Below are 56,533 nucleotides of genomic sequence, written 5' to 3' on the forward strand. Positions count from 1 at the left end.
CTGGCTGTCCTGGAACGCCGCCTCGACCTCACCCTGGGGGGGCTGGACGTGTACGTCAACCTCGCGGGCGGCCTGAAGGTGCCCGACCCCGGGCTCGATCTCCCGGTGGCGCTCGCGGTGTATTCCGCGGTGGTGGGCCGGGCGCTTCCCGGCAACGTCGCCGTCTTCGGGGAAGTCGGTCTGGCGGGCGAGGTCCGCTCGACCCAGGGAGCCCTGCGCCGCGCCGAGGAGGCGGCCCGGGCGGGCTACCGCAACCTCATCGTGCCCCCCGGACTGGATGGGCGCGAGGGCGTCCGCAGTGTGGAGGAGGCCGTGGGGCTCGTCTGGAAGGCAACGAATTGAAGAGCTTGCCTTCATGAAGGTGTAGGGATGTGAAGGAGTGCATAGAGATTTGGTCAAGAAAAAAGCGCCCGCCTGAGATGTGTCTGTCGAAATCTCGGGTCACACTGGGGTCACTTATGAACAAGACCCTGCGAATTCTGACCGTCACCGCCCTGCTCGCCGTGCCCACGAGTGTCCTCGCCCAGACCGGCACGGATACGACGGGGACGGGCACCACCGATACGACGGGGACCGGAACGACCGATACGACGGGAACGGACACCACCGGAACCACCGATACCACCGGCACGGACACGACTGGAACGGATACGACCGGGACCGATACCACGGGTACCGACACGACGGGCACAGACACCACCGGGACAGACACGACCGGCACCGATACCACGGGCACGGATACCACCGGCACCGACACGACGGGTACGGACACGACCGGGACGACCGATACCACGGGCACGGCTGGAACCACTGACACCACCACCACCACGGACACGACGACCACGACCACCAACCGCGGAACAGACTGGGGCTGGCTGGGCCTTGCCGGTCTGCTCGGCCTGGCGGGCCTGGGAGGGCGCCGCGCCACGAACGTGCGCCGGGTGGATACCACGACCACCACCACGCGCCGCTAAACCGCAAACAGGGAGCCGCCGCCCGACCATGGGGTGGCGGCTTGTATATTCATAGAGGAATCATTGCGTCCGGGTGTCCTCCCTACCCACTGAACGTTTCTCGTGGAATCAAGACAATCACCGAAGCCACGTGTCTTGCACCTCCGGCGCAGTCTGCTGTAATGCCAAAATAATCCCTCTTCGCACGGGCTCGTCAAGAGAGGCAAGCGGTGCCTGAATATCTTCTACCTGTTAAACGCTGGTACCGGGGCAGAACGTATCCTCGTCGCAAGTTTTGAGGAAAAGGAGCAGACGGAGGAATGCCTCCACCAGGGAGCGCAATCGAAACACTCGCTTCAGGCTGCTGGCTTTATACCCGTCCGGGCAAAGAAAGGGCCGCCACCCGTGCAGAGGTGGCGGCTTTCTTCGCTGAGGTTTAGTTCAGCACCCCGGTCTCGAAGCGGAACTTCTGGCCGTCGTAGTCCACCGTCAGGGTGCTGCCCTCGGGGACGTGGCCCGACAGGATTTCGCGGGCGAGCGGCGTTTCGACCTCGCGGGCGATGGCGCGCTTGAGGGGACGGGCCCCAAAGGCGGGGTCGTAGCCGAGCTGGGCGAGCTTGTCCTTGGCACTCTCGGTCAGGTGCAGCGTCACGCGGCGCTCGGCCAGGCGCCTCCGCAGGCCGCTCATCTGGATCTCGACGATCCGCTGCAGGTCGGCGGGGGTCAGCGCGTCGAACACGATGACGTCGTCCACGCGGTTCAGGAACTCGGGCCGGAAGTGCGCCTGCAGCACGGCGAGAACCTGCTCGCGGATGCTCTCGGCGCTGTCACCCCGGGCCTGCGCCTCCAGGATCAGCGGTGAGCCGATGTTGCTCGTCATGATGATCAGCGTGTTGCGGAAGTCCACCGTTCGGCCCTGACCGTCCGTGAGGCGGCCATCGTCCAGCACCTGAAGCAGCACGTTGAACACGTCCGGGTGCGCCTTCTCGATCTCGTCGAGCAGGATCACCGAGTAGGGACGGCGCCGCACGGCCTCGGTGAGCTGGCCGCCCTCCTCGTAGCCCACGTAACCGGGAGGAGCCCCGATCAGGCGGGCGACGGTGTGCTTCTCCATGTACTCGCTCATGTCGAGCCGGACCATCGCGTCGGTCGAGTCGAAGAGGAACTCGGCCAGGGCCTTCGCCAGCTCAGTCTTGCCCACCCCCGTCGGCCCCAGGAACATGAAGGAACCCAGCGGGCGGTTGGGGTCGTTCAGCCCGGCGCGGGCACGGCGGATCGCGTCGGACACGCTCACGATGGCGCGGTCCTGCCCGATCACCCGCCCGTGCAGTTGCTCTTCCAGGTGCAGCAGCTTCTCGCGCTCGCCCTCCATCAGCTTGCTCACGGGGATGCCCGTCCAGCGGCTCACGACGGCGGCGATGTCCTCCTCGGTCACTTCCATGTGCGCGAACTCGGCGCCCTTGAGCTTGCGCTCCAGCTCCTGCACCTCGCGCTCCAGTTGCGGCAGGCGGCCATACTCCAGCTCGGCGGCCTTCTGGAGGTCGTACTCGCGGCGGGCCTTTTCAATATCGGTGCGGACCTGATCCAGCGCCTCGCGCTTCTCGCGCAGGGCCTGAACCTCGCCTCGCTCGGCCTCCCAGCGGGAGCGGACCTCGGCCAGCTCGTCGGTGATCGCGCGCAGCGAGTCCTCGATGTCGAGCAGGCGGTTTTGCGAGTCCTGGTCCTTCTCGCGCTTCAGGGCCTCGCGCTCGATCTCCAGTTGCAGCTTGCGGCGCTGGAGCTGGTCGATGCGCTCGGGACTGGATTCCAGCGCCATCCGCAGCCGGGCCGCCGACTCGTCGATCAGGTCGATGGCCTTGTCGGGCAGTTGCCGGTCGCTGATGTAACGGTGGCTGAGCTGCGCGGCGGCCACGAGCGCGGGATCGGTAATCTCGACGTTGTGGTGGACCTGATACCGCTCCTTGATGCCGCGCAGGATGGAGATGGTGTCCTCCACGCTGGGCTCGTCCACGAAGACGGGCTGGAAGCGCCGCTCCAGGGCGGGGTCCTTTTCAATTTCGCGGTACTCGTCGAGGGTGGTCGCGCCGATCAGGTGCAGCTCACCGCGCGCCAGGGCGGGCTTGAGCATGTTGCCCGCGTCGGGGCTGCCCTCGGTCTTGCCCGCGCCGACGATGGTGTGAATCTCGTCCACGAAGAGGATGATCTCGCCCTGCGACTGCACGACCTCGTCGATGACGCCCTTGAGGCGTTCCTCGAACTCGCCGCGGAATTTGGCGCCCGCGAGCAGGCTGCCCATCTCCAGCGAGACGATGCGCTTGTTCTTGAGCCCCTCCGGCACGTCGCCCTTCACGATGCGGATGGCGAGGCCCTCGGCGATGGCGGTCTTGCCGACGCCGGGCTCGCCGATCAGCACGGGGTTGTTCTTCGTGCGGCGCAGCAGAATCTGCATCACGCGGCGAATCTCCTCGTCGCGGCCGATCACGGGGTCGAACTTGCCGTCACGGGCGCGCTGGGTCAGGTCGGTGCCGTACTTCTCCAGCGCCTCGAATTGTTGTTCAGCGGTTTTGGTGGTCACGGTCTTTCCTTTCCGGGCCTCCGTCACGGCCTGGCGCAGGGCGGCCTCGGCGGGCAGGCCGGGCGCGCGGCTCTCGCGGCGCAGGGCGAGGAGCAGCGTGTCGGCGGCGATAAAGGTGTCGCCGAAGCTCCTGGCCTCCTCCTCGGCCTTCTGGAACGCGCGGTTCAGCGCGGGGTCGAGATACAGGTTGTCGCCGCCGCCCTGCACGCGCGGCAGTTTGGCGATCTCGGCGTCCAGCGCGGAACGCAGAGCTTTCAGGTCGGCTCCCGCAGCGGTCAGCGCGCGGGCCGCGGTCTCGTTGTCGGTCAACGTCCGCAACACGTGCGCGACGGTGAGGCTCTGCTGGTGGTTCTGCTGTGCCAGTTGCTGCGCGGCGGCCAGGGCCTGCGTGGCAGCTTCGGTAAAACGTTCGGGATTCAAGAGGGGTACCTCCGTGGGACAAATGCCTTAGGTACCCCTATTGTGCAACTTGAGTGTGGTTATGTCAAGTTATTGGAGTGGCAGGAGGAATGTTCCCAGACGGGCTCAGCGGCCTGAGGGGACGAAGCGCCCCCCCTCCTCCCGCGTCAGCGTGCCGCCGATGAATTCGCCCATCCCCTCGGCGGTGATCGGCCGGTCATTCAGGGTTCCCTGCCCGCGCACCGGTCCCTCCCAGTAGGCGACGGAGGTGTTTTTCGTCAGCAACTCCTGCTCGTCGCGCACGGCGTCCAGGGTGAGGCTCAGGCCGGGCGCGCTCACGGTCCACCCCAGCACGTACTCGCGCCCGCTGGGGCTGCGGTACACCCGGCCCGGCGTCATGGTCACGTCCGGCACCTCCCGCGCTACGCCCGCCTGATCCACCCGCGAGCCCGCCACCTGCACGACCTGCCCGGCGGCGTTCCGCACCCGGTAGAGCATCAGGTCCGAGCCGTCCGAGAGGTGCAGGCCGAACCAGTCCCAGCGGGCCTGCGCGCCGGGCTGCTGGTCACCCCACTGGTGGTCGAGCCAGACCTGACCCGTGACCTCCCGCGTCTCCCCACCGGCCAGCGCCACCGTGCCGCTCGCCTCCAGCCGGGTAATGCTCTGGTAGTACAGCCGCCCCACCTCCGGGGTGCCCGAGTAGCCCGGCGGGTGAACGACCAGCCCCTTGAGCGGCTTGAGGGTGAGGTTGAGTGGCCCGGCGCCGAGCCGGAAACTCCCGTCGGGCTGCTGGTTCAGGCGCCATTGCCCCTGCTCGACCCGCAGGGGCGGAAAGCCGTAGCGGGTGTTCTGTGACTCGTTTTCAAATAGGTTCAGCTTGTCGGCCCGCAGGTCCGCGACCGCGAGGTGCCCGGCGTGGTAGGGAATACCCCGGTAGTTCACCTTGAACTGCGCCCAGTGGAAGGCGAGCCCCGACTCCGGCAGATACCCGGAGACGTACCACCACTCCGTCGCCACGTTGTGCGGCCCGAAGTCCGAGGGCTGGGGCTGCCGGTTGGGGTCGAAGGCCTCCGGGCGGGGCAGGCAGGACGTGAGGAGCGTGGCCGACAGGAGGGCGAGCGCGGGGGCGGGGAGCGTTCGGAGCTTCATGGCTCACCGTACCCGGTCCCGCCCCGGGGCTCGGTGGGCGGCGGCACAAGAAAGAGGCCGCCCCGTTTCCGAAGCGGCCCCACACCTTGAACCTTTCTTTATAACAACTTCAGGTGAGTCGAAGACGAACCCGAGCGGAGCGAGAAGAAGAAAAAACCGGCTTGCGGCAATGGAAGAACATCCGGTGGGTTGCCCGGATGTTCTGGAATGAGAGCAAGTCGGTTCTACTCGTCGCCCAGGTACGCCTTGCGCACGCTCTCGTCCTGCGCGATCTGCGCGGCGGGACCGCTGAGGCGAATCTCGCCCGTCTGGAGCACGTAGGCCCGGTGCGCGATGGCGAGCGCCATGCTGGCGTTCTGCTCCACCAGCAGGATCGTCGTGCCGCGCTCCTTGTTCAGCCGTTCCACGATGTCGAAGATCGCCTCCACGAAGAGGGGCGAGAGGCCCATCGAGGGCTCGTCCAGCAGCAGCAGTTTCGGGTTCACCATCAGCGCGCGGGCGATCGCCAGCATCTGCTGCTCGCCGCCCGACATCGTGCCGCCGAGCTGCCCCTCGCGCTCCTTGAGGCGGGGGAAGAGCGCGAAGGCCTCCTGGATGCGCTCCTCGATCACCCGGCGGTCGGTCACGGTGTACGCCCCGACCTCCAGGTTCTCGCGCACCGAGAGCTGACCGAAGATGCGCCGCCCCTCCGGCACGTGGCTCATGCCGCGCCCCATGATCACGTGGGCGGGCAACCCGGTCACGTTCTGGCCCGCGTAGCTCACCTGGCCGTGGCGGGGCTTCATCATGCCGCTGACCGTGCGCAGGGTGGTCGTCTTGCCCGCCCCGTTGCCGCCGATCAGGGCCACGATCTCGCCCCCGTTCACGGTCATGTTCAGGCCCTTGAGGGCGTGGATGTGGCCGTAGTAGGTGTGAACGTCGCGCAGCTCCAGCATGGGCGTGCCCGTCGCCTGCGCGGCGCTCGTCATCACTTGCGTCTCAGGCATGCGGCCTGGCCTCCTTGCCGTACTCGCCCGCCGCCGCGCCGCGGCCCAGGTACGCCTCCATCACGCGCGGGTCGTTGCGAACCTGATGGGGGAGCCCCTCGCTGATCTTCGTGCCGTAGTCCAGCACGGTGATGTTTTCCGAAAGGGTCATCACCAGGCGCATGTCGTGTTCGATCAGCACCACCGTTACCCCCAGGTCGTCCCGGATGCGGCGAATCAGGGCCTTGAGGTCCTCGGTCTCGCGGGGGTTCATGCCCGCCGCGGGTTCGTCCAGCAGGATCAGCTTGGGCGTGGTGGCGAGCGCCCGGGCGATCTCCAGCCGGCGCTGGTCGCCGTAGGGGAGGTTGGTCGCCAGCTCATGGCGCCACTTGCTCAGGCCCACGAAGTCCAGCATCACCCGGGCCGTCTCGCGCGCCTCGGCCTCGGTCTGGTGGAAGGTGCCGGTCCGCAGCACCGCGTCCCAGAAGCCCACCTTCAGCCGGGCGTGCCGCCCCACCATGATGTTCTCCTCGGCGGTCATGGTGGAGAAGAGCCGGATGTTCTGAAAGGTGCGCGCGATCCCGGCGGCGGCGATCTGGTCGGGCCGCAGCCCCACGAGTTCCTGCCCGGCGAGCCGGATGGTGCCCCGGTCGGGGGTGTAGATCCCCGTGATCAGGTTGAAAAAGGTCGTCTTGCCCGCCCCGTTCGGCCCGATCACCGAGATGATGCTCTGGGGCGGCACCTGGAAGGTCACGTCGTTCACGGCGGTCAGGCCGCCGAAGGTCTTCGTGACCCCCTGCACGTCGAGGATCGGCCCGGAATACGTCATTCTGGCGGCGGTCACTTTGCGCCTCCCGCCCGGTCTTCCTGCTTCTGGGGGGCGAAACCGGGGCTGTAGACCTCGCCGCCCGTCGTGAGCGCCCGGCCCTCGCCCTGGGCGCTCTCGTCCTCCTGGTTCTCGTCCTGGTGCAGCTCCAGCGTGCGGCGGCGGTTGGGCAGCAGCCCCTCGGGGCGCAGCAGCATCATGGTCACCAGGATCACGCCGAAGATCAGCCGCTGAAGCTGCCCGGGGTTCACCTGCTGCGGCAGCCCCAGGTTCGCGGTCGCCTCGCCCAGCCCCGGCAGGATGCGCAGGTTGAGCAGCGTGACCACCGCCGCGCCGAGAATCACGCCCGGGAAGGACCCCATACCCCCCAGGATCACCATGCTCAGCACGCCGATACTCTGGAACAGGTTGAAGCTCTCCGGGGAGATAAAGGTCTGCTTGGCCGCGAAGATCATGCCCATCACGCCCGCAAAACTGGCGCCCGTGGCAAAGGCGATCAGCTTCGTCTGCACCAGCGGCACGCCCATCGCCTGCGCGGCCACCTCGTCGTCGCGGATGGCGATCCAGGCCCGCCCGATCCGCGAGCGGTCCAGCCGGATGTTCACCGTCAGGATGAGGGCGATCATGGCCAGCACCAGCAGGTACAGGAACAGCAGGTAGTACTGGTCGGGCTGGAAGCCCAGCGTCCCCGCCAGGCGGTCAAACCACGGCACGGGCGCGCTCTTGATGGGCGTGATGCCCTGCGAGCCCGCCGTGAACAGGTCGAGGTTGTTCGCCAGCACCCGGATCACCTCGCCCAGGCCCAGCGTGATGATGGCGAGGTAGTCCCCCTTGAGCCGCAGCACCGGCAGGCCGATCAGGACGCCCACGATGGCGGCGGCCAGGATGCTCAGCGCGAGAAACAGCCAGAAGAAGTTCCCGTCGATGCCGTTGGCCAGGCCCTGCGCCCGGGAGGCGTTGAGGACGAGCAGCGCGCGGCCCGTGAGCAGCAGGCCCGCCACCAGCCCGAAGCTCGCCAGCCCGAAACTCCAGGTCGAGAGCCGGGTGGGCCGCACGACCCGGCGGCGGATATACACCATGCTCGCCGCCGTCACCGCCGTCAGGAAGAGCCCGAAGGCCAGCGTGGCCGCGTTCGTCGCGCCGGGGTTCTCCCCGTAGTAGCGCAGAATTTCCCCGAAGCGCGGGCTGCCGAAGATCCCCCAGGTATACGCGCCCACCGCGAAAAAGGCCACGTACCCCAGGTCGAGCAGGCCCGCCAGCCCCACCACGATGTTCAGCCCCAGCGCGAGCGCGGCGAAGATCATGATCTGAATGCTGAGGTCGAGCAGGCTGGTGTCCTCCTGCCCCGCCATCGGCAGCACCAGGAGCAGGCTCCCCAGGCCGACGAGCGCCTTGGCCCAGGGCGCCGCGCGCCACAGGTACGCGAACAGCACGTTGGCGAGGAACAGCGAGACGATGACCGCCTCCACGATGGGGTTCTGGAGCAGACGGCCCAGGCCACCCAGGGTGCCGAGGAGGTCGCTGTTGTGCGACAGCAGGAGCAGGGCGCTCGTGACCAGGAAGATCAGCACGAGCAGAATGGTCCGCTCCGGCGCGGGACGGGCGCGGCGCGGGGCCGACGGGTTGGCAGCCGTCATACCTTCTCCACGTTGCTCTTGCCGAGCAGGCCGGTCGGTTTGAAGATCAGGATCAGGACAAGCACGATAAAGGCCCCGATGCGCTGGTAGGAGGCGTTGATGGACTCCAGGTTGGCGATGTTCAGCAGGCTGCCGAACACGTTCGTGACCCCGATCAGGTTCTGGATCACGCCCAGCACCAGCCCGCCCAGCACGGCGCCCGGAATCGAGCCGATGCCGCCCAGCACGGCGGCGGTAAAGGCGATGATGCCGGGGTCGAAGCCCGAGTAGGCGTTCACCGTGCCGAACTTCATGCCGAACAGCACGCCGCTGATCCCGCCCAGCGCCCCGCCGATCAGGAAGGTCGCGCTGATCATGCGGTTCGAGTCAATGCCCATCAGCCCGGCGGTCACCCGGTCCTGCGCGACGGCGCGGATCGCCTTGCCCAGCCGGGTGCGGTTGACCAGGTAATTCAGCACGCCCAGGCTGAGAAGCGCCACCACGATCAGGATCACGTCCTTGAGCTGGAGGTCGATGCCGACGGTGCGCAGAAAGTCGCCGGCGGCGGCGCAGGAACTCTGCGCCGCGCAGAACTTGCCGCTGAAGCCCGCGGGCAGGGTGTACGTGAGGTCGAATCTCCCCTGGAACCCCTCGATGATCCGCAGCAGGTCCTGGAGGATCAGCGACACGCCGATGGCCGTGATGAGCGGCACCAGCTTGGGGGCGTTGCGCAGCGGGCGGTAGGCCAGCCGCTCGATCAGCACGTTCAGCAGGCCCGACACCGCCATCGCGGCGACGAGCGCGATCAGCAGCTTGAGGTAGCCGTTCATCGGGCTGGGGGCAAGGACCCGGAAGACCTCGAAGCCCACGACGGCACCCGTGACAAAGACCTCCGAGTGCGCGAAGTTGATGAGTTGCAGCACGCCGTACACCATCGTGTACCCCAGCGCGATGATGGCGTACACGAAGCCCAGCACGAGGCCGCCCACAATCACGTTCACGATGAATGGCAGCAGTGTGGCGAGGTCCAAAGTCGATACTCCTCTCTCGGTTGGCCCGGGCGCGGGGGGCCGGGGGATGGGGGCGAGAACGGCGGGCAGTCGCGCGGCGCGGCGGGGGAACCTTCCGCACACGGTAGCGCACCTGACGGCGCCCGGTCAGCCCTCAGCGTTCCCCCCAAAAAAAGGAGCCGGGCAAGATGCCCAGCCCCAGGGTCGCGGGGAAAGGTCGGGAATGGGTGCTGCTCGGCCTTCCCCCGCCGGTTGGGACGTTCGGCGGCGTTACTGCCGCGCGGGCTTGACTGGGATGCGGGTGGCGAGCCGGTACTTGCCGCCCTGCACGTTCATCACGTACAGCGTGGCCGCCGTGCGGTCGCCGACGCTGTTGAAGCTGACCCGGCCGGAGAGCAGGCCCGTGAAGGTGCCCTTGCGGATGGCCGCCTCGACCTGCTCGCGGGTGGGAACCTTGTTGCCGTTGGCGCGGGCCGCGTTCAGGATGCCCTGAAGCACGACCTTGGCGGCGTCGTAGCCGAAGGCCCCGAAGCCCTGGGCCTCGTCATTGAAGGTCTTCTTGAAGTTGGCGGCGAACACCTTCGCGGCGGGCAGCGCGTCGATGGGCGCGGCGACCGTCGTGAAGTAGATGTTGTTCGCGCCCGTCCCGGCGATGGTCGCCAGCTCGGAGCTGTCCAGGCCGTCCCCGCCCACCACGGGCGTGTCGATGCCCGCGTCGCGGAGCTGCTTGATGAACACGCCCACCTGGTTGTAGATGCCGCCGAAGTAGATCGCGTCGGGGCGCTGGAGCTTGATCTTGGAGACGATGCCCGAGAAGTCGCTCTTCTCCTCGGTGCCCTCGTTGGCGACGACCTGGATGTTCTTGGCCCGCAGCGCCTTCTCGACTTCCTTCGCCAGGCCCTCGCCGTAGGCGGTCTTGTCGTTCAGGATGTAGACCTTCTTGGCCTTGAGGTTGCCGGTGATGAAGTTCGCGCCCGCCGGGCCCTGCGCGTCGTCACGGGCGACGATGCGGTTCATGTTGCTCAGGCCGCGGTCGGTGACCTGGTTCGCGGTGTTCGCCGGGCTCACCATCGCCACGTGGCTGGAGGCCAGCGCCTGGCTGGAGGGGATGGCGACGCCGGAGTTCAGCGTGCCCACCACGGCGAGAATCTGCCGGTCGGCGGCGATCTTGCGCGCCTGCGCGGTGCCGGTCGCGGGGTCGGCCTGGTCGTCGTAGGCGACGAGTTGCAGGTTCATCCCCAGCTTCTGGAACTGCGCCTTGTACTCGTTCACGGCGAGCTGCGCGCCGTTGCGAATCTGGGTGCCCAGGTCGCTCTGCCCGCCCGAGAGGGGCGAGAGGGTGGCGATCTTCACGGTGGTCTGGGCGCTGGCGGTTCCCAGGGCCAGGGCAGCCAGAATGGAGAGGCTCAGGGCGGATTTCTTCATGCGTCCTCCGGGATGATGCGCGGTGTGCGCGGTGGTTGAGATGGCGCTGATTCTAGGCAGGTTATAAAGGGAAGTCAATGTAGGGCTCATGAGGCCGACTTCAAGAGGAACCGGTTCCAAATCAGATTGCGAAAAGATTGTTGCTCCGAGTGGAACAGAGGAGCAATAGTCGATTGTTCTCGGCGAAACAAAGCCTTTTTTGCCCCCGGAACACCTCAGATGGGCGCCGATGGGGGTGGGGGGAGGTGTGCGGCCCTCCTCAGATCAGGTCGAGATACCGCTCCAGTTCCCAGGGGTGGACGGTCGCGCTGTACTCGCGCCACTCGGCGCGCTTGGCGGCCACGAAATGCTCCATGACGTGTTCGCCCAGCGCCCCGGCGATCACGGGGTCCTTTTCCAGCTCGTCCACCGCCTCGCGCAGGTCGGCGGGGAGTTCGCGGATGCGGTGGTGGCGTTTCTCGCGCACCGTCATGCGGAAGATGTTGCGCCCGATGGCGGGAGGCGGCTCCAGCCCCTGCTCGATGCCGTCCAGCCCCGCCGCCAGCAGGGCGGCCAGGGTCAGGTACGGGTTGCAGGAGGGGTCGGGCATCCGCACCTCGGCGCGGGTGGAGTTGCCGCGTTTGGCGGGAATGCGGATCAGGGCCGAGCGGTTGCTCGTGCTCCAGGCGACGTTGACCGGGGCCTCGTAGCCCGGCACCAGCCGCTTGTACGAGTTCACGAGCGGGTTGGTGATCGCCGCCATCCCCTCGGCGTGTTCTAAGAGTCCCGCGATGAAGTGCCGGGCGGTATCCGAGAGGCCGTGTTCGCCCCCCGGGTCCGCGAAGGCGTTCTGCCCGCCCCGGAACAGGCTGAGGTGGCAGTGCATTCCCGAACCGTTCACGCCCACGATGGGCTTGGGCAGGAAGCTCGCCAGCAGCCCGTATTCCAGGGCCACCCGCTTGACCACGAACTTGAAGGTGGCGATGCGGTCGGCCGTCTCCAGCGCCGGGGCGTAGCGGAAGTCGATCTCGTGCTGCCCGGGCGCGACCTCGTGGTGGGCGGCCTCGATCTCGAAGCCCATCTGCACCAGTTTTCCGGCGATCTCGCGGCGGATGCGCTCGCCCTTGTCCACGGGCGCCAGGTCGAAGTAACCCGCCTTGTCGTGCGTGACCGGGCTGACCCGCCCCCCCGCGTCCCGCTCGAACAGGAAGAACTCGGGCTCGGTGCCCACGAACATTTCGAAGCCCCGCCCGCGCGCCCGCTCGACCTGCCGCTTCAGCACGAAACGCGGGTCGCCCTCGAAGGGCGTGCCGTCCGGCAGGGTCACGTCGCAGATCAGCCGCGCGACCCGGCCCCGGCCCTCGTCCCCCCGCGAGAATTGCGGGTAGATCAGGAAGGTGGAGAGGTCGGGCCGCAGCAGCATGTCGCTCTCCTCGACGCGCGTGAAGCCCTCCACCGCGCTGCCGTCGAAGGTCACGTCGCCGCGCAGCGCCTTCTCGAACTGCGACTGCGGCACCTCCACGTTCTTCGTGGTGCCCAGGATGTCGGTGAATTGCAGCCGCAGGAACTCCACGCCCTCCTGCTGGAGCGTGCCGAGCAGGTCCTGCGCGGTCGGTGGGGGGGTTGGGGTCATGGGATGTCAGCGCCTCCGTGTCCCCTGACCGTAGCGGGAAGGTGGGGGGACGCGCAAGCCGTGGCGTCTGGGCGAATGCGGCCTGTTCTCCGGTCTCCGTACTTCCGGCATGAACATGAGGAGCAGTTTGCATCGATCCCCCCAAGAAAGCCCGGTTGTCCAGCCTATCTGTGCAAGTTGTCGTGCCCGCGTTGACCACCTCTTCCGCACGCGCCTATACTCGCGGGGACTGCGCGGTGGGGCCGCACCCTGTCCACCCCGCCCGGAGGGGATGCCTTATGAACCACGATCTGGACGTGATTTCTGCCGCCCGCAACTGGCGGGTCGAGACCTCGCCGCCCGCCACGCCCGCCCAGGTGGTCGGCGAACTCTTTGCCAGCGACGTGCTGACCCTGGAGGAACTCAAGACCCGGCTCTCCAAGTCGGCGTACAAGAGCCTGCGGGGCACCGTGGAGCGCGGCGAGACGCTCGACCCCGCCATCGCCGACACGGTGGCGCTCGCCATGAAGACCTGGGCGATGGAGAAGGGCGCGACCCACTACACCCACTGGTTCCAGCCCCTGACGGGCGCGACCGCCGAGAAGCACGACTCCTTCGTCTCGCCCAACGGGGACGGCGGAGCCATCGCGGCCTTCAGCGGCAAGGAACTCATCCAGGCCGAGCCCGACGCCTCCTCCTTCCCGTCGGGCGGCCTGCGCGCCACCTTCGAGGCCCGCGGCTACACCGCCTGGGACCCCTCCAGCCCGGCCTTCATCATGCGGCACGCGAACGGGGCGACCCTGTGCATCCCCACCGCCTTCGCCTCGTGGACGGGTGAGGCCCTGGACCTCAAGACCCCGCTGCTGCGCTCGGTGGAGGCGCTGAACCAGGCCGTGACCCCCGCGCTGCACCTCTTCGGCGCCTCGTTGGGCACCCGGGTGGGCAGCACGCTGGGCGCCGAGCAGGAATACTTCCTGATCGCCGAGGAGTTCTTCTTCCGCCGCCCCGACCTCGTGATGACCGGGCGAACCCTCTTCGGCGCGCAGCCCCCGCGCGGGCAGGAGCTCGAGGACCACTATTTCGGCGCGATCCCCGACCGGGTGCTGAGCTTCATGACCGACGCCGAGCAGCAGCTCTACGCGCTGGGCATCCCGGTCAAGACCCGCCACAACGAGGTCGCCCCCGGCCAGTTCGAGATCGCCCCCATCTTCGAGCAGAGCAACGTGGCCGCCGACCACCAGCAGCTCATCATGCAGGTGCTGCGCAACACCGCCCGCAAGTACGGCCTGGTCGCCCTGCTGCACGAGAAGCCCTTCGCGGGCGTGAACGGCTCGGGCAAGCACTGCAACTGGAGCATGAGCACCGACGCGGGCGAGAACCTGCTCGAGCCCGGCGACACCCCGCACGAGAACCTCCAGTTCCTGTTCTTCTGCGCGGCGGTCATCAAGGCCGTGGACGAGCATCAGGACCTGCTGCGCATCTCCGTCGCCTCGGCGAGCAACGACCACCGCCTGGGCGCGAACGAGGCGCCGCCCGCCATCATCTCCATCTTCCTGGGCAGCGAGCTGACCGAGATCTTCGACCGCCTGGAAAGCGGTGAGGGCGGGCGCGGCGCCGAGGCCGGGCTGCTGGGCCTGGGCTCGCCTGTGCTGCCGCCCCTGCCCCGCCACGCCGGGGACCGCAACCGCACCAGCCCCTTCGCCTTCACCGGCAACAAGTTCGAGTTCCGCGCGGTGGGCTCCTCCCAGAGCATCTCCTTCCCGATCACGGTCCTCAACCTGATCGTCGCGGATGCGGTGCAGTCGCTGACCAACGAGTTGCAGGCGCAGCTCAACCGGGGCGCGGGGCTCGACGCGGCGGTGGGCGAGATCGTGAAGGCGACCTACAGCAAGCACAAGCGCATTGTGTTCAACGGGGACGGCTACTCCGAGGAGTGGCACCGCGAGGCCGAGCATGAGCGCGGCCTGCTCAACCTGCGGACCAGCCTGGACGCCATCCCGCTCCTGACCGCCCCCCACAACGTGGAGCTGTTCAGCAAGTTCGGCGTCCTCTCCGAGCGCGAGTTGAGCGCCCGGCAGGAAATCATGTACGACATCTACTTCAAGACGGTGAACATCGAGGGTGAGACGACCGAGTACGTCGCCCAGACGATGATCCTGCCCGCCGCCGCCGAGTACCTGGGCGACCTGAGCGCGGTGAAGACCCCCAGCCGGGCGCTCGACGCGACGGCCACCGAGGTCGCTGCACTCACCGACGAGCTGTACGACGCCCTCCAGACCCTGCGCGAGCAGAACCGGGAGACGGGCGGCGAGGAGATTCACGACAAGGCCCACCACGTCCGTGACCACGTGCTGCCCGCGATGAGCCAGGTGCGGCAGGCCGCCGACCGCCTGGAGAAGGTCGTCGCCGACAAGCACTGGCCGCTGCCCACGTACCGGCAACTGCTGTTCGTGAAGTAAGAAGTAAGCGGTCAGCGGTCAGCTTTCAGAAAAAGAAAAGGGAGTCGTCCGTGTGCGGGCGGCTCCTTCTGTGGGCTGCCCTCTGATCACGGACGGCGGCCCGCTGGTAAACTGACCCCCGTGCTGAACATGCTGCGCAAACCATCCGTCACGCCCGCCGAGCTGGAGACCGGGCTGGCCGAGCTGGGGCTGGACGGGTCGCAGCATGTCATCGTCCACGCCAGCCTGAAGTCGTTCGGGCACCTGGAGGGGGGCGCCCGGGCGGTGGTGGACGCCCTGAGTGCGCGGGCCGCGACGGTGGTGGCCCCCGCTTTCACCTACCACACCCTGCTGCGCCATCCCACGTCGCCCGTCCACGCGCGCTTTCACCGGGACACCCGGGTGAGCCGCGACATCGGCCGGGTGCCCCAGGAACTCGTGGAGCGGGCGGACGCGGTGCGCTCCTTTCACCCCACCCTGAGCTTCATCGCGCTGGGGACCGAGGCGGAGCGCGTCACGGCGGCGCAGACGCTCGCCAGCCCCTACGCCCCGGTGGGGGCGCTGTACGACCTGGACGGCTACGCCCTGCTGATGGGCGTGGACTTCGGGAGCAACACGACCATCCACTACGGCGAGCACGTGGCGGGAATGCCGCTCCTCACCCGCTACGTGCCGCTGGAGGGCGGCGTGGTGCCCACCGCCTTTCCCAACTGCTCGGCGGATTTCGGGCGCCTGGAGCCCTATGTGCGGGGCCGCTCCACCCGGGTCGGCAACGCGACCCTACGCCTCTTCCGGGTGCGCGAGCTGGTGGACGGCACCGTGCGCCTGCTCACCCAGGATCCCGAGGCGCTGCTCTGCACCTACCCGGGCTGCCGCTGCCAGGAGGTGCGGAGGCTGGTGCGGCAGAATGGGCTGACGCCGCGCCCACCGGCGCCCCAGCCCTCCTGAGGGGACCCCGGACGCTCTACCCTGGCCCCATGACCCTCGCCCTGTACCACCACCACCAGTCGCCGACCCTCCTCACCTTCACGGCCACGGTCGTGGACGCGCGTGACGGCGCCGTGGCCCTCGACGCCACCGCCTTCTACCCCGAGGGCGGCGGGCAGAACGGGGACGCGGGCGTGTTGCACTGGCCCGGCGGCGAGGCGCGGGTCCTCGATACCCGCAGGGACAAGCCGAGCGGCGTGGTCTGGCACGAGGTGGAGGGGACGCTGCCCCCAGTTGGTGCTGAGGTGACCGGCGAGGTGGACGCGGCGCGGCGCTGGCGGCACATGGCGCGGCACTCGGCGGAGCACCTGCTCGCCCAGGCGTTCCTCCGCGTCAATCCCGCCTTCCGGGTGGCGGCGGTGAGCATGCGAAACGCCGAGAGTACCCTCGACCTGGAGGGCGACCCGGCCGAGGCGGATGTGGAAGCCGCCGAGGCGCTGCTGCGGGAGACCCTGGCCCGCAGCGACCTCACGCTGGAGACACCGACCGTCCCCGAGGCAGACCTCGGGCACTATCCGCTGCGCCGCGAGACCAGGGTGCGCGGCGACGTGCGGCTGGTCATCTTCCGGGACGCGGACGGCACCCCCTTCGACGTGAGCGCCTGCGGCGGCACCCACGTTCCCCGGGCGGGCATGGTCGCCCCGGTCGTCGTCGTGAGGACCGAGCGCATCCGGTCAGGCCTGACCCGGGTGGTCTTCATGGCGGGCGAGGAGGCCTCCGCCTTTCTGACGGGCGTGTACCGGGACGCCCGGGTATTGGCGCAGAGGTTCAGTGTGCCCGTCCCGGCTCTGCCCGAGCGGGTCGCCGCCCTGGGCACGGAACGTGACGCCCTGAAGGCCGAGGCGGCGACCCTGCGTGAGCGGCTGGCCGTGGCCCTGGCGGCGGCGGCGCCGCTAGAGGAGGTCGCCGGTGTCCCGCTCCGCTGGCTCACCCTGGACGACGCGGCGCTCCTGCCCGCCGCCCTGGCCGCCACCCCGGCGGGGGAGGTGCGGGCCGCCCTCGCCCCGGGTGGACGCTGCGGCGTCGGCAGCGGGCGGGCCGACGTGTCCGCCGTGGAGTTGCTGGGAGCCGCGCTGAAGGTGACGGGCGGCAAGGGGGTGGGCGGCCCGCGCTCGCCCAGGGAACCACCGGAAGTCCCGGGGAGTTCAGGCAGGCCGTTCGCCGGGTGCTGGCGGACGCCTCGCAGCCTGTTTGAGGCCTTCCGCCACTTGACAACCCCATCACTCGCCACCCGCTATGCTGTGGGCGCATGAAAAAGAACCTGATGCTGGTGGGCACGGCGCTCAGCCTGAGCAGCTGCTCCATGCTGCTGAGTGCGAACCGGGCCGACGTGACGGTTATCGGCGTGAACGACTTTCACGGCAATCTGCTCCCCACGAGTTTCCGGGTGCCCGACCCCGCCGACCGCACCAAGACCGTGTCGGTGCAGGCGGGCGGCATCGAGGCCATTGGCGGCATCCTCGCTCAGGCCCGCCAGGACAATCCCAACACGGTGTTCGTCGGGGTGGGCGACATGACGGGGGCCAGCCCCCTGGTCAGCGCCCTGCTGCGCGACGAGCCCACCATCGACGCGCTGACCCAGCTCGGGATGCAGGTCAACGTGGTCGGCAACCACGAGTTCGACAACGGCATCGGGGAACTCCTGCGCTTCCAAAAGGGCGGCTGCGACAGCAACGCGCCCGACCGGGCCTGCAAGTACGAGAACACCTTCCCGGGTGCCGGGTACACCTACATCGCGTCGAACGTGATCGACGAGAAGACCGGCCAGCGTGTCTTCCCCGCCTACAAGATCGTGAAGGTCGGCCCGGCGCGCATCGCCTTTGTCGGCGCGGTGCTCAGGGACACGCCGACCGTCGTGACCCCCTCGGGCGTGGCGGGCCTGCGCTTCGAGGACGAGGTGGCGTCCATCAACGCCGTCATCCCGCAGATCAAGCGGGGCGGGGCGGACGCCATCATCGCGCTCGTCCATCAGGGCGGGGCCAGCCCGGACGCCTTCGACGTGGTGGACTGCAAGACCCTGACTGGTCCCATCGTGGACATCGCCAAGGGCCTCGACCCGGCGGTCAGCGTGATCATGAGCGGGCACACGCACCGCGGGTACAACTGCCTGGTGCCCGGGCCGAACGGGCAGAACCGCGTGGTCATTCAGGGCGACGCCTACGGCCACCTGCTCCAGCGCCTCGACCTGAGCATCGACACCCGCACCAACCGGGTGCTGTCCGTCCAGGCCCGGAACGTCGTGGTGGACGCCAAGGACGGCCCCAAGGACGCGGCCATGACCGCCATCGTGGAGAAGGCCAAGGCCCTGACCGACCCGGTGGCGGGGCAGACCATCGCCACTCTCGGGGTCGAGCAGATCACCCGCGCGCAAAACCCGGCGGGCGAGAGCGCCCTGGGCGACGTGATCGCCGACTCGCAGCTCGCCGCCACCCGCGCCCCCGAGAAGGGCGGCGCCGTGATCGCCTTCATGAACCCCGGCGGCATCCGCGCCGACCTGCCCGTGAACGTGCCCAACCCCGAGCGCAACGTCACCTACGGCGACGCCTTCACCGTGCAGCCCTTCGGCAACATCCTGACGGTGATCACCCTGACGGGCGCCCAGATCAAGGACGTGCTGGAGCAGCAGTTCGACAATCCCTCCGCCGGGCAGAACCGCATCCTCCAGGTCAGCGAGGGCTTCACCTACACCTGGGACAACAGCAAGCCCAAGGGGGAGAAGGTCAGCAGCATCACCCTGAACGGCCAGCCCCTCGATCCGGCAGCGAGCTACCGCGTCACGGTGAACAACTTCCTCGCGGACGGCGGCGACAACTTCACGGTGTTCGCGCAGGGCACGGGCCGCCTGGGCGGCGACGTGGACATCGACGCCTTCGTGGCCTACCTGAAGTCGAAGACGGTCGCGCCGGGGCCGCTGGGCCGCATCACCCGCCTGAATTGAGGGCAGGCCCGGGCCGGGGAGGGGAGCCAAGGCGCACCCCTCCCCGGCTCCTATTTCTGGAGCAGGGCCGTGAGCTGCCGCCGGATGGCATCAAGAACAGGAGCGCTTTTCAGGCAGGCCGCGAGCGCGCGGGTCGCGTGATGCTCGCTGCCGGTCATAGCCTCGCTCAGATGCGCGGCGACCGTGGGATGCAGCCGTCCCGCCCGGTACAGCGCCGAGTCCAGCAGGTCGTCCACCGGCAACCGGGTGTGCCGCTCGCCGTCCAGGGTGACCGTCTCGATCACCGCCCGCCCCCGCTCGTCCCCGATCAGGTGGGCGTGCAGGGGGCGCCCGGCATGGCGCGTCACCTGCTCGACGGTGGGGATCAGCGCGTTCACCAGATTCACGGCGAGGCTCAGGCCGAGCAGGTGCGCCCGGGCCACATCCGCCTCGCCACCCCCCAGGGTCTGCGCGAGGCGCCGGGCCAGGCGTTCCCCCTCGGCGTGGAGCAGGGCCTGGGGATCGTCCTCGTTGGCGGCGCGCGTCACGCCCCAGGCTAACGCGCGGGGAGCGGAGACGTTCCTCAACATCCCCTGTGCCCGTCTATCACCCGCTCGTGTCCGGAGGGGCTAGCCTGCGGGGATGGAAGGCGAAGCGGCGGGACTCTTCGGGCAGTTCGAGGTGGTGGTCGGGCAGGTGACCCGTTACCTGGCGACCGGGGTGGAGGGCGCCTCCGGCATCGTCGTGGGGATCGCGGTGCTAGAAGCCCTGTGGCGTTCGCTGGGGCTGTTCTTCCTGCGGCAGGGCACACCCGAATCCTTGAAGGAGGCCATCCGGCTGCGCCTGGGCCGCTGGCTCTCGGTCGTGCTGGAGTTCCTGCTCGCCGCCGACATCCTGCGAACGGCGGTCGCGCCCAACTGGGACGACATCGGAAAACTCGCGGCCATCGCCGGAATTCGGACGGCCCTGAACTACTTCCTGCAACGCGAGGTGCGCGAGGCCGAGGGCCAGCGGGCGGACGCCAAGATTACCTCCCCGCTCCAGTCCGAACAGGGTCAGGCCAGGCAGGGGTAGGTGGCCGTGCTCCCCGCGCTGCGCCTGTTCGTGGAGCTCGCCAGCAACCTCATCCTCTTCGGTTACGTGGGGGCGGCGCTGCTGGCCCTGCTGCGGGGCCGGGACCTGCTGCGCGCCCGGCTCCTCGTCGCCGACGGCATCCTCTTCGCGCTGAACCTGAAGGTCGTGGCGACGCTGCTGCGGACGGTGGAACTCACCACCTGGACCCAGATCGGCCTGTTCGCCGCCGTGTTCCTCCTCCGCACCGGCCTGAAGCGGGTGGTCACCTGGGAGCGGCAGGAGCTGCGGCAGGGCCACGGCTAGGCCGTCTGGACAGGTCGGGCGCTGGCGAGGGCCGCCGCCGGGGGGGGCGAGATAGGGTCCCGGCACCGTGGTGTAAGCTCAGCGGGTATGAACGTCATCGGCCAGGTCACCGTGCTTCCCCAGCTTCCCGAGGCTATCGGGCGGCTCTCCGAACTCGCCTACAACCTCTACTGGTCGTGGACGCCGCACGCCCAGGCACTGTACCGGGACCTCGACGCCGAAATTTGGGAGCGCTTCCAACACAACCCCGTCCGGGTCCTGCTGGAGGTGTCCCAGGACCGGCTGGAGCAGGCCGCCGCCGACCCGGACTACCTGGGCCGCTACACGCAGGTCATGGCCGACTTCGACGCCTACATGGGGAAGAAGGATACCTGGGCGAGCAAGAATGCCGCGGCCCTCGGCCCGGTCGCCTACTTCAGCATGGAGTACGGCTTCCACGAGTCGCTGCCGATCTACAGCGGCGGTCTGGGGGTGCTGGCGGGCGACCACTGCAAGAGTGCCTCAGACCTCGGGCTGCCCTTCACGGCGGTCGGGATGCTGTTTCACCAGGGGTACTTCCGCCAACTGTTCAACAAGGACGGCTGGCAGGAGGAGGCCTACGACGAACTCGACCTGACCACCCTGCCGATCAAGCCCGCGCTCACCGCCGGGGGCGAGGAGGCCCGGGTGAGCGTGCAGATCGGCCACCGCGACGTTCACGTGCGGGTGTGGGACCTGCGCGTGGGCCGCATCCGGGTACTCCTCCTCGACGCGAACGTGCCCGAGAACGAGGGGGAGGACCGCAAGCTCACGGCGCGGCTGTATGGCGGCAACCAGGAACTCCGCGTTCAGCAGTACGTGCTGCTGGGCGTGGCGGGCATCCGCGCGCTCCGGGCCCTGAACGTCCCCGCGCAGGTCTACCACATGAACGAGGGCCACGCCGCCCTGCTCGGCCTGGAGCGCGTCCGCGAACTGGTGGAGACGGGCCTGGACTTCCGCACCGCCACCGAGACGGTCGCCTCCTCCACCCTCTTTACCACCCACACGCCGGTGCCCGCCGGCAACGACGCCTTCGGATACGACCTGATGGACCGCTACCTGGGCCGCTGGCCGTCCTTGCTGCATACCTCCCGCGAGGAACTCTATGCCCTCGCCCGCCACGACCAGTTCTGGGACGGCCACTGGGTGCCCACCTTCTCCATGACCGTGTTCGCCCTGAGCATGAGCCGCGCGGCAAACGGGGTGTCCGAACTGCACGGCGAGGTCAGCCGCGACATGTGGAAGTTCCTGTACGAGGGCGCCGAGGCGCGGGAGGTGCCCATCGGCCACGTGACGAACGGGGCGCACAACCTCACCTTCACCTCGCAGCCCATGCGCGACCTGCTCGGCACGGTGCTGCCGGACGACTGGACCGAGCGGTTGGAGGACGAGGAGATGTGGAAGGCGGTGGAGGCGCTCTCCGACGCCCAGCTCGCCGACGTGCAGCTCGACATGAAGCGCGAGATGATCGCCTTCGTCCGGCGCCGCCTGCGCGAGCAACTCACCCGCAACGGGGCCAGCGCCGCCGACGTGGCCGGCACTGACGGCGTGCTGTCCGAAAACGCGCTCACCATCGGCTTTGCCCGCCGCTTCGCCACCTACAAGCGCGCGACTCTGCTCTTCCGCGACAAGGCCCGCCTTAGCCGCATCGTGAATGACCCCGAGCGGCCCGTGCAGTTCGTGTTCGCGGGCAAGGCGCACCCCGCCGACAACCCCGGCAAGGCCTTTATCCAGGAGATCTACCGCGTCTCGCAGGAGCCCGAGTTCCGCGGCAAGATCGTGATCCTGGAGAACTACGACATGAACGTGGCCCGCCACCTCGTGCAGGGGGTGGACATCTGGCTGAACAACCCCCGTCGCCCGCTGGAGGCCTCGGGCACGAGCGGCATGAAGGCCAGTTTCAACGGCTCGCCCAACTTCTCCATCCTTGACGGCTGGTGGCGCGAGGGGTATGACGGCACGAACGGCTGGCCCATCGGCGAGGAGCGCGAGTACGCCGACCTGAATACTCAGGACGACGCCGACGCTTTCAGCATGTACCAGACGCTCGAAACCCAGATCGTGCCGCTGTACTACGCGCCGCCCCAGCCGGATGCCGAGGGCCGCAGCGGCTGGCGGCAGGTCGTGCGCCGGGCGATCCAGACGGTCAGCCCGCGTTTTTCCATGCAGCGGCAAGTCATCGATTACGTGAACCAGTACTACCTGCCCCTGACCGAGCGCGGCGCGGCCCTGGCGAGGAACGGCAGCCAGCGGGCGCGGGAGATCGCGGGCTGGAAGAGCTGGGTGCGCCAGCAGTGGCCCCACACCAGCCTCCAGGCCAGCGCCCACCTGCCCGCCACCGCCCGTCCCGGCGAGCGGGTGGAGGTGCAGGCGACCGTGAACCCGGCGGGGATCAAGCCCGAGGAACTGCGGGTCGAGGCCGTCCTCAAGCGCGGCGACCACTTCACCCGCGTGCCCCTCACCCCCCAGGGCAACGGCCACTACAGCGCCCAGGTCCCGCTGGAGGACAGCGGCCTGTACTCGGTCGGCGTGCGGATGCTCCCCGAGATCGAGGGCCTGAGCAACGACCTGGAGGCGGGCCTGATCAAGTGGGCGTGAGGGGCGTTGAGCGGTGACAGACAAGGAGGAGTTGGGGCAAACGCTTCGGCTCCTCCTGTCTTGTTGGTGCCCCACGACTGGCGGCACCGAGCCCCATAATGCCCCCCGTGCGCCGAGCCCTCCCCACCTCCCTGCCCCCCGTCCCGGCGCTCCTGCTCTCCATGCTGAGCATTCAGGGCGGTGCGGCGTTCGCCAAGACCCTCTTTCCCGCATTGGGGGCGGCGGGCACCACGGCGCTGCGCGTGACGCTCGCCGCCGCCATTCTGAGCCTGGTCTTTCGCCCCAACCTGCGCGCCCTGACTCCGGCGGCGTGGCGGGCCGTCCTGCCCTACGGCGCCGCGCTCGGCCTGATGAACCTCTCCTTCTACCTGTCGCTGACCCGGTTGCCGCTGGGCCTGGCGGTCACGCTGGAATTCGTGGGGCCGCTCGTGCTGTCCCTCGTCCTGTCCCGCCGAATGCGGGACTTGCTGTGGGTCGCGCTCGCCGCCCTCGGCATCGTCCTGATCGCGCCGCACGGCGGGGGAGAGGGGCACCTCGACCTCCTGGGCGCCGCGCTGGCCCTGACCGCGGGGGCCTTCTGGGCGCTGTACATCCTGGCCGGGGGGAAGCTGGGGCGGCGGGTGCCGGGCGTGACCGGGGTGGTCGCGGGCATGATCGTGGCCGCTCTGGTCACCCTGCCCTTCGGCCTCCTGACGGCGGGAACCGCCCTGCTCGCCCCCTCGGCGCTCCTCGCGGGCCTCGCCGTCGCCGTCCTCTCCAGCGCCCTGCCCTACAGCCTGGAGATGGCCGCCCTGCGAGCCCTCCCCGCCCGCGTCTTCGGCGTACTGATGAGCCTGGAACCCGCCATCGCCGCCCTGAGCGGCCTACTCTTCCTGCACGAGCGCCTCTCGGCCCTGCAAGGGCTCGCCATGCTCTGCGTGATTGCCGCCAGCGTGGGGATTAGCCTGAGCGGCGAGCGGGCGGTGGTGGAGGCGGAACCGGCGAACTGAGGGCGGCGGCCTCAGCATCACGTACAGTCACCCCATGCGGGTCTACCTCGAAACGGAACGGGTGATCTTGCGGCACTTCACGCCGGGCGACGCGGACCTGCTGTTCGAACTCGACAGTGACCCCGAGGTGATGCGCTTTCTCGGCCCCCCCGCCTCGCGGGAAGAGATTCGGGACGACATCCTGCCGCACTTCCTGGCCTACGACGAGCGGGGGGAGGGGTACGGCTACTGGGCCGCGGTCGAGAAGGCGACGGGCGCCTTTATCGGGTGGTTTCACCTGCGCCCGCGCCCCGGGGCGCACCCCGCTGAGCCGGAACTCGGCTACCGGCTCCGGCGCCCGGCCTGGGGCAAGGGGTATGCCACCGAGGTTTCCAGAGCCCTGCTCGCCAGAGCCTTCGGTCAACTCGGCGCGCGCCGCGTGGTGGCCTCGACCGCTGCCGACAACCTGGCCTCGCGCCGCGTGATGGAAAAGGTGGGGATGTCCCTGGAGCGGGAATACTGGTCTGACGAATACCAGTCGGTGGACGTGGACTATGCGGTTGATCGGGGTGACTGGGAGCAAGGGCGGGAGGTTCAGGACCTGAACCCATAACCCGGCTTTGCAGGAGAGACGCCGCCTGAGCCGAGGCCCGGGCGGCGTTCCACCGTGTTTTGCCAGACTTGAACAGTTCTTACCCGTGGTCCGGCATGCTCGCCGTGATTGCCGGGTCCACGCCGTCCTCGAACCGCTTGAAGTTCTCGCGGAACATCCCCGCCAGCTTGCGCGCGGTGCGGTCGTAGGCCTCCTGGTCCGCCCAGGCGTCGCGGGGGTTGAGCACCCCGGCGGGCACCCCCGGAACCTCGGTCGGAATCTCCAGGTTGAAGAAGGGCTCGCGCTCGAAGGTCACGCCGTCGAGTTCGCCCGACAGGGCCGCGTTGATGAGGCGGCGGGTGTGGGCGATGCTCATGCGCTTGCCCTGGCCGTACTGCCCGCCGGTCCAGCCGGTGTTGACCAGCCACACACGGGCGCCGCTCTCGCGCACCTTCTGCGCCAGCAGCCGGGCGTACTCGCCGGGGTGCCGGGGCATGAAGGGGGCGCCGAAGCAGGTGGAGAAGGTGGGCTGCGGCTCGGTCACGCCCTGTTCGGTGCCCGGGATCTTGGCCGTGAAGCCGCTGATGAACTGGTACATCGTCTGCTCGGGCGTCAGTCGGCTCAGCGGCGGCAGCACGCCGAAAGCGTCGGCGGTCAGGAAGATGACGTTCTTCGGGTGCCCCGCGCGGCCCTCCTCCACGATGTTGTCGATCTCGGTGATGGGGTAGGCGCTGCGGGTGTTCTCGGTGAGCGAGCCGTCGTCCAGGTCGGGCATCCCGTCCGGCCCCAGCACCACGTTTTCCAGCACGGTGCCGTAGGTCCGCGTCGTGCGGTAGATCGCGGGCTCGGCCTCCGGGTTGAGGTTGATGACCTTGGCGTAGCAGCCGCCCTCGAAGTTGAAGATGCCCGTGTCCGTCCAGCCGTGCTCGTCGTCGCCGATGAGGCGCCTTTCCGGGTCGGCGCTCAGGGTCGTCTTGCCCGTGCCGCTCAGCCCGAAGAAGAGGGCCACGTCGCCCTCCGGCCCCACGTTCGCCGAGCAGTGCATGGGCATCACGCCCTGCTCGGGCAGCAGGAAGTTCAGCACCCCGAAGATGCCCTTCTTGTTCTCGCCCGCGTACTGGGTGCCGCCCACGATGATCATGCGCCGGGTGAAGTTCACCAGGATGAAGGTCTCGCTCCGCACGCCGTCGGTCGCCGGGTCCGCCCGGAAGGAGGGGACGTTGAGCACCGTCCAGTCGGGCCGGAAGTCCTCGCGTTCCTGGGGGGTGGGCCGCACGAACATATTGCGGACGAAGAGCGAGTGGTAGGCCATCTCGGTCACCACCCGCACCCCGATGCGGTAGCGGGGGTCGGTGCCCGCGAACACGTCCTGCACGAACAGCTCGCGCCCCCCCGCGTAAGCGGTCATCTTCTCCAGCAGCCGGTCGAACACTTCGGGGCTGATCGGCGTGTTGAAGCCTCCCCACCACACCCGGTCGCGCGTCAGGTCGTCCTCGACGATAAAGCGGTCCTTGGGGCTGCGGCCGGTCTTGTCCGTGCGCACGGTCAGGGGACCGCAGGCGGCCTGCTCGCCCTCGCCCCGGCGGATGGCCGCCGCGTACAGCTCGTCCACGCCGGGGTTGTGGTGCAGGGTTGCATTCTGGATGCCGAGGTCTTGCAGCAGGGGAGTCTGGGTGAGGCTCATGGCGGGGTTCCTTTCGGGAGCGAGCAGTCCCGGGCACTCGGGACGGAATGTCTGGATGTTCGCATTCATCCTGACCCGGGAAACGGTTCCATTCCAAACGAACGGTTGTTACGTGAGGGGGAACACAAAGAGGGAACGTGCCCCGCCGGGCCGCTCCCCCTCTCGTTGCCCTGAATGTCAGCGGACCGAGCCGCCCGCTCCCTGCGCGAAGGGTTGGCCCCCCGTGTCCACCACCCGAACCTCGCGGTAGCTGCCGGGCACGCGGATGATGGTCCACGGGCTCGTGATCGCCTGGGTGGTGATCGTGTCGGGGCCGGGGGCCCTCACCTCCACCGTCAGGGTCAGCACGCCGTCCCGCACGCTCGCCCCCGTGACGCTCACCCCGTAGCCGCCCGTGGGCCGCTGACCCAGGAACACGCCGACAACCGTTTCACCGCCCGCGAGACTGGGGACGCCCGGCGCGCCCGTCTGCCGCCCGTAGGCGACGCTGTACAGGGCGTTCAGGCCCGCCTGGGTGGTGGCGACCTGCACGGCGGGGTCGGTGGCGGTGGCGTTCGCGCCGCTGGCCAGGACAGTAAAGTTCACGCGGCCTCCGGGGGTGGGTGCTGGAGTCGGGGTGGGGTTGCCCGCGCTCGCGGCGACCGTCCGCACGCCGGGCAGCACGTACAGGGCCGTGCGGCGGTACTCGCCCGGGGTGGGCTCCACGGCCAGGGGCGCGTCGGGCACCGTCGCCTCATTCAGCACAGCGACGGCCAGCGTTCCCTGATTCAGGAGGGCATTGCCCAGAGCAGCGGCCTCCGCGTCGGTCAGGTGGCCCGCCCCGCGCAGGCCGCTCACGGGAGTTCCGGCCACCCCCCGGCCTGTGGCCGAGTTCAGGCGGGTCCAGGTGCGCCCGTCGGTGTAGTAGATGGTCCCGCCCGCCTCGTTGAAGGAGATGTCGAACAGGCCGCGCGTGTCGCGCGTCAGGACCAGCCCCGGGGACACCACGCTCGTCGGCACCCGGTACGTCGCCTTCCCATTCACGCTCAGGGTCCCGGCCACGGCGAGGGGGTCCTGCACCTGCGCCCGCAACTCTGCCGCCTGTCCCCCGAGCTTCACGCTCGTCTGCCCGCCCGACCCCAGGGTGCCGTACACCCACACGATGCGCTCCTGCGCGGCGCCGTACAGCAGCACCTCGTGGACCCTCAGGGTGCCCGGGCCGTTCACCGAGCAGCCCGCGAGAAGGCCCGCGCCCAGCAGCAGCGCGGCGGTCAGCGTCTTGTTCATGCGGCCAGCTTAGGGGCGCCGTCTGACGACCGACTGAAGGTCGCCTTGAGCGAACACCCATGTCGCCTCAGGGTGGGGCTCAGGCCAGCCGCCCCGCCAGCAACTCCCGGGCGTGGCCCAACGCCGCCTCGGACGCATGGCCGCTCAGCATCCGGGCGATCTCCTCCAGGCGTTCCTGCGGGCTCAGGAGCCGCACCCGGCTGACCGTGCGCCCGTCCTCGATCCCCTTCTCGACCTTGTAGTGGTGGTCCGCGCGGGCCGCGATCTGCGCGAGGTGGGTCACGACGAGGACCTGCCGCTCGCGGGCCAGCCGCCCGAGCTGCTCGGCCACCGCCAGGGCCGCCGCGCCTCCGATCCCCGCGTCCACCTCGTCGAAGACGACGGCGGGGGTGTCGGCGCCCAGGACCGTGCTGATCGCCAGCATCACGCGCGACAGCTCGCCGCCCGAGGCCACGTCCGCCAGCGGGCCCAGCGCCTCGCCCGGGTTCGCCGTGAAGTGCAGGGCCACGTCGCTCAGACCGGAGGGGCCGGGATTCGGCAGCGGCGAGAGGCGGAACTCCAGCCGCGCGTGCGGCATTCCCAGCTCACGGACGACCGCGACGAGCGCCCCGGCGAGCGGGCCCGCCTTCCGGGTCCGGGCCTCGTCGAGCACCTCCCCGGCCCGCCGCGCCTCGCGCTCCAGGCGGCCCACCTCCGCCTCCAGGGTGCCCGCGTCCTGCTCGTCGCGGGTCAGGGCCGCGAGTTCCTCCTCCGCCCCCGCCTGGAAGGCGAGCACGTCCTCCAGCGTCGGCCCGTACTTGGTGCGCAGCTTGCCCAGCGCCGAGAGCCGCGCCTCGACCCGGGCGAGTTCCTCGGCGTCGGGGGCGCTGTCCTCGGCCACGTCCCGCAACTCGCCCACCACGGCCTGCACGCTGTCCAGCGCCTCGCGCAGGTCGCGCTGAAGCTGGGCGCTCGTCTCGTCGTACTTGGCCCCGGCGTTCAGCGCCTTCACCGCGTCCGCGATCAATCCCGCCGCGCTCGTCTCGCCGTCCGAGAGCAGTTCGAGCGCCCCCGCCGCCCCCATGGCGATGGTCTCCAGGTTCGACAGCCGGGTGAGTTCCGCCGTCAGCGGCTCCTCCTCGCCGGGCTGGGGGGCGACCGAGGCGATTTCGCGCACCTGGAAGGAGAGGAGGTCGAGCTGCCGCGCCCGCTCGCGCTCGTTCGCGCGCAGGGTGTCCAGCCGCGCCCGCGCGTCCATCCACGCCCGGTAGGCTGCCGTGTACGCCGCGAGTTCGGCCCCCACCTGACGGTCGAGCAAAGACCGCTGGTTGGCGGGCGTGAGCAGGCTGACCGCCGAGTGCTGCCAGTGGATCGTCAGCCTGCCCGCTGCCCACTCCCCCAGCTCGCGCACGCTGACGACCTCGCCGTCCAGCCGGGCGGTGCCGCGGCCCTGCGTCGTCACCCGGCGGCTGGCGCTGCTCTCCTCCCCGTCCGGCTCGCCCCAGAAGCCGGTCACGAGGAGGCTGTCCTCGCCCGTGCGGATCAGGTCGGTGTTCGCCCGCGACCCCAGCAGCAGCCCCAGCGCGTCCACGATGATGCTCTTGCCCGCGCCCGTCTCGCCGGTAAAGGCGCTGAAGCCCGGCCCGAACTCCAGCGTCAGGTCGCGGATGGTGGCGAGGTTGCGCACCTCCAGCCGCGAGAGGCGCGGCCCGGTCACCGCCGGGGCAGGCACGGACGGGGACGGCGCAGGGGAGGCGGTGGCGGCGCGGGCCTTGCGGGTCACGCCCCCGAGTGTAGAGCGTTTGCGCCCCGGCGAAGGGGCACGCGGGTCACGGTGGGGCGAACGGGGCGCGCGGGAACATGAAATCCACGTTACGTTCTCCCCACGTTCCCGCCCTGGGCGGCTCGCAGAATGACCCTTATGGTCCTCCCGCCTGCCCGCGCGGAGCGACGTGAAAGGAGTACCACATGAACGACAACGACCCAGGTGTGAGGGGCGGCAGCCTGCTGCTGCTCGGCGCGCTGAGCGCCCTGGCCCTGAACCCGCAGGTCCGCCGCCGACTCGTCGAGGGCGCCCAGGACCTCTTCGGCGCGGCGCAGGAGACGCTGGACGGGACGGTGAAGCCTGCTCTGTCGAGCGCGGCCAGCCAGGCGGGGCACGCCGCCCAGGTCGCCACGCACAAGGGGGCGGAGACGCTCGAAACCCTGCGCGAGGAGGTGCCGGGCCGCGCCCAGGCCCTGCTGGAGGCGGCACAACACGGGGCCAAGGTCGTGGCCCACAAGGGGGTTGAAACCTTGGAAACGTTGCGGGAAGAGGTGCCGAGCCGCGCCCACTCTCTCTTGGAAGGCGCCCAGGAAGCCGCGGGCACGGCAGCCGGTGCGGTGGGTGCCAGGGCCGCCGAACTCACCCACGACGTTCGGCAGACGGCCAGGGAGGCCCAGGACCGGGTCGCCGAGCGCCGTCGCGAGGCCGAGCGAATGGTGGCGCAGCGGCAGCGCCAGGCCCGGCGCGAGGCGAAAAAGGCCCGCAAAGCGGGTCAGGCCCTCGCCTCCCGCGCGGAGGATCAGGTTGGGGGCTGGCTGCGCGGGGCCGAGGGCAGCTTCGAGAGCCGACGCCGCGATGCCGAGCGGCTCCTGCACCGTGCCCGCCGGGGCGCCGAGAAGGAACTGCGGGCCCGCAAGCGCGACTGGGACGCGGACCAGCTGGAGCGCGCCATCGCCAAGAAGGTCGCCCCCGTTCAGAAGCAGACCGAGCGCGAACTCGCCCGCCTGGACAAGGAGGCCCGGCGGCAGCGCCGCGCCCTGGAGGCCCAGCGCCGGGCCGAGGGGCGCGGGGGCTTCGGCGGCCTGCTGATTCTCGCCCTGGTGGGTGTCGGGGCCGTCGTGCTGGCGCGCGTGCCCGCCGCCCGCCACTCCATCCTGAAGGCCGTCGAGTCCGTCAGCCCCGAGGCCGCCGAGCGGCTGCACCGGGCGAGCCGCCAGGCCCGCAATATCGTGGGCACCATGTGGCTGGAGCCCATCGAGGAGGGACCCAAGCCTGCCCCCGCCGCTCCCGCCCCGGCCGCCGGGACGCAGGCGGGCACGAGCGGCGCGACCTGGGGCTCCTCGCCCGCCCCGGGCGCCCCCGCTGCGAGCACCACCGTCGCCACGACCCAGGGGAACAGCCCGACTTCTCCCCAGAACCCGGCCAGCAAGTCCAACTGAGGTTTCGCGCAGGGGGGCCGCCTCCAACCCGGGGCGGCCCCCTTCGTGACGCGCGGTACACTTGGCCCTGATGTCCGCCCCACCCGACGCGCCCCTCGCCCTGATCGCCTACCCGTCCCACGCCGCCCTGACCCTGCGCGAGGCCGGCCTGCTCGCCCTGAACGTGCCGGGCGACGACCTCCCCGCCGTGCTCCTCGCCTGCCGGACCCTGCGCTTTGCCGGGGCCCTGGTCCATCCCTCACGCGAGGCGGCGGTGGCGGAAGTCGTGGAGGCCGACCCGGACGCGCGGCGGGCCGGTCGGGTGGACGCGGTCGCCTTGACGGGCGGGGCGGCGGGGGGAGCAAGCGGCACCTACACCCTGGCCGACGCCCTGCTGGACGCGGTCGAGGCGAGCGGGTACGCGGCGCGCGGGGCGAGCGCCCTCCTGATCGGGAACGGCCCCGACCTCGCGCAGGCGCTGCCGCTCGTGCGCCTGGGGCTGGGCCAGGTCACGGTGGCCGCCGACAACCTCCCCGACGCCCAGCGTTTCATCCGCGACCTGCCGGGCAGCCTGCGGGTCTATGCCCTGGGCCGCCGCGACCCCGCCCTGCTGTCCCTGGCGGAACGGGCTGACCTGATCGTGCTGACGGGGGGGACCCTTCCGCCCGGCCTCCTTCAGCCCTACCACACCCTCGCCGACCTGACGGGGCAGGGCAAGACGGGCACAAGTGGGGCGGCGACCCTCGACCTCTCCGCCCTGCCTGCCCTGCGCCTCGCCCGGCAACTCCTGCACGCGACGGGCCAGCGGTATCGCCCGGAGGACTTGGCGGGATTGGCGGAGGCGTTGGTGTAAATAGCCGCCTCGAAACTTTAATGTGAATAGGGAAAATGCTGCATAGCACGAGGTCTTTTGCTCCCTCTCCCCTTGTGGGAGAGGGGTGGCGAGTACCGCTCGCCCTCGTGCCAGTCCGTGAAAAGGTCACTCACCGACTCCTCGTTTCGCCTCAAGCTCGCAAAGGAGAGGAGCAGGAGGCATCGTCCGCCCCCTGCTCCTGGTCGTCCCCTACTGGGTGCTTCTCGGGTCCAGCACGTCCCGCAACCCGTCGCCGAGCAGGTTGAAGCCCAGCACGGTCAGGAAGATGGCGAGGCCGGGAAAAACCATCGTCCAGGGAGCGTCGATGTAGTACTGCCGCGAGTCGCTGATCATGGTGCCCCACTCGGGCAGGGGCGGCTGCGCGCCGATCCCCAGGAAGCCCAGCGCGGCGACCTCGATGGTGGCGGTGGCAATGCTTAGGGCGCCCTGCACGATCAGCGGCGAGAGGCTGTTGGGCAGCACATGCCGGAAGATCATCCGGCCCTGGGTGGCGCCCAGCGCCCCCGCCGCCTGCACGAACTCGCGCTCGCGGACACTCAGCACGACGGCGCGGGCCAGGCGGATATACACCGGCACCTGCACGAGCGACACGGCGAGCATCGCGGTCACGAGCTGGGGGCTGTTCAACGCGAAGAGGCGGTCCATCCCCCGGATGAGGAGCGGCGGGTTGTCCGTCGAGAAGATGGAGGCGAACCCGATGGCGAGCAGGATGGAGGGGAAGGCCAGCATCACGTCCGACAGGTAGCCCACCACCGTGTCGAACCAGCCGCCGAAGTACCCCGCCAGCACGCCCAGCAGGGTGCCCGCGATGAGCGCCAGCACCGTGCTGACCACGCCCACCTTGAGGCTGAGCTGCGCGCCGTGCAGCACGCGCGTGGCGACGCTGCGTCCCAGGTTGTCCGTGCCGAAGGGGGCGGCCCAGGCGTTGACGGTGCCCGTGGCCGGATCACGGTACACCTCCGCCGTGTCCTTGTTCCACAGGGCTTCGACCGAGGGCGGCTTGAGGTTCAGGCGGTAGTTGCGGTCGGTGGTCGGGTCGTAGGGGTCGATGACCGGGGCCAGGAGCGCCAACAGCACGAACACGGCCACGATCACCGCGCCGACCTTGCCGGGTGTGGAGCGCCGGAAGCGCCGCCAGAAGATGCTGGGCTGACGCTTGGGGGCCGCCTGGGGAGGGGAGAGGGTCGTCATGGGGTACCTCGGGGAGTGGTCAGTAGGGAGTGGGGAGTGGGAAAAGATCGGGCACAAGCGGGGAGCTTACGCTTGTGCCCCCACTGACCACTCCCCACTTCCCACCTACCGGTATTGAATCCTGGGGTCCAGCGCCGCGTAGCTCAGATCCACCAGCAGGTTGACCACGCTCACGACGAGCGCGGCGAAGATCACCCCACCCTGGATGATGGGGTAGTCGCGCTGGCTGATCGCGTCGTACACCCACGAGCCCAGGCCCGGCCAGGAAAAGATCGTCTCGGTGAGGACCGCGCCGCCGAGGAGCGCCCCCGCCTGGAGGCCGATCACGGTGACGACCGGCAGCAGGGCGTTGCGCAGGGCGTGTTTGAGGGTCACCGTGCGCCCGGCGAGCCCCTTGGCGCGGGCGGTCCGCACGTAGTCCTGCCCCAGCACCTCCAGCAGGCTCGACCGCGTGATCCGCGCGATGATCGCCAGCGGAATCGAGCCCAGCGCGATGGCGGGCAGGATCAGGTGGCGAATCGCGTCCCACGCGGCGGCGGGCTGCCCGCGCAGCAGCGCGTCGAGGACGTAGAAGCCGGTGACGGGTTGCAGCGTCGTCTCGTTCCCCAGGCGGGCGGAGGGCGGGAGCCACCCCAGCCGCACCGCGAAGAAGTACGAGAGCAGCAGCCCCAGCCAGAAGATCGGCATGCTCACGCCCACCAGGCTGATCGTGGTCGCCAGGTTGTCCCACACGCTGTTGCGCCGCAGCGCCGCGATGACCCCGGCAGGCAGGCCGATCAGGAGGGCAAACAGCAGCGCCGCGATGGCGAGTTCCGCCGTGGCGGGAAAGCGGGCCGCCAGCTCGTCGCGCACCGGGATGTTGCTCTTGATCCCGCTGCCCAGGTTCCCCTGGAGAAGCTGACCGACGTACTTCGGAAACTGGGCGTCCAGCAGGTTGGCGGGGTCCCGGTAGTTGATGAACCACGGCTTGTTCAGCCCGAGCTGCTCGCGCAGGGCGGCGGCGGCCTCGGGGGTGGCGCGCTCGCCCAGCATGGCGACGGCGGGGTCGCCGGGGATCGAGCGCACGAAGGCGAACACCACCACGCTGATCCCAATCATCACCAGCAGGGTCCGCAGGACGCGGCGAATGAGATAACTGCCCAACTTGGCCCTCCTCCTCTTCCTCAAGGGGACGCGGGGCGGGCCACCTCTCTCGCCCGTCCCGCGTGCCTCCCGGCTGTCAGGGGCGCCCTCGCCCCCGCGTCCAGCTTTACTTCTTGCCCACGAGGCTGATGGTGTTAAAGGCCTCGCTGCCCAGCGGGCTCGGCACCCAGCCCTTGACGTAGGTGCGGGCGGCGGCGAGCGGCTGGCTGTGGACCACCGGGATGCGGTAGGCGGCCTTGTAGGTGATCTCGTGGATCTGCGAGTAGATCTTGGCCTTGTCCGCCTGCGACACGGCGGCGCGCCCCCGTTCCAGCAGGGTCTGGAGCTGCGGCGGGTTCCAGTTGATGTCGTCGCTGGCGTTGGCGCCGTAGTACGCGCCGTAGAAGTTGTCGGGGTCGCCGTAGTCGCCCGTCCAGCCGATCATGTACATGTCGAAGCCGGGTTCCTTGTTGCGGTCGTCGAGGTACTTCGCCCAGTCCTCGGTCTTCAGGTTCACCTTGATGCCGATGCCGCTCAGGTCGGCGGCGATGGCCTCGGCGATGGGTTTGGGGTTGGGGAAGTACGGGCGGCTGACCGGCATGTACCACAGGTCGATGGAAAAGCCGTTGGGGTAGCCCGCCTCGGTGAGCATCTGCTTGGCGGCCTTGGGGTCGAACTTGTAGTCGGCGGGCACGTTCTTGGAGTTCGCCCAGCTCAGGACCGGCGGCACGAAGCTGGCGTTGCTGACCCCCAGCCCGTTCCAGAACGCCTCCACGATGGCGTCCTTGTTGATCGCCATGGAGATCGCCTGGCGCACCTTGTCGTTTTTCAGGTACTGGTTGCGGTTGTTCAGGCTGACAAAGCCCACGTTGAAGGAGGGCCGCTTGACCGCCACCAGGTTCTTGTCGGCCTGCACGCTCTTGAGCGAGTCGGGCGTCAGGTCGTTGGCGAAGTCGATGGTCCCGGCCTTCAGCTCGTTCAGGCGCTGGGAGGCGTCCTTGATCGAGCGGATCACGAGCTGGTCCACCTTGGGCTTGGTGCCCCAGTACAGCTTGTTGGGCAGCAGGGTGACCCGGTCCCCCGTGCGCCACGACTGGAAGATGAAGGGGCCGGTGCCGACCGGCTTGCTCGCGGGCGTGCCGTACTTGGCCCCCTGCTGGCGGATCGCGGTCGGGCTGGCGATCCCGAAGTACCCAGCCGCGATCACGTTCGGGAACACCGAGGAGGGCTTGTTCAGGTCCACCCGCACCGTGGAGTCGTTCACCTTCACGATGTCCTTGATGACCGCCGTGGGGTCGCCCTTGTACCCGCCCAGCAGCTCGCCCACGATCTCGAAGGTGCGGCCCTGGTCGCGGAAGCCGTAGGGGTCCTTGGGGTCCCACCAGCGCCGCAGGTTGAACACCACCGCGTCCGCGTTGAGGGGGGTGCCGTCGTGGAAGCGCACGCCCCTGCGCAGGTTGAAAGTCCAGCTCGTCGCGTTCGCGTTGCTCTTCCACGAGGTCGCCAGGCCGGGCACGAGGTCGGTGGTGCCGTCCTTGAAGTCCACCAGCGTGTCGTAGATCTGGCGCTGCACCAGGATGGAGATGCCGTCGGTGATGTTGCCCGGCTCCAGGCTGACGGGTTCCCCGTTGCCGCCGAAGACGAGCGTGGCGGCCCCGGCGGAGGGGAGGGCGGCGAGCAGGGCGGTCAGGAGCAGTTTCTTCATGAGGCCTCCGTGTGCTGCGTCATGCCGCGTCCCCCCCGCGTGAGGGGCGGACGGGAGGGCGGCGAAGCAGCGGGATCGAGTGCAAGTGCGTTCAGCGTAGGGGGGGGCGGGAACAGTGTCAAGGGAAGGCGGGGCGGTCCGGGGAGCAAGGACCTTGCAAAGGGCAGGAACATCCTCCCGACGCCGGTTCACGGCCCCGGCGAGAGTGCGCCCACCGCGACCTGCGGCTCGGCCGGGCCGACGGTCACCTGCCGCTCGTCGCGCGGGTCGTTCGCCCCGCCGTAGATGCCGTCACCGTCACGGTCGCGGCCCCCGATCACGTTGAAGGTGCCGTCGGGCAGGTAGGCGGTGAAGCGGCCCAGCGCATCGAGGGCGGGCAGGTAGGCGGAGCCCCGGCTGCCCTGCACGCGCAGCCCCAGCGCGTCGCTGACGGCCAGGTTTCCCAGCGCCGCCGCCGGGTCGATCAGGCCGTAGCCGAACGCCTCGTCGCGCCCGGCCTCGCCCAGGTCGGTGGCCGTCGCCGTCATGCGCGCCAGCGTGTCGTCCCGCCCCTTTGTCACGCCCTTGCTGAGCAGCAGGGCCGCGAGCGCGCTGACCTGCGGGGTCGCCTGGCTGGTCCCCGCGTAGCTGTAGTAGGTGGGCTGGTCTTTGACGTAGTCCCAGTCGGTCGAGAGGATCACGTCAGGGTAGCGCTGGCCGTTGAGGTTGCCCCCGTTGTAGTAGGTGGCCCCCCGCGACAGGTCCACCCCCCCGGGCGCCGAGAGCATGACCTGCGGGTACCGGTTGCTGTACTCGGCGTGGACCGGGGCGCCCGCGCCCGACAGGGTGACCGAGGCGACCGCCACCGCCCCCTCGCAGGCCGCCGGGTAGAAGGGCTCCGTCCCGTAGGCGTTCCCCGCCGCCGCCACGACAAGCGCCCCCCGCCCGGTCACCTCGGCCACCGCGCTGCACAGGGGCCGGGCCTCCTCGGCCGACACGTCCCCGCCCAGGCTGAGGTTGATCACCGCCGCCGGGTGGGGGTTGGTGTACGTCTTTCCCCCCAGTGTGACCGTGAGGCCCGCCGCGTAGCGCACCGCATTCACCACATCTGCGGTCGTCGCGTTGTCCGCCGTGTCGATCACCCGGATGGGCAGTACCCTGACCGGGGCCCGGTACACCGCCCCCACCACGCCGCTCGTGCTGCACGACCCGCAGCCCGCGTACTGGCTGATCTTGCCCCAGCGCGCCGCGATGATCCCCGTCACGTGGGTGCCGTGGCTGCCCGCGGTGCGGCCCGGGGTGTCGGGATCGGTGGGATCGGTGTCAGGGCCGTTCCCGTCCCCGTTGGTGCTGCTCGTGAGCACGTCCAGCGCGCCCTCGCCCGGCCCGTAGAGCGCCCCCTGAAGGTCCGGGTGGTCGAAGCGCACCCCCGTGTCGATCACCGCCACCGTGACCGGGCGGGTGTAGCCCCCGGCCTCCATGTCGCGCCACACCGCCCCGTACCCCAGCACCTTGTAGGCCCACTGGAGGCCCGCGTACTCGTCGGAGGGCACCACGGGCTGGGCCAGCCCCTGCGGGTGCAGCACGGCGTTGGGCACCGCGTACTCCACGTTGGGATCGGCGCGCAGGGCCCGCAGCGCCCCGGTCACGTCCGCCGTCTCCAGCAGCACGGCCCGGCCCCCCAGGTCGCGCCGCGCGCCGCCCGGAACGTCCAGCCGCGACAGGGTGTCCCGGGTCACGGCCTGCGCCGCCCCGCCCAGCGTGGCCACCGGGACCGCCCGGCCCAGCGCGACCGCCTGCGCCGCCGCCGAGCGGTACCTCACGATGACGCCGCGCGCCTCCCGGGTGCCCCCGGTCCTGAGGAGGCCCCGCGGCTCCACGTCGCCCGCCTGCACGCTGTCCCCATCCACAACCTGGCCGGTGACCGCGTACTGGTCCGCGGTGACGGTCCAGACCGTGCGCCCACTCGCCGAGCCGTTCTTCCAGACCACGGTGACCTGGCCGCTCAGCCGGGGCTGATCCGCCCCCACCGGCGTTCCCCGCGAGCGGTCCGCCGTGACCTTCACGCTCACGTCGCCCTTGCCCGAGGGGGGCGAGACGCTCAGCCAGGCGGGCACGTCCTCGATGCTCCACGACCCGCCGAAGGATTGCGACGCCGGGGCGCTCAGCGCCGTCCCCAGCGCGACGGTCTGGGCGGTGACGGGCCCGGAAGGAGTCTGCGTGCAGGCACACAGCAGCGCTGCCGTGAGCAGGGCGGGAAGACGTTTCATGTGGGCCTCAGCATGCCTCATCGAAAATGAACGTGCATGAACGGCCCGGCCACGTCAGAATGGGGCGTGCCCAGCGGACGCATTCACAATCTCATCAACATCGCCGCCTACAGCGTCCTCGCCGCCGGGGTGCTGCTCGCCACCCGGCAGAGCCTGGTGACCGTCACGCCCGCGCAGGCCCTGAACTTCAGCCTGGGCTTTTTCGCGGGCACCTTCCTCCTCTCGCCCGACCTCGACCTCGCCGAGGGCCGGGTGGACAGCAAGCGGCGCTGGGGCGTGCTGGGGGTGCTGTGGGTGCCGTACGGGATGCTCTTCAGCCACCGCGGCCTCTCGCACACCTGGCTGCTCGGCCCCCTCACCCGGTTGGTGTACCTCGCCGTCATCGCGGGACTCGTGGTCGGCCTGCTGCGCTTCGTCTGGCCCCAGGTGCCGCTCCCGACCGTCCCGCAGCCCCTCACCCTGAAGGTGCTGCTGCCCCTGCTCAGCGGCTACTACCTCAGCCAGTGGCTGCACCTGATCGCGGACGGCGTGCGGCCCGACCACGGGATGAGGCGCGCGCGGCGCAGGGTGCGGGGCCGGGCGTGAGGGGCGACCGTCAGGCCCGGAAGGTCAGGGCGCGCAGCAGGAACCAGAACAGGGCGGCGGCGGCGACCACCGCCGGGAAGGCGATGACTCTCACCGCGTTCAGGGCTTCCTCCGCCTGCCGCGCCCGGGTGACCACCCTCACGCAGACGTCGCGGGCGGTCCCCGGCCCCACGGCGCGCACCTCCCTCGCCGAGACGCCCGCCCCCGGGCAGTCGCGGAAAGTCACGTAGGTGTCCGCGGGAAGGGCGGCCAGCGCCTCGGGGCTCAGCGCGTCCCCCTCCACCGACTTCACGAAGCGGAAGGCCGTGCCGCCCAGCACCCGCACCGTCTCGCCCCCGACCTGAAAGGACGGCGCGCAGGAGGGCAGCAGCAGCAGGCTGACGAGCAGGCCCACCTGAAGGATTTTGGTCATATCCGTGAGCATACAGGGGCACCCCGGGGACGGGGCGCAACTTTGTGGACCCCTGGCCCGGCCTACCCCGAGCGCGTCTGGAACACCATCACGTCGCTCGTCTCCGTCAGCGGCCCGCCCTGAAAGCTCCCCGTCACACGCGGCGGCTCGAAGCCCGCGCAACGCAGCAGCCACTCCATCTCGAAGCGGGTGTAGTACCGCTGGGTGAGGGTGTAGTGCCGCCGCCGCAAGGTACTGTCCGGGGCGGTGGTATCGGCGTAATACTCGGTCGTCACGTGCTGCCGGACCCGGTCGTGCCGCTGCACCAGGAAGACGTCGGTGCGCGAGCCGTCCGGGGAGTGAAACGTCTCGCCCTCGTGCCGCAGCGTGTTCATCTCGCCGTAGCGGGGCACGTACAGGTCGAACACGAATTGCCCGCCCGGCGTGAGGTGTGCCCGGATGTTCTCCAGCGCCGCCAGTTGCTCGCCCGGCGTGTACAGGTGCATCAGCGCGTTGAAGGGCGCGATGGCTAGGGGAAACCGCTCCCCCAGCCGGAAGGTGCCCGCCTCCCCCTGCACGAACTCCAGGCGCAGGCCGCTCTCTGCCGCCCGTGCCCGCCCCCGCTCGATCATGCGCGCGCTCGGCTCCAGGCCCACCACCCGCACGCCCCGCCGCGCCAGAAAGGCCGTGACCCGCCCCGTCCCCGCCCCGATCTCCAGCACCGGCCCGCCCGCCCGCTCGGCCACCCCCGCGTAGAAGTGCAGGTCGTCGCGGTAGAGGTCGTACTGGTGGTCGTAGAGGTCGGCGAAGTCGTCGTAGTTCACGGGAAAGAGGGTACGGGGAAAGCGGGAACCCCGTGCAAGAGGGCCGAGTTCGGCGCGGGGCGCGTCAGACAGGCAGGGGTTTGACCTGCAACCCCTGCCGGGGCCGGTCCTGCCGCAACCATTCCAGCACGTCTCCCGCACCCTCCTCGGGGCTGCCGCGGGAGGGGTCGATCATGAGGTCCCCCTCACCGTGGGCATACACCCTGTCGTAGGCCCAGCGGGCCAGGCCCTGCGGCCTTCCCGCCCGGGTGGCTTCCCGCTCGGCCTCCCAGGCTTCGCAGACCTCCAGGGGCGGTTTCAACGTGATCAGGAGCGGCTGAAAGGGCTGCCACAACCGCGCCGCCTCCTCGACCCAGGAGCGTTCCAGGAACAGCACGTCCACAAGCACGTGGTTGCCGGAGGTCAACAGCCCCGCGACGGCGTGGTGCAGCCCGGACACCACCTGACGGCCCACCGGACCCAACCCAAGCCCGGTGACGGGTGGAGCGGCCCCGTCCGCCGTCTCGTACCACGCCCCCTCCTTCTCCTGCGGCTGAAAGGGAAAGTAACGGGGCGGCATGGTCATCCACAGCAGGTCGTAACCCAGCAGCAGGTACGGCTCTTCCAGCCGGGTTTGCAGGGCGCGGCAGAAGGTGCTCTTGCCCGCGCTGGATGTCCCGTTCACGACGATCAGTCGTCCCGGGCTCAGAGGGGGCGGCACCGCCACGGACTCGCCTGAACTCTGCGTCATACGTGATCGTACCCTGCTGGCCGCGTGTCAGGAACCTTGAAGGCTGGGGCGGAACCCGGGGGTGGGGGCGTGCGGTTTCACGCCGTGCGGATCAGGAGCCTCCCCGGCCCTTCCCCGTCCCGTACCGCTTCACGAACGCCTCCCGCCCCATCACGCTCAACCTGGGCTCGGGTGCCTGAGAAGCGCTGCCGTAAGCCCGGCGCAGCACGCCTGCCCAGAGACGCAGGCGGCGGGTCGCCCCGAGGGACAGGTCCCGCGTCTCGAAGCCCAGCGTGGCGAGGAGGGGCGACAGGGCGCTCAGGCAGAAGACGACCCGCGCGTCCCGCAGCTCGGGCCGGGTCTGGAGGTCCCGCGCCACGTCCCGCAGGTCCTCCCGCGCGAGGCGCAGGCTGCGGCGCAGGCCCAGGTCCACCAGCAGCGGGTTGTTGACGTGGAACTCGGCGGCGGGGGTGCCTTTTGGAATGGGGGTGCCGTCCGCCAGCGTGACGCCCTCCAGGGGGAACTGCACCCGCCCGACCCGGAAGAGGTTGTCCGCGCGCCCCCCGGCGGGCCGTGTGTTTCCCAGCCGATCAAACGCTCGGTCGAGACTCCCCATCAGGCGGCGTGGTAGGTCCCGCACGGTCAGCGGCCGGGCCCCCTCCAACTCACCCAGCGGGACGAGCGCATATCCCCGGCCCCCCAGATCGGCGAGCAGGCCGGGCAGCATGGGAATCGTCGTTCGCGCGCCCGGCCCGGCGTCATGCAGCACCACGACGGCCCCGGGGTGGGCGAGCGCGTTCACCCCCTGCCGCACCGATTCGGCGGTGGAAGCCGGGTGCCAGTCGCGCCCCTCGATGCCCCAGTGGGCGCCCGTGACCCCCGCCGCACGCTGACCGAGCAGGGTGGCGAGGGTGTAGGCGCCATGCGGGGGGCGGTGCAGTCGGGCGGGCCGCCCGGTCACCGCCGAAACCCGCCGTGTTGCCCTCAATGGGTCGAGGAAGGCTCCCCAGGGCGTCCGCACCCAGGCATGGAGGTGGCGATCCGCGTGCGCCTCCACCTCATGCCCCTCCGCGAGCATCCGCCCGATCAGGTCCGGGTGCGCCTCCGCCCGCTCCGCAAGCACGAAGAAGGTGGCGCGGCCCCCGACTTCCCGCAGGGCGTCCAGCACGGCGGGAGTGGTGTCCGGGTCCGGCCCGTCGTCGAAGGTGAGGGCGAGGGCCTTCCGCGCCTGCCGACCCTCCCGGATCACTCCCAGATTGAGCCGCTGCGCGAGCAGGTAGGGGAGGCCGACGTAGCCCAGCCCCGCGAGCGCCACCCAGCCCCGCCGCCTCATGCCCGCCCTAACCTTTGCAGCAGGGCGGCCACCACCCGGTCGGCGGCGTCGGGCACACCGAGGCGCCGGGCCGCACAACTCATCCGTCCCCGCTCGTCCGGGTCCAGGGCGCGCAGCACCGCGCCGCGCACGTCCCGCCGTTCCCGCGCCCACAGGGCCGCCCCGTGGCGCACGAGCAGGTCGGCGTTGTATTCCTCCTGCCCCGGAATGGGCTCGTGAACCACCAGCGGAATACCCAGCGTGGTCGCCTCGGCCACCGTCAGCCCCCCCGCCTTGCCCACCACGAGGTCGGAGGCGGCCAGCAGCTCGGGAAAGTCGGTGGTAAAGCCCAGATGATGGACTGTCGCGCCGCCCACCCGCTCGACCCCGTGCCCGTCGGCCCCGGCCAGCACGAGGACCTGCACGCGCTGGCCCAGGTTCGACAGCTCCCGCAGGACCGTCCCCAACCCCCGGAACGTGCCCGTTCCCCCGCCGGAAATGAGGATCAGCGGCACGTCGGGGTCCAGGCCGTGCTTCAGGCGCAGCGCCCGGCGATCCGCCCCCATCAGCGTGCGGAAGGCGGGCGCGATGGGAATGCCGGTCACGACGACCTTGCCCGAGTCCAGGCCGCGCTCCACCATCTGCTCCGCCGTCTCCGGCGAGGCGACCATCACCAGATCGGCCTCATGCCGGACCCAGTGGCGGTGGACCCGGTAGTCGGTGACGATCAGGGCGTTGAGAAACGGCTGCCCGGTGCGCCTGCGAACCGTGCCCGCCAGCGCGGTCGGCGCCCAGTAGGAGCTGACCACCACGTCCGGCCGGCTGCGCTCCAGGTCCGATCGCATCCCGGGCAGGCCCACCCACGAGAAGGCGCTGCTGATGAAGTTGACCGGGTGGTCGAGGTCCGTGAACTGGTAGAAGCCCCGGTACAGCCAGGGCGCGTACCGCAGCTCGAAGGCGTACAGGTCCACCGTCAGGCGGCGCTCGACCGGCCCCAGATACGTCACCGCGTCGCCTTGATGGTCCTCGAAGGCCACCCCCCGCGCCTGAAGCGCCTGCTGCACCGCGAGCTGCGCCTGGTGATGCCCCGAGCCGATGGAGGCCGAGACAAACAGCGTCCGCAGGGGGGCCGCCTGCCCGCCCGTGTCCTCCCTCATGCCCGCCTCAACAGCCACAGTCCGGCTCCGGCAAAGACCACGTTCGCCAGCCAGACGCCGACCTCGGGCAGACCCGGCAGCGCCCCCGACAGCGTCAGCCCCACGAAGAAGACGAGGTAGTACGCCACCGCGATCATGAGCGCGATGCCCAGGCTCACCCCCAGCGTCCGCCCGTACCGCAGCGCGAAGGGCAGCGCGGCGAGCGCCAGCACCAGATTGCCGAAGGGGAGCGCGAGCTTGCGGTTGAGGTTCACCCGGGCGTCCTGCCGCTCGCTGGCCCCCACCCCCGGACCGGTCAGCTTGCCCACGAGTTCCGGCCACCCCTCGCTGTCCGCCCCGATGGCGTCGGCGTACTGCGCGAGGGTCTGCTTGCGCGACAGGCCGGTGTCGAGGTTCAGGGTGCTGGAACTGTCCTCGGGAATCACCACGTTGGGAAAGACCTCCTGCACGGCCGAGCGGAAGGCGGCGGGATCGTCCTGCACCCCGGCGAGGCGGGCGGCGGCGGCGTAGTCCACCGTGTACACCTGATACCCGCGCAGCCTGAGCTGATTGTTCTCGAACGTCCCGCTGTCCGCGAAGATCACCGTCGCCCGCTTCGGATTGTCCGCCGCCCAGCGTTCCACCCGCACACCCCGGAGTTCGCGCGAAGGAGCGTCGTACCCCCCCAGCGACAGGGTGAGGTTCCCCCCCAGGTCCACCGTCTTCCCGACGAGTTGCGAGAGCCCCGCGCCTGTCAGCACGTCCCAGTACAGGCCGCGCGTCTCCACGTTCGCGCGGGGGGCGACCCACAGACTCAGCCACACCGCGAGCGCGGTCACGAGCGCCGCGACCACCGCCACGGGCCGCGCCACCTGCCCCAGCCCCACGCCGCCCGACTGCACCGCCACGAGTTCCCGCTCGGTGGCGAGGCGACCGAAGGCCACCACCGTCATGAGCACGACGGCCATCGGCAGCACCTTCACCAGCGTGTCGGGCACCTGATATCCGATCCACTGCAAGGTAAGCCCGACCGGCACCCCCCGCAGCCACTGGCTGGAGATGAAGAAGTATCCGAAGCTCAGGATGGCGGTGAAGAGCAGCGTCCCGGCGACCAGCGGCGGCAGCAACTCCCGGGTGACGTAACGGGTGAGGCGGGTCAACGGGGCGCCCCCTCGGGGCGGTGAGTGGGGAGTGGGCAGTAGGCAGTGGGAAAAGCGGAGGCACGCGCTTTCAGGACAGGGCTGGTCCGGGTGGACCTCCGCACGTTGTTCCTACCCCACTCCATCCACTCCCCACTCCCCACTAACCACTCACTCTTCATCCCTTCGCCACCGCGAACAGGATCGTCGCCTCCGCCGCCACTTGCCCCTCCACCTCGGCGCGGCAGGTCGTCTTGCCCAGTCCCCGGCGCAGAAACTCGAGTTTCGCGTGCAGGTGGAGCTGGTCGCCTGGAATCACCTTCCGCTTGAAGCGCGCCCCCTCCACCCCCGCGAGGTAGCCCACCGTGCCCGGCTCGATCCGCTCGTGCAGGCAGAACATGCTCGCCTGCGCCAGCGCCTCGACGATCAGCACGCCCGGCATCACGGGTTCCTGCGGAAAGTGCCCGGGGAAGAAGGGCTCGTTCACGGTCACGTTCTTCAGGGCATGGACCTCGCCGTTCCCCGCGCTCAGCACGCGGTCGACGAGTACGAAGGGAAAACGGTGCGGCAGAATTTTCAGCACGTCCTGGATGAGTATGGGTTCCATAAGGGCAGACACTCCTTGCAGTGGGAGGGACCGGTGGCCTGAGCCCGTCTCCTCGCGGCAAAACGCCCCAAGGGTAGCATGGGGGACCCGGACGCCCGGATCAGGTGCGCGGCTTGAGGAACGCGACCAGTCCCGCCAGCACGCTTGTCAGGACGGTCAGGGCAACGGCCCGGGTGAACGCGGGAAGACCAGCGGCCCCCACCTGTGCGCTCAGCAGCAGCTCGACACTCCCCACCGAACGCAGCCACAGCGGCGCGTTCGGGTTCAGGCTGGCGAAACTCCCCAGCGTGAGGGCCGCCAGCGCCAGCGTGACGAGGGCCAGCCCCACGACCAGCAACCACCTCAGCGCCCGCATGTGACCCGCCCCGCAGCCATCATCGCCGGGCATTCTAGCGGTCTGGCGGGAGAACGCTACACTCCGGCACGTGCCTGGCCTGCCCGCCCGCGTCCGCATCACCCGCCCCCCCCTTCCCCTCGCCCCGGCCCTGGAGCGCGCGGCAGCCCGGCTGTGTCCAGGGGCCCCGCTGGATGCCCTGAACGCAGCGGCCCTCGCCATCGCGGGCGGCGCGGTGATCGGTGCGGCTCTGCGCTGGCAGGGTGGGGAGGCCCTCAGTGTGGACACGGGCTGGCGCGGGCGCGGCATCGAGGAGGCGCTGGCGGACGCCCTGGCAGGAGCCTAGGACCCGATGGACCTAACGCCCGTTTGGTAGCCTGGGGCATGACCGCGACCCTCTCCGCCGATGCGGGTATGGCCTTCGCCCTGTCGGGCGACCAGCGCATGATCGTGCAGCATGTCCGCGAGTATTGCCGCGCCGAGATCGCCCCGAAGGCGGCCGAGTTCGACCGCAGCGGCGAGTACCCCCGGGAGCAACTGCGCGGCCTGGCCGAACTGGGCCTGATGGGCGCCACCCTCCCCGAGGAGTGGGACGGCGCGGGCCTGGATTCCGTCACCTACGCCCTGTGCCTGGAGGAGATCGCCGCCGCCGACGCCAGCGTGGCCGTGATCGTCAGCGTGCAAAACGGCCTGCCCGAGCAGATGATTCTGCGGTACGGCACCGACGCGCAGCGCCAGAGGTACCTGCGCCCCCTCGCCCGTGGCGAGCACATCGGCGCCTTCTGCCTCACCGAGCCCGGGGCGGGCAGCGACGCCGCCAGCCTGCGCCTGAAGGCCGAGCGGGACGGGGACGGTTGGATTCTGAACGGTTCCAAGGCCTGGATCACCTCGGGCGGGCAGGCCGACACCTATCTCGTCATGGCGCGCACGGGCGGCCCGGGGGCGCGGGGCGTGTCCTGCTTCATCGTCCCCGCCGACACCCCCGGCCTGAGCTTCGGGCGCCCCGAGGAGAAGATGGGCCTGCACGCGGCGCACACCACGACCGTCACCTTCGACGGGGTGCGCGTGCCCGCCGAGAACCTGGTCGGGGAGGAGGGGCAGGGGTTGATTATCGCCCTGTCCAGCCTGGACGCCGGGCGCATCGGCATCGCCATGCAGGCCCTCGGGATTGCCCGCTCGGCACTGGAACACGCCGCCCGCTACGCCTCCGAGCGCGAGCAGTTCGGTAAGAAGCTCAGGGAGTTCGAGGGTGTCTCCTTCAAGGTCGCCCGCATGGCAGCCCGCATTGAGTCCGCCCGGCTGGTCGCCCTGAAGGCCGCGTGGCTCAAGGATCAGGGGCAGCCGTATGGCAAGGAGGCCAGCATCGCCAAGCTGCTCGCCTCGGAGGCGGCGGTGGACTGCTCGCGGGACGCCATCCAGATTTTTGGGGGTAACGGCTACAGCCGGGAGTATCCGGTCGAGCGGCTGTACCGGGACGCGAAGGTGACCGAGATTTACGAGGGGACGAGTGAGATTCAGCAGCTTGTAATTAGCCGGGCGGTGTTTGGGGAGTATGGGGGGGAGGGCTGAATTCGGGGAGAGTTCTTCCGAGTCGCGGACCTTGCCCCCACCCCCAGCCCCCTACCCCCACTGGGGGCGACGACTCCGCCGCGCGGGGCGGCCCGCGCGGCGACGCCAGGCTCGCTGACGTGTCTCTCCTCTTGGAGGAGGGGGGAGTTTTCCGCTGCGATCGGCAAAGGGCTCGCCCACTTCGCCTGTGGTCGCTTTCCTCTACGCGCAAGGTTTGATCTTGCTGTCTTCCAAGTCGCGTGCCCACCGTCTCGCTGCGCGAGCAAGGCGGGGTGAAGGCGGTGCGAGAGCGAGCCAAGGGCAGGAATAGGCCGTTCACAGTAGACGGTTGTTAAGGGGCTAAAGCTTTGGCGCTGTCACTCCTCCCCCCTTGCGGGGGAGGCTGGGAGGGGGGTGGCAAGCGCCAGCTTGCCCTCCAACGACTCAGCCCGACACGGCTCCAAGAAAGTGGGGGAGCCGCCCATCCTCAGGCTTGCCCCCCCTTTGATCTGCCTTCTCTCGCCCCGCCCTTATCCCCTCGCCAGCCAGCGCCTCAGCAGCAGGGGCACGAGTTCCACCGCCACGACGACCAGCAGGGCGTAGCGCAGCGCCCGCACCAGGCCAATGTCCTTGAACGCCTGCGGCAGGGCGCTCAGCCCGAAGTACACGGCAAATACGACCACCAGGCCGATCAGGGCGACGATGAGGCGGCCCGCCCAGTCGCGCGGCGGGGTGAAGGTTGGGCGCACGAACCAGAAGCCCGCCAACAGCCCCAGCGAGGTGCCGTACTCGCGCGGCGTCCCCGTCGGCAGGAACGCGGCGAGGACGAGGAGGATGACGGGGATGATCCAGCGCAGCGCCTCTGCCTGCGGAAAGCGCCCGCTCGCGGCCAGCCCGGCAAAGGCCGCCCCCAGCAGCAACCCCACGAGCACGTCGAGGGGGTAGTGAACGCCCAGGGCCACCCGTGAAAGGCCGATCAGCGCGATCAGCACGAGGGCGACGACCCACATGCCCGTGCGCCCGACCTGCACGGCGATGCCGCCCCAGAGCGTGGCGGCCATCTGGGTGTGGCCGCTGGGCAGGCCGGGGCCGAGGGCGGTGACGCGGGCGGCCTCGCTGACCTGCCCGGGGTTGGCCGTGAAGGGGCGGGGTTCATTGAAGCCGAACTTGAGGGCCGTGTTCACCAGATACGAGAGGGCGAAGGCGACACCCAGGTTCCGCCCGCCCCGGGGGTTCACCAGCCAGGTGTACAGCGCCAGGACGACAATGAACACCTCGTCACGCCCCAGGTTCGTGACGGCCAGCCAAAACGTTTCCATGTGTGCCCATTGTGAGGCTTCTTGCCTTTGAAGGCGAGGGGACGGGCGGCGGTACACTGAATCCCATGACGGTAGCAAGCAGCGATGTGCTGCGCGAGGTGCGGCACAACTCCGAATACGCGCTGGAGCTGCGCGGAATCACCAAACGCTTCCCGCTCGTGCTGGCGAACGACAACATCTCCATGCAGGTGCGCTGGGGCTCGGTCCACGCCCTGTGCGGAGAGAACGGCGCGGGCAAGAGCACCCTGATGAAGATCGTCTACGGCGCCCAGCCCCCCACCTCGGGCGAGATCGTGGTGGACGGCGAGGTTGTGAACTTCACCGACCCCTCGCAGGCCATCGCGCGGGGCATCGGCATGGTCTTTCAGCACTTCATGCTGGTGGACACCCTCTCGGTGACCGAGAACGTCATTCTGGGCGCCGAGCCCCGGGCGGGCACCTCCATCAACTACGCGGCGGCGCGGCGGCGGGTGGCCGAACTTATCAAGCAGTTCGGCTTCGACCTCAACCCCGACGCGCTCGTGGGCGATCTCCCGGTGGGCCTCCAGCAGAAGGTCGAGATCCTCAAGACGCTGTACCGCGGCGCCCGCATCCTGATCCTCGACGAGCCCACCGCCGTCCTCACGCCCAGCGAGACGGACGAGCTGTTCGATTTCCTGAAAAACCAGTACGCGGCGAGCGGCAACGCCGTCATCTTCATCAGCCACAAGCTCCACGAGGTGCTGCACATCAGCGACACCATCAGCGTGATCCGCGACGGCAAGATGATCGGCACCATCCCCACCCAGGGGGCGACCACCGAGACCCTCGCCCGCATGATGGTGGGCCGCGAGGTCAGCCTGAAGGTGCAAAAAAGCCCCGCCCAACCCGGCGAGGTGGCCCTGGACGTGCGGAATGTCACCGTGAGGGGCGAACACGGCAACGCCGTGGACAACGTCTCCTTCCAGGTTCGCGCCGGGGAGATCGTGGGCATCGCGGGCGTCGAGGGCAACGGCCAGAGCGAACTCGTGGAGGCGATCACCGGCCTCACGCCCGTGGCGAGCGGCGAGATCACCTACCTGGGCCGCCACGCGCACGGGGTGCGGGAGGTCGAGGAGAGCGGCGTCTCGCACATCCCGGAGGACCGCAACGAGCGCGGGCTGGTCCTCGACATGACGACCGCCGAGAACTACATCCTGGGCAAGCACGACAACGCCCCCTTCGCTGGCCCCTTCGGCTTCCTGAACCTGGAGGCCATCGAGGAGAACGCGCGCAGACTCAGCGACCAGTACGACGTGCGGCCCCGCTCGGTGAACCTGCACGCCGGGCGCTACTCGGGCGGCAACGCGCAGAAGCTCATCGTTGCCCGCGAGATGCACAAGAACCCGAAGATCCTGATCGCCTCGCAGCCCACCCGCGGGGTGGACATCGGCGCCATCGAGTTCATCCACGCCCGCATCGTCGAGGCGCGCGACCAGGGCCTCGCCGTGCTGCTCGTGAGCGCCGACCTGGGCGAGGTCATGAACCTCTCCGACCGGATTCTCGTCATGTACGAGGGCCGGGTCGTGGGCGAGGTGGACGCCGCCACTGCCACCGAGACGCAGCTCGGTCTATTGATGACCGGCAGCGGCCACACGAGCGGGCGGAGTGGACACCTCAGCGAGGCGCAGGCCATGGGCGAACGCTGAGGGAGGGCAAAGAGAAGGGGCCGCCTCATTGGGGGCGGCCTCCTCTTCTTGGGGAATTACAGGCAGTCGACGACCGGAATGGCCGTCACGCTCTCCACGATGTTGCTCGCCCGGCCATTCTCGTCCAGCCCTTGCAGGCGGACGTAGGTATATCCCTTCACATTGACGTTCGTAACCGGGTTGACCACGATGGCCTGGGCGCTCACGCTCTTGCCGACGCTCTGGGGCGCGGTGTTCGGGCCGAAGGTGTAGGTCGCCGTACCCGAGCCGCTGTAGTCCACGCTGCCGAAGGGGTAGAAGGTGACGTTCTCGTAGTCGCCCGTCCTGAGCCCCTTGAACTGGGCGTAGAGCTTGCTGAGGCCGCCGGTCCAGGTCACGTCCACGGCCATCTGCGTATTGAGGTTGTTGCAGACTACAAACGTGCCCGCCGCGATGGTCTGACCATTCTGGTCGCGGACATCTCGGGTCAGGCGGTAGTTGGTGCTGTACCCGGCGACGGCCTCCAGCGTCAGCGTGGGGGAAGGCAGCGTCCCCGGGATGGGATCGGGAATGACCACCGTGATATCGCCACAACTGGCCAGCACCGCACTCAGCCCGACCGCCCCCAGCAGCTTTTTCATACCTCTCACTGTGCGGCCTGAACCTGACCTGAGGGTGATGCAGGCTTAAGCGAACGTGAGGACAGCACAAATGAGGCCGCCCACTGTGGGCGGCCTCTTTAGCTGTGATGATTAGAGGCAGTCCACGACCGGGAAGACGTAATCAGACTGCTGAATAGTGCCGGCTACGCCCTGGGCGTTTACTGCCTGAGCACCCAGTCTAGTGTATCCTTTCACGTTCACATTGGTGATGGGGGTAACAATGATCGCTTGAGGCTTCACCACGTTCAGATTCTGAGGAGCAACGCCTTTTTCAATGGTGAAGACTAACGTGCCGCTTCCTCCGGTGGAGGGATCAACCTGGTAAGTGTCGAGATACCTGCCCTCTCCGTAGTACTCGCCAAAGGCCAGAAGGTTGATTTTGCTTGTCCCTACGAGCCAATTTACATCAAGCTCGACATCTGTACTCTTGTTATCGCAGATGACGTACGTTCCTTTGGGAATAACCTTACCTGTGTTGGTATCCCTAGCATCCGTCGCGAGCTGATACTGGCTACGTGGGCCTTGGCTATCGTCAATAGCTACGCCGCCGCAACTTGCCAGCACTGCACTCAGACCAACCGCCCCTAACATCATCTTTTTCATGGCTCTCACTGTGCGGGCTGAACCTGACCCCCGGGTGATGCGGCCTTCAAGAAACGTGAGCCGAACACAAATATGACCGAGAGTCAGCGGAAGGTGCAAACGCTCAGTCCCTCGAATCCGTGTTGTTCAGGTAGGCGCAGGAGTCGTAGACGTTCACGCTGCCCGTCGTCGCCGTCTCGGGGCCGTTCGGCGTGTCGATCGTCACCTGCGCCTTGAAGCTCCCGCGCGGGCGGCTCGTCAGGCTGACGTACTGGTACTGCGGCTGGACATTCAGCGCGACCACGCTGGCCGGAACTAGGCGCTCGTAGAACACCACGTCGGCGATGTAGTTGCCCCGGCTCGACCGCCTCAGTTCGCTGTTCATGGCGAAGGACTTGTCCCCCGTCTTCTCACCGATCACCTCGACATCAGCCGATTCAACGTCGGGGAGGCCCGGCGCCGAGAACTCGACGACAACGATGTTCTGCTTGAAGGGGATGCTGCCGTACGACAGGTCGCAGGCGACATACCTGTCCGTGGCGATATCGATGTAGTTCGTCCGCAACTCGGGCTTCATGCCCAGATACGCGTTGCCGGGCGGGGTGGTCTCGCCACAGGCCGCCAGCACCCCGCATAACCCCATCACTCCGCAAGCCAGTTTTCTCATCAGGTCCACTCTCCGCGCCCCAGCTTACCCGCAGGTGACGCCGGCGGCAGGGAGGCCTGCCACCTAGACCATTTGGAGCGGGCTGCTCAGCGCCGCCGCCTCGGGGTTGAAGCGGGGCAGTTCGGGCAGGTCCTGACCGTCCGCGCCGATCAACCGCCCGTAGAGCATGTGCGGCGTGGCGTGCTCAATCCGGGCGCGGTAGAGGCCCGCCCCACTCGCGCCGACCGCCTTGGGCACGACGACGGGATGGTTCCCGCGTGTATGGCCCTCCAGGAAGCCGGAGTCGTGGGCGTCACCGCGCAGCAGGACCTCCTGCACGGTCCCCACCTTCTCCGCGTTCTTGCGGGCGCTCCACTCCTTCTGCTTGGCGATCAAACGCTGCAATCTCTCGGTCTTCAGCTCGCGCGGCAGGTCGGTGAAGTGCTTGTAGCTCGGCGTGCCGGGCCGCGCGGAGTAGATGAACATGTAGGCGGAGTCGTAACCCACCTCGTCGTACAGGCTCAGCGTCTCGGCGAAGTCCTCCTCGGTCTCGCCGGGAAAGCCCACGATGATGTCGGTGGCGAGCACCACGCCCGGCAGATGCTTCTTGATCTCGGCGATGTGCCCCAGGTACTTCTCGCGGGTGTACTCGCGGGCCATGCGGCGCAGCACCCGGTTCGACCCGCTCTGCACCGGCAGGTGGACGTACTCGCACACGGCGGGTGTCTCGGCCATCGCGGCGGCCACGTCCTCGGTGAAGTTCATGGGGTGGCTGGTCGTGAACTTGACGCGCCGCACGCCGCTCTGCCCCACCATCCTCAGCAGGTTGGCAAAGGACGGATACCCCGCCAACTTCGCCCCCTGGTCCACCCCGTAGGCGTTCACGTTCTGCCCCAGCAGCGTGACCTCCTGCACCCCGGCGGCGAGCAGCAGGTCGAGTTCGCGCAGGATGTCGTCCGGGTGGCGGCTGACCTGCGGCCCGCGCGTGGTCGGCACGATGCAGTAGGTGCAGTGGTGGTCGCACCCGCGCATGATCGTGAGGTGCGCCTGGAGCTTGCCCTGCGGGGGCGGCGGGATGTGGCCGTGGAGCTCGTCCTTGAATTGCAGCCCCCAGAAGCGCTCATTCGCCTCCAGCGCCTTGCCGATGTCGAGCAGGCTGCCGGGGCCGAGCAGCACGTCCACCTCGAACTTGCGGGCGATCTGCTGTCCCTCCTCAAGCTGCGCGAGGCAGCCCATCATCCCGACGACGAGGGGGCGCTGCGCCTTCTGCTTGCGCAGGTCGCCCAGCAATGAGCGGACCTTGTCCACGGGCTTGCCGCGCACGGCGCAGGTGTTGACGAGCACGAAGTCCGCCTCGTCCACGCTGGGGACGATGTCCGCGCCGAAACTCACGAGTTGCGACTCGACCAGATGGGTGTCGTACTCGTTCATCTGGCAGCCATAGGTAATCAGGTGGGCACGCGTATAAACCAACTCCTTCGGCCTGACGGGGGGATTCCGGGGCCTTCCTCGCGCGGCGCTGACACCGCGACCGGGAGAGAGTCTAGCGTTCAGGGCGCGGTTGGTGCCGGGGCGGCGGGACCATTGGGGGCCGCCCCCTCCTCCCGCTTGTCCAGATTCACCGTATACCCCAGCAGTTCCTTGCCCAGCAGCACCGTCCGCAGGGTCCCGCTGAACTTCGTCCCGACGATCTGACCGCGCAGGGTGCCACGCAGCCGGTCGCCGTTCTCGTACAGGTTCACGTCGAGGGTGCCGCCCTCCCCGGACCGCTGGAACTTGCCGCTAAGGGCATAGGCCTTGCGGCTTTCCAGGTTGGTAATCACGCCGCTCGCCCGCCCCTCGCGCTCCTGCACGCTCAGGACCAGGCGGTACGGCACCCGGCCCGTGCCGCCCACGCCGATGCCCTCGTACGTGCCGTTGAGGGCCTTCTCCAGCGCGGTGCTCGGGCTGATAAAGGCCCCGAAGGCGCAGCCGGTCAGGGCGGGAAGGAGCGCGGCGGCAGGCAGGAAGGCAGAAAAACGCATGCCACAGGCTAAGCAGCCCTCATGAAGTGTGTCTGACGTTGCCTTTGCGCCGGGCTCAGGGTGTGCCCGGCTCTTTCAGCGGGTACGTGGCGCTGTTCACCGCGCGGAGTCGGCCCTCCGGCTGGGCGTAGGTCGCGTTGATGAGGCCGGTGCGGTGCCCCGCGAACCAGTCGCGCAGCGGGGCGGACTTCGTGAACACCTGCGCCGTCAGCACCCCCTCGGCCTGCACACCCTGCCCGGCGAGGATCATGTTCGCGTAGTACCCGCCCAGCCTCGCCCGCAGGTCCTCGGCAAAGGCACTCGGGTTCCCCAGCCCGGCGAGCAGATCGCGCAGGTTGCGCGCGGCCTCCTGCGCGGGCACGTAGGCGTAGGCGCGCGTGCGGTCCGCCAGCCGCACCCCGTCCCACCCCAACACCGTCATCAGGGCCGGGCTCGTGGCGAAACTCCAGTCGTAGTAGGCGAGGGTGTCGCTGCCCAGCACGAGTTCCTTCGCGCCGTCGCCGTTCAGGTCGGCAAAGCGCAGCCCGTAGTTCCCCCCCTCGATGATGCCGAGGTTCTCCACCCGGCCCGTGTCCTGGGTGAATACATACGTCGTGAAGCAGCAGTGCGCCCCGCCCGAGTATTCCGTCAGCACGAGTTCCGGCAGGCCGCCCGGCCGCACGGGTTGCAGCTCCGGCGTGAGGTTCCACCCCTGCACGGTCAGCACCGTCCGGCTCCCATTCTTCACCACGGCCTGCGCCTGCGCCTGGGCGTCAAACTTGTCCGCCGGGCGCGGCGTCACCGTCACGGTCAGGCTGCCCCACTTCAGCGTCTGCGGCGCGTCCTGGGCCTGAGCGGGGGAGAGCAGCGTCAGCAGCAGCGGCAACAGGACGGGGCGTGTGGGCATACGCCCAGCTTAGTCCTCCAGCGCCCGGGCCAGCCCCAGCAGCCGGTCGTCCTCGCCATGCGACCCCACAAGCTGCACGCCGACGAACGGAGTGGCAGAGGGGACCGCGACGGTCGGCGCCCCCAGCAGGCTGAAGGGCGCGGTCAGGCGCAGCACGGCCCGGCGCAGCGGCGTCACTCCCCCGCGCAGGGCCACCTCGTCCTGCCCGATAAGCGGCGGTGGGGTAGGCACGGCGGGGGCGAGGAGCACGTCGAACTGCGTGAAGAGGTCATCCAACTGTGCCCGGTAAACTGCGCGGCGCGCGAAGGCCATTTCGACTTCCGCCCCGCCGAGTGCCTGCCCCTGCCGCAGCGAGGCGAGCGTGAAGGGCAGGAAGCCGGGGTCATCCTCCCGCAGCGCCTCCGCATGAACGCGCGCCGCCTCGCTCAGCACGATGGGGGAGTAAGCGTCCAGCACCTCGGGAAACTCCACCGGTTGCAGGCTCGCGCCCAGGTTTTCCAACCGCGCCGCAAAGGCCCCCACCGCCTCCCAGACCGCGTCGTCCACCCAGCCCTCAGGAAGCCACACGCCCACCCTCACGCCCGCCCAGTCCTGCGGGCTGACCTTTTCCCCCGTCAGCGCCTCCTGCACCCGCACAATCGTCCGCAGGTCCCGCGCCAACGGTCCCGTATGGTCACACGTCCACGAGAGCGGCAGCACGCCCTCGGTACTCCACGCCGGATGGCCCTTCGTCGGCTTGTACCCCACCACGCCGCACCAAGCCGCCGGAACCCGGATGGAGCCGCCCGTGTCGGTGCCCAGCGCGAGGTCCACCTGCCCGAGCGCCACGCTCACCGCCGCCCCGCTGCTGCTCCCGCCAGGCACGCGCTCCGGGTATACGGGATGCGTCGTCCCCCCAAAGCCGTTCATCCCCGTGATGCCCAGCGCGATCTCTTGCAGGTGTGTCTTGCCCACGGCACTCGCGCCCAGTTCCAGCAGGCGCCGCACCAGGGGGCTCTCGCCGGGGTCGGGGACGGGGGCGAGAGTACTGGCGCGCAGCGGCCAGCCCGGCACGCCGTACAGGTCCTTCACGCTGAAGGTGAGGCCCGCGAGGGGACCGCCAGGTGCGCCAGGCAGGGGGGAGGTGGGGCGGTAAGCCCAGGCCCGCTGGGGATCGGGGAAGTCCTTGGAGGTCACGGGGCTCAGGGTAACTCTCGTTGAACTGTGGAACGGCTTCCGTGTGCCCACCCCCAGCCCCCCTACCCAGAGGGCAGGGGGGAGCTTTCCGCTGCACTCGGCAAGGGGCTCGCCCACTTCGCCTGTGGCCGCTTCTCTCCGCGCAAGGTTTGATCTTGTTGTCTTCCAAGCCGCGTGCCCACCGTCTCGCTGCGCGAGCAAGGCGGGGTGAAGGCGGTACGAGCGTGAGTCACTTGGGGGAATAGGCCGTCCACAGGAGACGGTTTTGAAAGAGCCGAAGCTTTGGCGTTGTTGCTCCTTCCCTCTGGCGGGCGAGGCTGGGACATGTAGAGCTGCTTGCGAGCAGGCATCGCCTGCCCTTCAGCGGCTGCCATTCCTGCCACCCTTGGAAGAGGGAATGCCGCCCTCCTTCCAGCTCACGCTCAGAACGGCAGGATCGCCGGTTGCCGCCACACGCCCTGCACCAGCGTGAACGGCCCGAAGGTGGGGCGGCCCAGCACGCCCAGGTCGGCGGTGAAGGTGCCGTCCACCCGGTAGCTGACCTCCTGGCCCCGGGCCACCCTTAAAAAGGCCCCGGCGGTCTGAAGGGTCACCGGGAGGCTCAGGTCGGCCCGCTGTTCGGTCTCGCCCCGGGCGGGCAGGCTCACGTTGGGGAGGTTCACGGTGCCGACCTCCTGACCGTCGATCACGAACCGTCCGGCGATGTTCGCCAGGCGCACGGGCACCGGGTTGGGGTTCTGCACCCTCAGCCGCAGGGTCAGGTTCGCCAGGGCCGGGTCCTTGCCGCTGGGCAGATTCAGGCGGGTCAGGCGCACGCTCTGCACCTCGAAGGTAGGGACCTGCACGAGAGGCTGGGCGGGAGCGCAGGCGCCCAGGCCGAGCGCGAGCAGGGGAGCCAGGAGCAGCTTTTTCACGGGAGGTACGTTAACGGTTCCGGCTGCCGCGAACCTGACGGGCACTGCTACGCTGCCGGGTATGCAGAGCGCGGCCACAAGATGGATGACAGCCCTGACCCTCGCCGCGGCCCTCGCGAGCTCGGCGGGCGCCGTGAACCTCGATTTCGGTGCGGCCTACCGCACGGGCGGCCCCTGGTTGTCCGCGGGCGTCAGCGATATTCCCCTGGGGCGCGGCACCTTCTCGGTCACTGCGTCGAACCGGGCGGTGGAGGTCGCGACCACACGGGGCTTCAGCCTGCCCCCCGCCGGGGCCGTCAGTGCCAGCGCCAGCGCGGCGGTCACCTGGAGGGGCGGCCTGCGCCTGACCTCGGGCGGAACAGCGACGCTCGGCCCGGTCGCCCTGAACCTCGGCGCGACCTTCTTCACGGGGGGTGCAGCGGAGGTAGACCCCCTC

At 69.5% G+C, this 56,533-nt stretch carries 51 protein-coding genes (2 of these 51 only partly in view); 18 read left to right on the forward strand and 33 right to left on the reverse strand.

Annotation, left to right across the window (positions count from 1 at the left end; all coding sequences use genetic code 11):
- Window positions 1–342, forward strand: partial view of a DNA repair protein RadA gene (radA, locus tag DAERI_RS13200; protein WP_103129898.1) — the end only. Its footprint begins 1,005 nt before the window's first position; the window shows 342 of its 1,347 coding nt (coding positions 1,006–1,347); the start codon falls outside the window, past its left edge; it ends in the stop codon at window positions 340–342.
- Window positions 343–458: 116 nt separating this feature from the next.
- Window positions 459–974 (forward strand): hypothetical protein, encoded by a 516-nt coding sequence (locus DAERI_RS13205; RefSeq protein ID WP_103129899.1) that lies wholly within the window; start codon window positions 459–461, stop codon window positions 972–974.
- Window positions 975–1,389: 415 nt separating this feature from the next.
- Here the strand turns inward: DAERI_RS13205 and clpB are convergent, their stop codons facing one another.
- The 8 genes from clpB to glnA all read right to left on the reverse strand — a co-directional run bounded on the left by clpB (window position 1,390) and on the right by glnA (window position 12,530).
- On the reverse strand, window positions 1,390–3,948 hold the full coding sequence (gene clpB / locus DAERI_RS13210) for an ATP-dependent chaperone ClpB (protein WP_103129900.1): 2,559 nt from the start codon (window positions 3,946–3,948) through the stop codon (window positions 1,390–1,392).
- 105 nt (window positions 3,949–4,053) lie between these two features.
- Window positions 4,054–5,076, reverse strand: a complete 1,023-nt coding sequence (locus DAERI_RS13215; RefSeq protein WP_103129901.1) for a lipocalin-like domain-containing protein — start codon at window positions 5,074–5,076, stop codon at window positions 4,054–4,056.
- Between the two features lie 224 nt (window positions 5,077–5,300).
- On the reverse strand, window positions 5,301–6,062 hold the full coding sequence (locus tag DAERI_RS13220; protein WP_235610381.1) for an ABC transporter ATP-binding protein: 762 nt from the start codon (window positions 6,060–6,062) through the stop codon (window positions 5,301–5,303).
- Window positions 6,055–6,870, reverse strand: coding sequence for an ABC transporter ATP-binding protein (locus tag DAERI_RS13225; protein WP_103129902.1), 816 nt, complete (start codon window positions 6,868–6,870; stop codon window positions 6,055–6,057). The genes DAERI_RS13220 and DAERI_RS13225 overlap by 8 nt, the downstream gene beginning before the upstream one ends.
- Before the next feature lie 11 nt (window positions 6,871–6,881).
- On the reverse strand, window positions 6,882–8,504 hold the full coding sequence (locus DAERI_RS13230) for a branched-chain amino acid ABC transporter permease (protein WP_103129903.1): 1,623 nt from the start codon (window positions 8,502–8,504) through the stop codon (window positions 6,882–6,884).
- Entirely contained in the window at window positions 8,501–9,514 is a 1,014-nt protein-coding gene (locus tag DAERI_RS13235) for a branched-chain amino acid ABC transporter permease (RefSeq protein WP_103129904.1), read from the reverse strand. Before DAERI_RS13235 ends, DAERI_RS13230 begins: the two co-directional genes overlap by 4 nt.
- 249 nt (window positions 9,515–9,763) lie before the next feature.
- Entirely contained in the window at window positions 9,764–10,918 is a 1,155-nt protein-coding gene (locus DAERI_RS13240) for a branched-chain amino acid ABC transporter substrate-binding protein (RefSeq protein WP_103129905.1), read from the reverse strand.
- A 259-nt stretch (window positions 10,919–11,177) separates the two neighbouring features.
- Entirely contained in the window at window positions 11,178–12,530 is a 1,353-nt protein-coding gene (gene glnA / locus DAERI_RS13245; protein WP_103129906.1) for a type I glutamate--ammonia ligase, read from the reverse strand.
- 278 nt (window positions 12,531–12,808) lie between these two features.
- Between glnA and DAERI_RS13250 the strand changes: the two genes are divergently transcribed.
- The 4 genes from DAERI_RS13250 to DAERI_RS13265 all read left to right on the forward strand — a co-directional run bounded on the left by DAERI_RS13250 (window position 12,809) and on the right by DAERI_RS13265 (window position 18,872).
- Window positions 12,809–14,968: a glutamine synthetase III family protein gene (locus tag DAERI_RS13250; protein ID WP_103129907.1), complete on the forward strand. Its 2,160-nt coding sequence runs from the start codon at window positions 12,809–12,811 to the stop codon at window positions 14,966–14,968.
- Between the two features lie 120 nt (window positions 14,969–15,088).
- Window positions 15,089–15,895, forward strand: a complete 807-nt coding sequence (locus tag DAERI_RS13255; RefSeq protein ID WP_165794202.1) for an AAC(3) family N-acetyltransferase — start codon at window positions 15,089–15,091, stop codon at window positions 15,893–15,895.
- Between the two features lie 29 nt (window positions 15,896–15,924).
- Window positions 15,925–17,187 (forward strand): alanine--tRNA ligase-related protein, encoded by a 1,263-nt coding sequence (locus tag DAERI_RS13260; protein WP_439952254.1) that lies wholly within the window; start codon window positions 15,925–15,927, stop codon window positions 17,185–17,187.
- A complete protein-coding gene (locus DAERI_RS13265; protein ID WP_103129908.1) occupies window positions 17,184–18,872 on the forward strand; it encodes a bifunctional metallophosphatase/5'-nucleotidase in 1,689 nt (562 codons plus the stop codon). The genes DAERI_RS13260 and DAERI_RS13265 overlap by 4 nt, the downstream gene beginning before the upstream one ends.
- 50 nt (window positions 18,873–18,922) lie before the next feature.
- Here DAERI_RS13265 and DAERI_RS13270 read toward each other — a convergent pair whose 3' ends face one another.
- Complete coding sequence (locus DAERI_RS13270; protein ID WP_103129909.1) at window positions 18,923–19,399, reverse strand: hypothetical protein; 477 nt, start codon at window positions 19,397–19,399, stop codon at window positions 18,923–18,925.
- Window positions 19,400–19,493: 94 nt separating this feature from the next.
- Here DAERI_RS13270 and DAERI_RS13275 point away from each other — a divergent pair, with 94 nt between their 5' ends.
- The 5 genes from DAERI_RS13275 (at window position 19,494) to DAERI_RS13295 (ending at window position 24,425) form a co-directional block, all read left to right on the forward strand.
- The gene (locus DAERI_RS13275) at window positions 19,494–19,925 is read left to right on the forward strand and encodes a DUF1622 domain-containing protein (RefSeq protein ID WP_103129910.1); all 432 of its coding nucleotides are present in this window, start codon (window positions 19,494–19,496) and stop codon (window positions 19,923–19,925) included.
- Entirely contained in the window at window positions 19,926–20,228 is a 303-nt protein-coding gene (locus tag DAERI_RS13280; protein WP_235610382.1) for a DUF1622 domain-containing protein, read from the forward strand.
- Between the two features lie 87 nt (window positions 20,229–20,315).
- Window positions 20,316–22,844 (forward strand): alpha-glucan family phosphorylase, encoded by a 2,529-nt coding sequence (gene glgP / locus DAERI_RS13285; protein ID WP_103129911.1) that lies wholly within the window; start codon window positions 20,316–20,318, stop codon window positions 22,842–22,844.
- 98 nt (window positions 22,845–22,942) lie between these two features.
- Window positions 22,943–23,833: an EamA family transporter gene (locus tag DAERI_RS13290; RefSeq protein ID WP_103129912.1), complete on the forward strand. Its 891-nt coding sequence runs from the start codon at window positions 22,943–22,945 to the stop codon at window positions 23,831–23,833.
- 34 nt (window positions 23,834–23,867) lie between these two features.
- Window positions 23,868–24,425 (forward strand): GNAT family N-acetyltransferase, encoded by a 558-nt coding sequence (locus DAERI_RS13295; protein WP_103129913.1) that lies wholly within the window; start codon window positions 23,868–23,870, stop codon window positions 24,423–24,425.
- 79 nt (window positions 24,426–24,504) lie between these two features.
- Here the strand turns inward: DAERI_RS13295 and pckA are convergent, their stop codons facing one another.
- The 3 genes from pckA to recN all read right to left on the reverse strand — a co-directional run bounded on the left by pckA (window position 24,505) and on the right by recN (window position 29,116).
- Window positions 24,505–26,088, reverse strand: coding sequence for a phosphoenolpyruvate carboxykinase (ATP) (gene pckA, locus DAERI_RS13300; RefSeq protein WP_103129914.1), 1,584 nt, complete (start codon window positions 26,086–26,088; stop codon window positions 24,505–24,507).
- Between the two features lie 177 nt (window positions 26,089–26,265).
- Window positions 26,266–27,354, reverse strand: a complete 1,089-nt coding sequence (locus tag DAERI_RS13305) for a protease complex subunit PrcB family protein (protein ID WP_103129915.1) — start codon at window positions 27,352–27,354, stop codon at window positions 26,266–26,268.
- A 79-nt stretch (window positions 27,355–27,433) separates the two neighbouring features.
- Window positions 27,434–29,116: a DNA repair protein RecN gene (gene recN, locus DAERI_RS13310; protein ID WP_103129916.1), complete on the reverse strand. Its 1,683-nt coding sequence runs from the start codon at window positions 29,114–29,116 to the stop codon at window positions 27,434–27,436.
- Window positions 29,117–29,301: 185 nt separating this feature from the next.
- Between recN and DAERI_RS13315 the strand changes: the two genes are divergently transcribed.
- A complete protein-coding gene (locus tag DAERI_RS13315) occupies window positions 29,302–30,537 on the forward strand; it encodes an alginate biosynthesis protein AlgP (protein ID WP_103129917.1) in 1,236 nt (411 codons plus the stop codon).
- Window positions 30,538–30,607: 70 nt separating this feature from the next.
- Window positions 30,608–31,369: a shikimate dehydrogenase gene (locus tag DAERI_RS13320; RefSeq protein ID WP_103129999.1), complete on the forward strand. Its 762-nt coding sequence runs from the start codon at window positions 30,608–30,610 to the stop codon at window positions 31,367–31,369.
- Between the two features lie 210 nt (window positions 31,370–31,579).
- On the opposite strand, the gene DAERI_RS13325 is transcribed toward DAERI_RS13320, so the two are convergent.
- From DAERI_RS13325 to DAERI_RS13340, 4 genes are all read right to left on the reverse strand, one after another.
- The gene (locus DAERI_RS13325) at window positions 31,580–32,581 is read right to left on the reverse strand and encodes an ABC transporter permease (RefSeq protein WP_103129918.1); all 1,002 of its coding nucleotides are present in this window, start codon (window positions 32,579–32,581) and stop codon (window positions 31,580–31,582) included.
- A gap of 105 nt (window positions 32,582–32,686) precedes the next feature.
- Window positions 32,687–33,724, reverse strand: a complete 1,038-nt coding sequence (locus tag DAERI_RS13330; RefSeq protein WP_103129919.1) for an ABC transporter permease — start codon at window positions 33,722–33,724, stop codon at window positions 32,687–32,689.
- Window positions 33,725–33,830: 106 nt separating this feature from the next.
- A complete protein-coding gene (locus tag DAERI_RS13335; protein WP_103129920.1) occupies window positions 33,831–35,408 on the reverse strand; it encodes an ABC transporter substrate-binding protein in 1,578 nt (525 codons plus the stop codon).
- A 188-nt stretch (window positions 35,409–35,596) separates the two neighbouring features.
- Window positions 35,597–37,657 (reverse strand): S8 family serine peptidase, encoded by a 2,061-nt coding sequence (locus DAERI_RS13340; protein ID WP_103129921.1) that lies wholly within the window; start codon window positions 37,655–37,657, stop codon window positions 35,597–35,599.
- A gap of 36 nt (window positions 37,658–37,693) precedes the next feature.
- Here DAERI_RS13340 and DAERI_RS13345 point away from each other — a divergent pair, with 36 nt between their 5' ends.
- A complete protein-coding gene (locus DAERI_RS13345; RefSeq protein WP_103129922.1) occupies window positions 37,694–38,242 on the forward strand; it encodes a metal-binding protein in 549 nt (182 codons plus the stop codon).
- A gap of 10 nt (window positions 38,243–38,252) precedes the next feature.
- On the opposite strand, the gene DAERI_RS13350 is transcribed toward DAERI_RS13345, so the two are convergent.
- The 8 genes from DAERI_RS13350 to DAERI_RS13385 all read right to left on the reverse strand — a co-directional run bounded on the left by DAERI_RS13350 (window position 38,253) and on the right by DAERI_RS13385 (window position 44,748).
- A complete protein-coding gene (locus tag DAERI_RS13350; protein WP_133162035.1) occupies window positions 38,253–38,654 on the reverse strand; it encodes a hypothetical protein in 402 nt (133 codons plus the stop codon).
- A 62-nt stretch (window positions 38,655–38,716) separates the two neighbouring features.
- A complete protein-coding gene (locus DAERI_RS13355; protein ID WP_103129924.1) occupies window positions 38,717–39,457 on the reverse strand; it encodes a class I SAM-dependent methyltransferase in 741 nt (246 codons plus the stop codon).
- A 64-nt stretch (window positions 39,458–39,521) separates the two neighbouring features.
- Window positions 39,522–40,187, reverse strand: coding sequence for a phosphotransferase-like protein (locus DAERI_RS13360; protein ID WP_235610383.1), 666 nt, complete (start codon window positions 40,185–40,187; stop codon window positions 39,522–39,524).
- Between the two features lie 91 nt (window positions 40,188–40,278).
- A complete protein-coding gene (locus DAERI_RS13365) occupies window positions 40,279–41,499 on the reverse strand; it encodes a polysaccharide deacetylase family protein (RefSeq protein ID WP_103129925.1) in 1,221 nt (406 codons plus the stop codon).
- Window positions 41,496–42,635: an MGDG synthase family glycosyltransferase gene (locus DAERI_RS13370; protein ID WP_165794203.1), complete on the reverse strand. Its 1,140-nt coding sequence runs from the start codon at window positions 42,633–42,635 to the stop codon at window positions 41,496–41,498. Before DAERI_RS13370 ends, DAERI_RS13365 begins: the two co-directional genes overlap by 4 nt.
- A complete protein-coding gene (locus DAERI_RS13375; RefSeq protein WP_165794204.1) occupies window positions 42,632–43,774 on the reverse strand; it encodes an LptF/LptG family permease in 1,143 nt (380 codons plus the stop codon). Before DAERI_RS13375 ends, DAERI_RS13370 begins: the two co-directional genes overlap by 4 nt.
- Before the next feature lie 157 nt (window positions 43,775–43,931).
- Window positions 43,932–44,360, reverse strand: a complete 429-nt coding sequence (gene fabZ / locus DAERI_RS13380; protein WP_103129928.1) for a 3-hydroxyacyl-ACP dehydratase FabZ — start codon at window positions 44,358–44,360, stop codon at window positions 43,932–43,934.
- Between the two features lie 100 nt (window positions 44,361–44,460).
- Complete coding sequence (locus DAERI_RS13385) at window positions 44,461–44,748, reverse strand: hypothetical protein (protein ID WP_103129929.1); 288 nt, start codon at window positions 44,746–44,748, stop codon at window positions 44,461–44,463.
- 37 nt (window positions 44,749–44,785) lie between these two features.
- On the opposite strand from DAERI_RS13385, the gene DAERI_RS13390 reads away from it, so the two are divergent.
- Both DAERI_RS13390 and DAERI_RS13395 read left to right on the forward strand, forming a co-directional pair.
- Window positions 44,786–45,040 (forward strand): hypothetical protein, encoded by a 255-nt coding sequence (locus DAERI_RS13390; RefSeq protein ID WP_103129930.1) that lies wholly within the window; start codon window positions 44,786–44,788, stop codon window positions 45,038–45,040.
- A 38-nt stretch (window positions 45,041–45,078) separates the two neighbouring features.
- Window positions 45,079–46,263, forward strand: coding sequence for an acyl-CoA dehydrogenase (locus tag DAERI_RS13395; protein ID WP_103129931.1), 1,185 nt, complete (start codon window positions 45,079–45,081; stop codon window positions 46,261–46,263).
- Between the two features lie 509 nt (window positions 46,264–46,772).
- Here the strand turns inward: DAERI_RS13395 and DAERI_RS13400 are convergent.
- Window positions 46,773–47,561 (reverse strand): phosphatase PAP2 family protein, encoded by a 789-nt coding sequence (locus DAERI_RS13400; protein ID WP_103129932.1) that lies wholly within the window; start codon window positions 47,559–47,561, stop codon window positions 46,773–46,775.
- Window positions 47,562–47,626: 65 nt separating this feature from the next.
- Here DAERI_RS13400 and DAERI_RS13405 point away from each other — a divergent pair, with 65 nt between their 5' ends.
- A complete protein-coding gene (locus DAERI_RS13405; RefSeq protein WP_103129933.1) occupies window positions 47,627–49,228 on the forward strand; it encodes an ABC transporter ATP-binding protein in 1,602 nt (533 codons plus the stop codon).
- Between the two features lie 56 nt (window positions 49,229–49,284).
- On the opposite strand, the gene DAERI_RS13410 is transcribed toward DAERI_RS13405, so the two are convergent.
- The 8 genes from DAERI_RS13410 to DAERI_RS13440 all read right to left on the reverse strand — a co-directional run bounded on the left by DAERI_RS13410 (window position 49,285) and on the right by DAERI_RS13440 (window position 56,097).
- Complete coding sequence (locus tag DAERI_RS13410; protein WP_235610384.1) at window positions 49,285–49,848, reverse strand: hypothetical protein; 564 nt, start codon at window positions 49,846–49,848, stop codon at window positions 49,285–49,287.
- A gap of 111 nt (window positions 49,849–49,959) precedes the next feature.
- Window positions 49,960–50,472, reverse strand: coding sequence for a hypothetical protein (locus DAERI_RS22055; protein WP_133162036.1), 513 nt, complete (start codon window positions 50,470–50,472; stop codon window positions 49,960–49,962).
- A 103-nt stretch (window positions 50,473–50,575) separates the two neighbouring features.
- Entirely contained in the window at window positions 50,576–51,118 is a 543-nt protein-coding gene (locus tag DAERI_RS13415) for a hypothetical protein (RefSeq protein ID WP_235610385.1), read from the reverse strand.
- Window positions 51,119–51,181: 63 nt separating this feature from the next.
- Window positions 51,182–52,570, reverse strand: a complete 1,389-nt coding sequence (gene miaB, locus DAERI_RS13420; protein ID WP_268806538.1) for a tRNA (N6-isopentenyl adenosine(37)-C2)-methylthiotransferase MiaB — start codon at window positions 52,568–52,570, stop codon at window positions 51,182–51,184.
- Window positions 52,571–52,647: 77 nt separating this feature from the next.
- Window positions 52,648–53,121, reverse strand: a complete 474-nt coding sequence (locus tag DAERI_RS13425; protein WP_103129935.1) for a hypothetical protein — start codon at window positions 53,119–53,121, stop codon at window positions 52,648–52,650.
- Between the two features lie 55 nt (window positions 53,122–53,176).
- Window positions 53,177–54,007, reverse strand: coding sequence for a hypothetical protein (locus tag DAERI_RS13430; protein ID WP_103129936.1), 831 nt, complete (start codon window positions 54,005–54,007; stop codon window positions 53,177–53,179).
- Between the two features lie 9 nt (window positions 54,008–54,016).
- Window positions 54,017–55,183: an amidase gene (locus DAERI_RS13435; protein ID WP_103129937.1), complete on the reverse strand. Its 1,167-nt coding sequence runs from the start codon at window positions 55,181–55,183 to the stop codon at window positions 54,017–54,019.
- 422 nt (window positions 55,184–55,605) lie between these two features.
- Window positions 55,606–56,097, reverse strand: a complete 492-nt coding sequence (locus tag DAERI_RS13440; protein WP_103129938.1) for an LEA/WHy family protein — start codon at window positions 56,095–56,097, stop codon at window positions 55,606–55,608.
- 85 nt (window positions 56,098–56,182) lie between these two features.
- On the opposite strand from DAERI_RS13440, the gene DAERI_RS13445 reads away from it, so the two are divergent.
- A protein-coding gene (locus tag DAERI_RS13445) for a hypothetical protein (RefSeq protein WP_103129939.1) crosses the window boundary here: on the forward strand, window positions 56,183–56,533 show its 5' portion. 588 nt of this gene lie beyond the right edge of the window; the window shows 351 of its 939 coding nt (coding positions 1–351); it begins with the start codon at window positions 56,183–56,185; the stop codon falls past the right edge of the window.

It is taken from the genome of Deinococcus aerius (genome assembly GCF_002897375.1).
Classification (GTDB): Bacteria; Deinococcota; Deinococci; order Deinococcales; family Deinococcaceae; genus Deinococcus; species Deinococcus aerius.

What these genes read in the sequence shown, in the direction of transcription:
- DAERI_RS13205 (WP_103129899.1), top strand. Translation starts at nt 459, where the DNA reads ATGAACAAGACCCTGCGAATTCTGACCGTCACCGCCCTGCTCGCCGTG.
- DAERI_RS13215 (WP_103129901.1), bottom strand. Translation starts at nt 5,076, where the DNA reads ATGAAGCTCCGAACGCTCCCCGCCCCCGCGCTCGCCCTCCTGTCGGCC.
- DAERI_RS13220 (WP_235610381.1), bottom strand. Translation starts at nt 6,062, where the DNA reads ATGCCTGAGACGCAAGTGATGACGAGCGCCGCGCAGGCGACGGGCACG.
- DAERI_RS13225 (WP_103129902.1), bottom strand. Translation starts at nt 6,870, where the DNA reads ATGACGTATTCCGGGCCGATCCTCGACGTGCAGGGGGTCACGAAGACC.
- DAERI_RS13230 (WP_103129903.1), bottom strand. Translation starts at nt 8,504, where the DNA reads ATGACGGCTGCCAACCCGTCGGCCCCGCGCCGCGCCCGTCCCGCGCCG.
- DAERI_RS13240 (WP_103129905.1), bottom strand. Translation starts at nt 10,918, where the DNA reads ATGAAGAAATCCGCCCTGAGCCTCTCCATTCTGGCTGCCCTGGCCCTG.
- glnA (WP_103129906.1), bottom strand. Translation starts at nt 12,530, where the DNA reads ATGACCCCAACCCCCCCACCGACCGCGCAGGACCTGCTCGGCACGCTC.
- DAERI_RS13250 (WP_103129907.1), top strand. Translation starts at nt 12,809, where the DNA reads ATGAACCACGATCTGGACGTGATTTCTGCCGCCCGCAACTGGCGGGTC.
- DAERI_RS13260 (WP_439952254.1), top strand. Translation starts at nt 15,925, where the DNA reads ATGACCCTCGCCCTGTACCACCACCACCAGTCGCCGACCCTCCTCACC.
- DAERI_RS13265 (WP_103129908.1), top strand. Translation starts at nt 17,184, where the DNA reads ATGAAAAAGAACCTGATGCTGGTGGGCACGGCGCTCAGCCTGAGCAGC.
- DAERI_RS13275 (WP_103129910.1), top strand. Translation starts at nt 19,494, where the DNA reads ATGGAAGGCGAAGCGGCGGGACTCTTCGGGCAGTTCGAGGTGGTGGTC.
- glgP (WP_103129911.1), top strand. Translation starts at nt 20,316, where the DNA reads ATGAACGTCATCGGCCAGGTCACCGTGCTTCCCCAGCTTCCCGAGGCT.
- DAERI_RS13290 (WP_103129912.1), top strand. Translation starts at nt 22,943, where the DNA reads ATGCCCCCCGTGCGCCGAGCCCTCCCCACCTCCCTGCCCCCCGTCCCG.
- DAERI_RS13295 (WP_103129913.1), top strand. Translation starts at nt 23,868, where the DNA reads ATGCGGGTCTACCTCGAAACGGAACGGGTGATCTTGCGGCACTTCACG.
- pckA (WP_103129914.1), bottom strand. Translation starts at nt 26,088, where the DNA reads ATGAGCCTCACCCAGACTCCCCTGCTGCAAGACCTCGGCATCCAGAAT.
- DAERI_RS13305 (WP_103129915.1), bottom strand. Translation starts at nt 27,354, where the DNA reads ATGAACAAGACGCTGACCGCCGCGCTGCTGCTGGGCGCGGGCCTTCTC.
- DAERI_RS13315 (WP_103129917.1), top strand. Translation starts at nt 29,302, where the DNA reads ATGAACGACAACGACCCAGGTGTGAGGGGCGGCAGCCTGCTGCTGCTC.
- DAERI_RS13320 (WP_103129999.1), top strand. Translation starts at nt 30,608, where the DNA reads ATGTCCGCCCCACCCGACGCGCCCCTCGCCCTGATCGCCTACCCGTCC.
- DAERI_RS13325 (WP_103129918.1), bottom strand. Translation starts at nt 32,581, where the DNA reads ATGACGACCCTCTCCCCTCCCCAGGCGGCCCCCAAGCGTCAGCCCAGC.
- DAERI_RS13335 (WP_103129920.1), bottom strand. Translation starts at nt 35,408, where the DNA reads ATGAAGAAACTGCTCCTGACCGCCCTGCTCGCCGCCCTCCCCTCCGCC.
- DAERI_RS13340 (WP_103129921.1), bottom strand. Translation starts at nt 37,657, where the DNA reads ATGAAACGTCTTCCCGCCCTGCTCACGGCAGCGCTGCTGTGTGCCTGC.
- DAERI_RS13345 (WP_103129922.1), top strand. Translation starts at nt 37,694, where the DNA reads ATGAACGGCCCGGCCACGTCAGAATGGGGCGTGCCCAGCGGACGCATT.
- DAERI_RS13350 (WP_133162035.1), bottom strand. Translation starts at nt 38,654, where the DNA reads ATGACCAAAATCCTTCAGGTGGGCCTGCTCGTCAGCCTGCTGCTGCTG.
- DAERI_RS13360 (WP_235610383.1), bottom strand. Translation starts at nt 40,187, where the DNA reads ATGACGCAGAGTTCAGGCGAGTCCGTGGCGGTGCCGCCCCCTCTGAGC.
- DAERI_RS13365 (WP_103129925.1), bottom strand. Translation starts at nt 41,499, where the DNA reads ATGAGGCGGCGGGGCTGGGTGGCGCTCGCGGGGCTGGGCTACGTCGGC.
- DAERI_RS13370 (WP_165794203.1), bottom strand. Translation starts at nt 42,635, where the DNA reads ATGAGGGAGGACACGGGCGGGCAGGCGGCCCCCCTGCGGACGCTGTTT.
- fabZ (WP_103129928.1), bottom strand. Translation starts at nt 44,360, where the DNA reads ATGGAACCCATACTCATCCAGGACGTGCTGAAAATTCTGCCGCACCGT.
- DAERI_RS13385 (WP_103129929.1), bottom strand. Translation starts at nt 44,748, where the DNA reads ATGCCCGGCGATGATGGCTGCGGGGCGGGTCACATGCGGGCGCTGAGG.
- DAERI_RS13395 (WP_103129931.1), top strand. Translation starts at nt 45,079, where the DNA reads ATGACCGCGACCCTCTCCGCCGATGCGGGTATGGCCTTCGCCCTGTCG.
- DAERI_RS13400 (WP_103129932.1), bottom strand. Translation starts at nt 47,561, where the DNA reads ATGGAAACGTTTTGGCTGGCCGTCACGAACCTGGGGCGTGACGAGGTG.
- DAERI_RS13405 (WP_103129933.1), top strand. Translation starts at nt 47,627, where the DNA reads ATGACGGTAGCAAGCAGCGATGTGCTGCGCGAGGTGCGGCACAACTCC.
- DAERI_RS13410 (WP_235610384.1), bottom strand. Translation starts at nt 49,848, where the DNA reads ATGAAAAAGCTGCTGGGGGCGGTCGGGCTGAGTGCGGTGCTGGCCAGT.
- DAERI_RS22055 (WP_133162036.1), bottom strand. Translation starts at nt 50,472, where the DNA reads ATGAAAAAGATGATGTTAGGGGCGGTTGGTCTGAGTGCAGTGCTGGCA.
- DAERI_RS13415 (WP_235610385.1), bottom strand. Translation starts at nt 51,118, where the DNA reads ATGAGAAAACTGGCTTGCGGAGTGATGGGGTTATGCGGGGTGCTGGCG.
- DAERI_RS13425 (WP_103129935.1), bottom strand. Translation starts at nt 53,121, where the DNA reads ATGCGTTTTTCTGCCTTCCTGCCTGCCGCCGCGCTCCTTCCCGCCCTG.
- DAERI_RS13430 (WP_103129936.1), bottom strand. Translation starts at nt 54,007, where the DNA reads ATGCCCACACGCCCCGTCCTGTTGCCGCTGCTGCTGACGCTGCTCTCC.